Genomic DNA, 57,671 nt, shown 5'->3' with positions numbered 1-57,671 from the left:
CGGGCAAAGTATCAATTCGTTTATTGTTCTCCACAATGTCGCCAAAGTTGTGGCAAACAATAATAAATTCCAGGCTTTCTTTCGATATTCCGGCCGATTTGCATGCATTTTCGATAGCCAATGCAGCAATATCAGAAGTTACCTGATCTTCGGCCACATAACGGCGTTCCTCGATATTGGTAATTTCCCGAAACTTCTGAATGATTTCCTCATTGGTTTTATCCGTAATCTTTTCTCCGCCTGGTGTATAAAACTCATTTTTCAGAAAATGAGTGTTTTTGATGATCGTTGGCGGAAGGTAACTACCGGTGCCAATAATTCTTGTGTATCTTTCTTTTGCCATAATCCTTCTTCTCAGCCGCAGCTCTATCCTTTGTATTTTTTCAATTCAAATTTTTCTCCGTCAAAAACCCCGTACGAGAAGCTTTTGATCCAGTCGCCCAGTAAAATAAAACGGGTTTTATCATCCATTTCCTTATTCACCAGACGATGCCGGTGTCCCATTACAAAATAGTCAACCGGGTTATTCTTCAAAAATTCAGCGGCAAATTTATACATTCCATCCTGAACTACCATAAAATCATCTTCATAATCATTTTTTGACAACCTACTGGAAGCTGACCACTTATGCGCAAGCGCAAAGGCAGCATTGGGATGTACCCGGGAAAACAGCCACTGTAAAATCTTTGATGTAAATATCTTTTTGAGGAACAAATATCCTTTATCGGCAGCATCGAGACCGTCTCCGTGTGCCAGGAAAAATTTCTTTCCCCTGATTTCGGTGATCAGTTGCTCGTGATGAACCATTACCCCGATTTCTTCGGCCAGGTAATCAAATACCCACACATCGTGATTTCCCGTAAAAAAATGAACCGGAATTCCCCTGTCGGTAAGATCTGCAATTCGCCCTAATATCCGGGTAAATCCACGGGGAGCAACTTTCCGGTATTCGTACCAGAAGTCAAAAATGTCGCCCATTAAATACAACTCGGCCACATCGTCTTTGATTTCATCGAGCCACCGGGCAAACAACAATTCACGTTCCCGGTTATTTTTCAGGGCCGGAGCCCCAAGATGAACATCGGAAACAAAATATATCAACCCTTTTTCAGACAAGGTATATTCATTTTTCTGATTCTATTTCAGCAGGCTGCCAATCGCCTTATCAAGCGCCGGCCCCTGAAGATTGCGGGCAACTACTGCACCTTCCTGATCGAGCAGGTAATTAAATGGAACACCCGGAACATTGAAAACCTGCGTAGCAATCACGCTGCCTTTCATATCCCCCACATTGGTCCATTTCAACTGATCCTTGTCGATGGCATCTACCCATTCGGCACGATTATCATCGACACTAACCTGGTAAATTTCAAAGCCTTTGCGTTTGTATTTTTCATACAATTCAACCAAAACGGGGTTTTGAATACGCGAGCCTCTGTCGACTGCGGCCCAAAATTGCAGCAAAACCACTTTCCCTTTTAACGAAGAGAGTGCTATTTCTTTACCGTTTTGATCGGGTAAAACCAGTTCCGGACTGTTGGTTCCCTGCTCTTCGATCCATTGCTGCATGCGCTGTGCCTGTTGTTCCCGAATAAACTGAAGGGTGTTGTTGTACAAAGCCTTCACCTGTTCCGAATTTGGATACACCGCATTCAATGCAGAAGCAGCCGTTTTCATCACTTGTAAATCGTGAATAATATACTGGTTGTTATAAAATTTCTGGTACAAGGCCCAAACACTGGCCATCGAAAAAGGATTTTCGCGAACAAAGTTGGTTGAAAAATCAATCTGCTCCTGAACGATACTGTCGTATTGTTCTACCCATTTCGGACGAACATCATCATAATCCGGGTTTCCGTCGTAAAGTTTATTCAACGATTCCAGCGAATCGAGCTTCAACTGTGTCTTTCTCAGGTGACGATCCAACATCCGAACCTGTTGCGATCCGATCGAACCACTTACGTTATATTCACGATGAAAATTTGCCGCATCAGCTTTCACTACCACATTATCGGTAGAATCAACCAGGAGGGTGATAAACTTGCTGTTGTTAAGCTTTAGCAGATAAAAGGTGGGCAAACTAACGGTTCCTTTAAATTTAAATTCCCCGTCTTTGTTTATTTTTACTTTGTCAGCCGGTTTCACGGTAGCGGTGTGAACCTCTTCCAAATAAATTGTATCGCCTGCAGCGTGGGTGATCACTCCGCTAATTGTAAACTGATTATCTGATTTCGAGCAGCTTCCGAAAATAACTACAGCTGCTATCAATAAAAACAATATCCTGTTTGTCATTCCAAATATTTAAAGGCCGTAAATTTAATAAAATTGAATACAGTAAAAACAGCCTGCATCTTAAAATAACATATTTTAAAGTACAAATTCGGACTCACCTATCTGATTGTCTTTCAACTAAAATCAAAAGAACATTTGGTACTTTGGTGAAATTCAAGCACAACTTCCTTCAATTTTCTGTTTTGTAAATTTATTTTTGCCAAAGTTTTAAAGGCTCACCCGCCGCAGAATATGCATCCGTTAAAATTTTTCAATAGGTTTGTAAAATGAAAATCTACCACTCTCTTGAAAACTTTGCAGCCCGGACTCCGGTGGTTACCATCGGTACTTTCGACGGGTTACACAAAGGGCACCAACTTATTCTGGACAAGCTAAAAGATCTAGCCGGAAAGATGAACGGAGAAACCGTGGTATTTACTTTTTATCCCCACCCGCGGGTGATCACTTCGCCCAACGAATCCAGCCTCCGGCTATTGACTACCAAAGAAGAAAAGACAAAACTTTTTGAAAAATACGGAATCGATCATCTTATTATTTATCCGTTTAGCAAGGAATTTGCCGCCATGGAATATTCAGAATTTGTTCGAAAGATCCTGGTGGAACAGATCGGCACCAAATGTTTGGTGATTGGCTACGACCACAAGTTTGGAAAAGACCGGAAGGGCGGTTTTGAATATTTGCAGCGATGTGGGGAAAAATACAATTTCAGCGTAGAACGAATGGATGCGCTGGCCGTTAACGACGACAATATCAGTTCGACCAAAATCAGAGCGGCCTTGCAAGCCGGCGATATTCGCAAAGCCAATCACTATTTCGGGCACGAATTTACCTTACACGGCACCGTTGTGGGCGGCAAACAACTGGGGCGTAAACTGGGTTTCCCCACCGCCAACATCGAAGCTTCCGACAAACACAAAATTATCCCGGGCTACGGAGTTTACGCCGTAACGGTTGAGATTGACGATCAGCTCCACAAGGGAATGCTCAACATTGGGACGCGCCCTACGTTTAACAAAAATGCCGACAACCGAAGTATTGAAGTCAATATTTTTGATTTCTCGGAAGACATTTACGGCAAAAAGATTACCCTGAATTTTATCGATAAAATACGCGACGAGCAGAAATTTTCCGGAATTGATGCATTGGTTGAACAACTCCGGCGCGACAAAGAAGCTTCCATCGAAATCCTGAAACACATTTAATGTGTGATCACCAGATCGCAACTAACCGGCAAGTGATCGGAATAAGGCAGGTCAATCGTTTCGAAATTATACGCTTTCATTGAGTTACTGTAAAGAATGTAATCGATACGGAACGACGGCAAATCGCCAACATAGGTCCGCCCCACTCCTTTTCCGGAGTTGATAAACGCATCTTCCATGCCTTTACTCAATGTTTGGTACGAATACGACGCGGGAGAATCATTAAAATCGCCGCAAACAATTACCGGATAAGGCGACTCATCCATATGTTTACGAATAGCTTCCACCTGAACGGCTCTCATTTTCCAGCCATCACGCATTTGTTTCAGCAACACTTTTGCCGCCTCTTTTCGCATTTCCTCCTCGGTATCCGCTGCTTCAAGCATCGCATAATTGTGTCGGTCGATGTGGTACGACTGCAAATGAATATTATAAATCCGAATGGTGTCTGTCTCCACCTTTACATCGGTATAAATGCTGATATTCCGGGTGCCTTCAAACCTAATTTCACCCATATCAACAATCGGGAAGCGTGTCATGGTTACCGATCCGAATGTGGAACTGGAACTCGCAAACTGGTAATGTTTAATATTTTCGAGTTTACTAACCGTTTCTGCCAGGTTAAAAACATTGTTCCTGCGCAAACGCGACTCCTGCAGGCAAATGATGTCGGCTTTCTGCTCTGCAAAAAATGACACAAAATCTGCCGCATTTAGTTTTCGGGCGCTCTTATCGTCGCCACCCGTAAAATGTCGGACATTGTAAGATAAAACCTTAATATCACTGCTCTCCGAACTTGCTCCGCTGAATTGATAAAAACGACCTAAAAATCCAAATCCAAGCAAAATGGCGAGCAGCGAAAAAAGCGCAAATCTTTTTTTGAAAACCAGCCAAAACACAATAAAAGCAATATTGCCGAACAGGAAAAAAGGATAGGCAAGTCCAAACAAGGCAGGCATCCAGTATTTTTCGGGAGATATATAAACCGATAAATAGGAAAGTATCAACCCCAGGATAACCAGGAAGTTGAAAAGCAGGACTATATTTCTGACGGTCTTTCGCACCTATTTTTATTAGTTGGTTTACTGTTACTCTACAAAACGAACAACGTCGCGAAACGTTGTTTTTGATGCCACCAAAATAATACAATTCGTGCAATTTTACTTCTTGCAACGCATCATTCGGTTTCTGCCGTTTATATCTTGTCTTAGCTCAAGGTCATGAAACCCCATCTGCCGAAGCATCTCAATCATCTGATTTCCAAGATTTTCATTGATCTCGAAAAACAAAAGTCCATCCGGTTTGAGATATTTCAACGCCAAACCGGCAATGGTGCGGTAAAAAACCAGCGGGTCGTCGTCGCTGACAAACAAAGCACCGTCGGGTTCGTATTTCAACACATTGGCTTCCATTTGCGCTTTCTCGCTTTCCCTTACATACGGCGGATTACTGACAATTACATCCTGCATTTCCCAGGCGTATTCGTCCCATCGCAGAATATCGGCCTTTCTGAACGCAACATCGAGCTGTTTTTGGGCAGCGTTGCTTTCGGCCATTTCCAAAGCCGTTTCCGAAACGTCAACTCCCATAACAGATGTTTGTGGAGCTCCAGCTTTCAACGCCAGTGCAATACATCCGCTTCCGGTTCCTATATCCATGATCCGGGCATTCTCCGCAAGATTGCTTTCCAGAATCCAGTTTACCAGTTCTTCGGTTTCGGGACGCGGAATCAACACAGCCGGACTCACTTTGAGCCCTAACCCGTAAAATTCAGTTTCACCTAAAATATATTGGAGGGGTTCGTAGGTTTTCAGGCGTTCCACAATGTGGTGCACCCGTTCCTTTTCATGTAAATCAAAAACCCGATCCTTCTGCAAAATCATATCGGTGTACGACAAATCAAATACCGATTCCATGATCCGCCGCACAAATGCGCTGATTTCGGAAGAAGGATAGAATCCGTTCAATTGCGATTCGATGTATTGAATAGTGGACTGCATTGTTTACTTTTGCGCTACAAAGTTAATTTTTCCGGCTAAATGAGCACCCACGAAAAATACATGCAGCGCTGCCTGGAACTGGCCCGCAAAGGAGCCGGTTCGGTTTCTCCCAATCCGATGGTAGGATGTGTGATCGTGCACAACAACACCATTATCGGCGAAGGTTATCACCAACGTTACGGCGAGGCACATGCCGAGGTAAACGCTGTCCGATCGGTTGCCAGACCAGAACTTTTAACCGAAAGTACCCTGTATGTAACTCTCGAGCCCTGTGCTCATTTTGGAAAAACCCCGCCCTGCTCCGATCTGATCGTTGAGAAAAAAATACCCAAAGTGGTGATCGGTACCATCGATCCTTTTGCCAAAGTTGCGGGCAGAGGAATCGAAAAACTTAAAAAAGCCGGAATTGAAGTGACCTTGGGGGTGCTGGAAAGCGAATGCAGGGACATCAACAAACGCTTTTTTATGTTTCACCAGAAACAAAGGCCATACATAATTCTGAAGTGGGCACAAACTCAGGACGGTTTTATCGACGTAAAACGCAACGCTGCTGATTTTGGCGAACCTACCTGGATCACCGGAAACGACGCGCTGGTTCGCGTACATCAACTTCGCGCCGAAGAAGATGCTATTATGGTGGGAACCAACACGGCCGAAAAAGACGATCCGTCGCTTACCGTTCGTCACTGCGAAGGAAAAAATCCGCTGCGCATTGTGCTCGACCAAAACCTGCGTCTTTCACAAAATCTAAAACTTTTTGATCAATCAACACCTACGCTGGTTTTTAATGCCACCGAAAACGAAGTCCGGGAAAATACCGAATTCATTGCGGTTGATTTTGACAAAAAACTGCTTCCCCGAATACTGGAAGTTCTCTATCAGAAAAATATTTTATCGCTGATTGTTGAAGGGGGCCGACAATTGCTACAAAGCTTTATCGATCGAAATCTTTGGGACGAAGCCCAGGTTTATACGGGACCCAAAAAATTTGGAAGCGGTGTTCCGGCTCCGGCACTCGATTTAAGCGAAGCTACAACAGAAATCATCGGACAAGATGTTTTGAAGCTTGTCCGAAACCAAAATCCAGGTTAATAATTCCTCGGCCCGTTGGGAATAATTTCGATTTTCAACACATGCTCCACATACATAAAGTAGTAAAAGAGTTTGTGGTTCATTTCAAATCCGTAATCCTCGCCGGGCTCGTAGCCAATTACCGGTTCAAATTGCCAGTTTCGCGACGGACTTGCACATTTAGCATTCCAGGCCGAAACATACTGGTGGTTCCAGTCTTCGTAATAACTCTGCGAACGATATTTGGCCGACGTATTATGGAGCATATACCAGGTTTCAAATTTCTGATCAAAGGTCTCCACATCATATTCCACCGAATCCTGTGCATTCACCTCTACATTACTCTTATTCACTTCCACTGCCTTTCTTTGTATTTTGCAGGCAAACAATCCAACCAACACCAACAGGAGTAAGAATAGCCGTTTCATTTTATTTATCTTTAACCAGTCTGTGATACGAAATTAGTCTGAATATTGTTTTTATAACTCAAAATTCAGACTTTTATGTTCACACAAATTTGTTAAAAATGTTCGACTGGAGCCAATATTTCGGATGGTTTTATTTCGCATTTATGATCACGGCAATACCTGTCGCCATAATGATCATTCTCGAAAAACGTTCCCCTTACAAAACGGCAGCCTGGATACTTGCGTTAATTCTGCTTCCCATCTTCGGCGTACTGTTCTACCTGGTGTTTGGGCAGGAATACCGCAAACGAAAAATGTTTTCGGTCAGGGGACTGAAAGGGTTGAAAGAAGTGAGAAAAATAAGCGCCCAGCAATTGCGTCAGTTTAAACAAATTGAACAACCAAAAGAAGTTTCTGAATTTCAGAATATCATTCGGCTGATGCTGAATAGTTCCAACGCTCTGCTGACCACGGGCAATACAACCCAAATACTGGTGAACGGAGAAAACACGTTCAAGGCACTTTTTGAAGCAATCGGAAAAGCGAAACACCACATTCACCTGGAATATTACATTTTGGCCGACGATGTCATCGGAACCCGGCTAAAAGAACTCTTGCTGAAAAAACGTGCCGAGGGCGTGGAAGTACGGGTAATTGTGGATGATGTGGGAAGCTGGGAACTCAAAAAAAAATTCTACCGCGAATTGCGTGAAAACAGCATTGAAATTTATCCGTTTATGGAAGTTCGTTTCCCGCGCTTAACCTCGAAAGTGAACTACCGCAACCACCGGAAGATCGTTGTGATTGATGGTAAAACCGGGTTTATCGGGGGAGTGAATATTGCCGACCATTACCTGAACGGAATCCCGAAAGCCGGTCCGTGGTACGACATGCACCTGAAAATTGAAGGCGACGCCGTTGCCACATTGCAAATTATATTTGCTGCCGACTGGTTCTTTGTTTCGCAGAAAAATATTGTAGGCCGAAAATATTTCCCGGTGTTTAGCGAAGCTCCCGGAATCCCGATCCAAATCTGCGCCGGAGGACCCGACTACGATTGGGAAGGAATCGCACAGGCGTTCTTTGCAGCCATCGTAAACGCCCGAAAACGGGTGTACCTGGTTACGCCTTACCTGATGCCGCCGGCAGAAATGCTGATGGCGCTAAAAACTGCAGCACTCAGCCAAGTGGATGTGCGGATTATTATTCCCGAAAAATCGGATGCCCGCCTTTCGAAGTGGTGTACTTTTTCGTATGTCGAGGAATTACTCGAAGCCGGCGTTCGTATTTTCCTGTTTAAAGCCGGGTTTATTCACAGTAAATACATGCTGGTCGACGACAGCTTTTCTACGATCGGAACCAGTAACTTCGATTTCCGCAGCTTTGAAACCAATTTCGAAGCCAATGCTTTTTTATACAGCAGGGAGTTTTCGGCAGAACTGGAAACACATTTTCTGAACGACCTGGAAAAATCGGAAGAAGTTAGTCTGCTGCAATGGCAGGAACGGCCTGTCTTAGACAAATTCCGTGAATCGCTGGCCCATGTAGCAGCGCCGATGTTTTAAATTGCTAGCTACAAGCTATTAGCCGCGAGCTTCGAGCTGATTTGTGCAAACGATAATTATCGGAGATAAAATTCGATTACGGGAAGCGGTAGAGGAATCTATACGGAAGGAATACAAGAAGGCAGGATATCGTACTTTTAAGGAGTGTCTTAATTCAACAGCACACAGATACCGCAGATTTACACAGAAAATGATCCATCCATTTGGGTGAAATAAAATTTGCTGAAATCTGCGCGATCAGCGTGAAATAAAATTCAGTGAATCGCTGGCCCATGTAGCAGCAGCGCCAATGTTTTAAATTACTAGCTACAAGCTATTAGCCATGGCCTTCGAGCTGATTTGTGCAAATAATTATGACCTAATGTGGAGTTTCGATCAGCAGTTTCGTTTTAATGAGTATCCGATTAATCTTTAAGGTGGCTTCTCCGACATACTACCGCCAAATGAAAACTTATCATCTAAAACGGCAAACTTCCCAAATCGAGGTTTCCACCCGAAAGAATGATCCCTACTTTTTTATTCTGAACGTTTACTTTCTTTTCCAGGATAGCCGCCAGCGGAACTGCCGATGATGGTTCGATGATGATTTTCATCCGTTCCCAGATCAATCGCATGGCAGCTATAATGTTTTCCTCGGAAACCGTAACAATGTCGTCCACCTTGTCCAGAATAATGGCAAAATTTCGTTCACCCAGCGAGGTAAGTAACCCATCGGCAATGGTTTTGGGTTCCACCGAAGGAACACGGGTTTTGTTCTGAAAAGATCGAAAAGCATCGTCGGCGCCGGCAGGCTCTGCCGCAATTACCCGACAAGCCGGAAGCAAATGTTCGGTTGAGATTGCCGTTCCACTAAGCAAACCTCCGCCACCAACGGGCGCCAGAATCAGATCAAACTCACCTTTGTCTTCGATCAGTTCTTTGGCAGCTGTTCCCTGTCCGGCAATTACATTAAAATTATTGTAGGGATGAATTTCGGTTGCACCTGTTTCTTCAATAATAGCTGCCAGCGTACTTTCGCGGGCTTCCAATGTTGGCTGGCAAAAGGTAATTTTCGCGCCATATCCGGCCACCGCTTTCTTTTTAATTTCGGGAGCGTTGACAGGCATTACAATATGAGCCGCAATACCGCGCATACTGGCCGCCAGTGCCAGCGCCGCCGCATGGTTTCCGGAAGAATGGGTTCCCACACCGTGCGCTGCTTCCTCCTCCGAAAGCGAAAAAACAGCATTGCAGGCTCCCCTGAATTTAAAGGCGCCCACTTTTTGAAAATTCTCGCACTTAAAAAATAATTCAGCCCCTACCATTTTATTGATGCCGGAAGACGAGAGAACCGGAGTCCGGTGCGCGTATTTTTTTACAATTTCGTGTGCTTTGACAACATCGCTGTAAACAGGTAGATCCATTTATTCTGGTTTAGAAAGTTTTTCGTTCAGCAACTGGTAATCGGTATTGTAAATTGAAATTCGCGAAAGTTCGCGCATTCGTTTTAACCCGATAATATACAGGAAAACAACAAAGGCGACAAAAACCAACGTGAGCCAGGCCAGCCCGGTAAAAAGGATAAAATCGTAAACGCCGTGCAACAGGATCGGGAACAACAGCGCTTTTTGTTTAAGGGCGCGGCTTTCCTTTTCGTAAAAACGTGCCAGCCCGAAAAAGAAGCCCATGGTAATACCAAAAATAGCGTGTGCCGGAACTGCTGTCAGCGCTCTGGAAATACCGGTGCCCACACCTCCCCCGGTGACGTATAGAATATTTTCGACTGCTGCGAATCCAAGCGACACATAGGTAGCATAAATGATACCGTCGAACTTCTCGTTAAACTCGGGGCTTTTCCAGATCAGCAGGTACAACGCAATGTACTTGAAGGTTTCTTCCGAAAAAGCGGCTACCACAAAAGCGTTCCACGCCGCCGCAGGATAATGCGGCAGTCCGGCTCCCAGTCCACTCAAAACAGATTCTACAAGCATTATCGGGATAACGGTAAGCGCTCCCGCCAGCAAGGCAAAAGCGAGCAACCGAACAGGTTCTTTCTCGTACTTATCCCGAAAATAAATGTAAGCCGCCACGATTACAACCGGTGCCAGTGCAAGGATCAACAGGTTCATTGTAGTTTATTGAAGATCGTTAAAGAAAAAAGCCTTCACTCCTTTTACGCCTGGCCGTATACTGAAAACGCCACCTGCATGCGGAAATTGCTGCAGTTCCTCTTCGCTGGTGGATTCGCGCGCCGTAGTGATGTACAGGGTGCCGAGATCGTTGCCACCAAAAGCACAGGAGGTTACGTTTTTTGCAGGCACCTCAATTTTCCGGATCAGTTCACCGGTTTCGGGATTAAAACAGCCCACAGCTGATCCTCCCCACAAGGCCACCCACAAATTCCCGTCAGCATCGATGGTCATTCCATCGGGATATCCGGCTCCATCAGGAATTTCAACCGCTACTTTCGGATTACTGATATCTCCGGTTTCGTTGTCGTAATCATAGCCCATCACTTTTCGCGTGGGGGTGTCGATGTAATACATTCGTGTTTTGTCGGCCGACCACACAATTCCGTTCGAAGTTCCAACGCCATCCACCATTTTATGAACAGAAGTATCCGGATCGAAGCGGTACAAGGCACCTGCCTGTTTGGCGCCAACCAGGCTCATGGTTCCGGCCCATAACCTTCCCGCCGGGTCGCATTTCCCGTCGTTGAAACGGTTATCGGGTTTGTCGGCTTCGGGATCCGCCAGCAATGTTTTACTCCCCGTTTCCGGATCGAGGCTGTAAATACCATTTTGCAGGGCCACCAAAACCTTTCCTGATTCTGTAGGGACAACAGTGCCCACCATCTGTCCGGTCAGCATTTCCTTGTTAAAGCCGGTTTCGGGGTTGTAAAAATTCAGTATCTTTCCCTTAATGTTTACCCACATCAGATCGCCGGTCCGGTAATTCCAGATCGCACCTTCTCCGAGTTCCGACTTTGAATCGATCACCAGTTCCACCTCGTTTGATGTTGGCGTTGAGCAACTCAACCAAATCAGTGAAACGAAAAAAATAAGGCCAATTTTATTTTTCATACCGATGTATTTTAACCATTATGCTTTCCTCATTTTCACCCCAATACTCTGAACTTTGAACTCTGAACTACGATATGCTTTTAATCAGCTCACGCATAATCAGGGTCATCTTGGGTTCGGCTTTCATGGCCACTTCCTGAACTTCTTCGTGCGAAATTTCCACAATTTCGCCCGGAACTCCGCTGTCGGTAACGATGGAAATACCAAACACTTTCAAGCCCATGTGCACCGCCACAATTACTTCGGGAACCGTTGACATGCCAACCATGTCGCCACCCAATATGCGGAACATCCTGTATTCAGCGGGGGTTTCAAAAGTAGGCCCCGACACTCCCACATAAACTCCTTCCTTGACATCGATGTTGTGTTCCACCGCAATCAGTTTTGCCTTGTTCCGCAGGCGTTTGTTGTAGCACTTGCTCATATCGGGGAAACGCGGTCCCAGTTCCATATCGTTCTTCCCCCGCAAAGGGTGCTCCGGAAAATGGTTGATGTGGTCGTTAATGATCACAATCTCGCCCACTTTCCAGTCGGGATTCAAACCACCGCTGGCATTCGAAACAAACAAATGCGTAATTCCCACGTATTTCAGCACGCGCACCGGGAAGGTTACTTCTTTCATGTTGTAGCCTTCGTAATAGTGAAAGCGCCCCTGCATGGCCAGCACTTCGCGGTCGCCCAGCTTGCCGTAGATCAGTCGTCCGGCGTGCCCGTCAACTGTTGACAGCGGGAAATCCGGAATTTCGGTATACGGAATCGAATCGATGATCTCGATCTCTTTGACCAGACCACCCAAACCGGTCCCCAAAATAATTCCTACCTCAGGACTGGCCTGAATTCTTTCTTTTATGTAATTCGCGGTTGCTTTTATTTTCTCCAACATAATTTAATATCTTCTTGTTAAACGATTTCTTCTCTTCTTCCAGGAAACTCACTTTTACCGGAAGGTAGTACCATACGGCCTTGAGGTCTTCGCTCAGGTAGCCGCTATCTTTCAAACGCATGGCATCCTTTTCGGTTGTGACAATTATCTTTTTTTCTGCATCCATCGATGCAAACCGGGCTTCAATCTTCTGAATATCGTCGTGCGAATAATTATGATGATCGCTAAACGAAAGGCTTTCCACCTGTCCCGAAAAACGTCCCAAATAATTCAACATCGGCTGTGGCGCCGCAATTCCGGTAACCACCAGCAGGGCATATTTACGCTCTTCGTACAACGATTTTCCGAGACGCTTCCCGCCAAAAACAGGAACCAGTTTTTCATATTCAAGTTTCGTGAAATACAGACTCTGATACGGAAGCAGCCCCACATCGTTCTGAAGAACACGCCGCATAATGGGTGTTACCTCATCGGGGCACTTGGTGAAAATAATAATATTGGCCCGCCGCATTTGGTGGGTACTTTCGCGTAAACGCCCCAGGGGCAGCAGGTGATCATCTTTTACCGGGCGGTTGTAGTCGATCAGCAAAATATTGATTCCCGGGGTGATCCGGCGATGCTGAAAAGCGTCGTCGAGCAACACCACATCCGGAACAATACCATCGTCCGTACTCAGCAATTGCTCCACACCATCCACGCGGTTTTCGCAAACCGAAACCGTTACATCGGCAAACTTGTGTTTAATCTGCAAAGGCTCGTCGCCCACCTCAAGGGCAGTGGAAGTTGTTTCCACCCAACGAAATCCCTTGGTACTGCGCTTGTATCCGCGACTTAATGTCGCCACCCGGTATTTTTCCTTCAACAACCCCACCAGGTATTCCACATGCGGAGTTTTACCTGTTCCCCCAACGGTAATATTCCCAATGGAAATCACCGGCACACCAAACTCCCTTGATTTCAGGAGATTTAAATCGTAAGCATTGTTCCGGATAAATACCACCAGACCGTACAACCAGGAAAAAGGATACAACAGGATTTTTAACATGTATTTGATTTCTGTTTGACTGACGAAGATAATAAAACAATCATGATTCCCGGAAATCACCCATAAGAATGAAAGTTGATTTATTATGGCTTGTTTTACCCTATCTCCTGTCTTTCCCTTCCCTGAAGGGAAAGATGATTAGCCCCCAAAAGAAGCCACGACCCAAATAGTTGATCTCGATTTGCTTCGATCCACTTGCCAATCGTCTTTCTTTACTTGTAGCTACCTTTTATACACAAATATGAATTTGAAAGAAGCCAGAAAATAAGAAATAAATAATAAGGAACAACGAATAAAAAAGTGTGGAAAACGAAATAATGCGGGCCAATATTTCATGATTTCTTATTCCTTATTCCATGTTTCTTATTAAAAATCGTCAGATACTATCATCCGAAACGTTTCTCCTCTTGCCCCCGCTCCCGCAAATCCTTTCGCCTGCTTTTCTCCCACTGCTGCAAAACATATTGCCCGCCACGCAACCTTTTATTATTTTTAAACATCTGTTAATCAAGCAAACAAAAACTACCAACCATGAAAAACGACCCGTAGCACAGTCAGAAATTAAAACCTGAAATGATGCGTTGCAGTTCCAAACTACTAAACGCGTAGAACCGAACCTCAATACTCTACTACCCAGCAACCACGGTAACCCGGAATACGAAAAAGTACTTTGTACTTATTACTCACTACTAAATTCTTTAAACATGAAATCGAAAAAATTAAGATTATTAGCAACCTTTCTTCTCCTGTTGCCGCTTTTTGTGGTATTGCTGGAAACAGGCTGTGATGAAAAAGAAGAAAATACCATTCCAGTTTGCGGAATAGAAAATCCATTTGTCAATCTTGATTGGTTAAAATCAAAGAAGAACGCATTGCAAACCAATTCCGAGATAACTTCTGCTATAATTGACCTGTATCGTCTTGATGATGCAGACTATATTGTAACTACAATTAAACTTAGTTCAGTTTATGACTATCCTGGCACATCAATTCTCAACTGTGATGGAACTAAAAAATATACTTGTGGAGGGAATCAAGCTCCCGGTTTAGATAGTTGTTCAACCTTTTTTAATAACGCTCAAAAAATTGAAACATTATGGGAAAAATAATAGGTAGTTCATTAAAAATATGGTATGTTTTTCTGTTGGTTTGCTTCAGCCTGTTTTCTGCGCAAGCTACCGCACAAAGTGTTCTAAACTGCCCTGCATATCCTGATACGATAATGAGAGAACAGCAGAAAAATTATTTCCTTAAATGCTTTATTAGGGGAGATGAGCTTTCTTCGATAACTATTACAACTGATGGATATCCACTGGTTGAAAATAAAGATGGAAAACTTGAGTATGCCATCATTGATAACCTGGGAAAGAGAACATCTACGGGAATTTTAGCAAAGAACAAAAAAGATAGGAACGGAGAGGAGATGAATTTGCTTAGTTCAAGGTGTACAAAATACAATGAGGCTGTTAAACTAAAATCTTCAAAAAGATATGTGAGTAGCTCCAATTCATACTCAGTAGCTGACTTTCCGGTGACCGGAACGAGAAAGTTATTGGTACTTCTTATTGATTTTGCTGATCTATCATTTCAAATTTCATCAGGTAATTTTACCAACCTTATGAATCAAACAAATTATGGCGGAAGCGGAAGCTTTAAGGATTTCTGGTTAGAAAGTTCTTATGGCAATTTAACCGTAAACAGTACAATCCATGGATGGTATCACGCATCTGACAGTTTAGCCTATTATGGAGGGAATAACGATGAAGATGAAATACGCGATGTTAATCACAGAGAATTGGCTAAGGAAGCAATTGATGCCGCAGAAAACGGCGGTGTAGATTTTTCTGAGTTTGACAATGACAATGACGGTTATGTTGACGGGGTAATTATTGTACATGCAGGATATGGAGAAGAAGCAGGTGGTGGCGATAATACGATATGGGCAAAACAGGGTACACTTAGTAGTAGTGACCAACGAACTTATGATGGGGTAACAATAAAAGACTATGCCATAGTCCCGGAGTTAAGATTTAACTTTGGAAGTTACATAGCCACAATCGGCACAGTTTGTCATGAATTCGGACACCTTTTGGGCTTACCTGATTTATATGATACCAATATAAGTAATGGAGACTCTGAGGTATTGGGGATTGGGGGCTAATGGGAACCGGTGGTTGGAACGACCTAGGTTTCTATCCGGCAAATTTATCGGCATGGAGTAAAGTGTTCTTAAATTATTCATCTCCGGTTTTATTGTCTTCTCCGGGCACGATATCTATGCCTAATTGTGCCGAGAACAACATTATTTATAGAGTTAATACACCACATGCAAATGAATATTTTTTGTTGGAAAACAGGCAACTTGTTGGTTTCGATGTTGGATTAGATGGTGCGGGGTTGGCCATTTGGCATATTAACACTACAAAAACTACAACATCACATATCGATGCTAATGATGTTAATGCCGATGAAAATTTAAAGGGAGTTGATTTGGAAGAAGCTGATGGTAACCTTGATTTAGATAATAATACCAATAGAGGTGATGATGGTGATTTATTTCCTGGGAGTTCGTGCAATTCGTCATTCGGAGACAATACAACACCAAACTCTCGAACATATTCCCCAGTAGTAAATACCAATAAACCAATAGAAAATATTGTTGAATCAGGAAACAATATTCGGTTTGACTTTATGGGGTACAATCCTATCTCTGGTCCCTCCACTGTATGCTCAGGTGCTGCATTTACGATCAACAATCCGCCTCCAGGAACTACTGTTTTCTGGAACGAGTCAAGTAACCTAACTGAAAACCCAACAGGAACTTTTACGGCTAATGGTTCCGGAGAAGGGTGGGTTCAGCCAACTATTACTACCGGTTGCGGAAATATTACTTTACCCCGTAAAAATGTTTGGGTAGGCACTCCTGACCCTGCTTACATCGATTTTATTAACATCGGGCCTAATTACCCCGGATCAATGGTCTTATGCGAAGATATGCCCAACGACGGAAAAGTTAGTTGGGATGCAACAGGAAGTATTCAGGAGTATTCATGGAGCGTTTTTGATGATGGCTCTAATTATTGGCAGGTAATCCAGCACCCAATGGAGCTCTATCCGGCGATACCAATGCAGGATGTGCAGATCAGTAAACCCTACGGGAGTGTGAACGGGTATGTGAATGTGAAGGTCAAAGCAAAAAATACGTGTGGTTGGGGAAATTACAGCGCTCCTTCCCTACAGTTCACTACTGCTACTTGTTATGGTTATTACCTGGCATTTAGCCCCAACCCAACGGTAGGAGAAACCACCATTAGCGTTGAACAAGGCAATCCAGAAGAGAATTTATTAAAATCGGCCTCTGTCGAAACAGCCTTCGACGAAACTGCAGAATGGGATCTCGAAGTGTACGATAGCATGCAAAGCCTGAAAATGAAAAAACAGAAGTTGAAAGGCAGCAGCGCCACCATTAATACCCAAAGCTGGAAAGAAGGAGTTTATATGGTACGCGTAAAATACAAGGATGAGATGCTTACCGCGAAACTGGTGGTGAAGAAGTAAACAGGGATTCACCCTTTGAAATAAATCGAAAATATATTGCCGAGCACGCAACCTTTTATTATTTTCAAACATCTGTTAATCAAGCAAACTAAAACTACCTCCCATGAAAAACGCCCCGTAGCACAGCCAGGAATTAAAACCTGAAATGATGCGCTAAGCAGTTCCAACCTGCTAAGTGTGTAGAACAAACCTCTCTTCTCTATTACAAGGTAACTGCCGTTACCATGGATACGAAAATGTACTTTGTACTAATTACTTACTAAATACATGAAAAATGAAATCAAAAAAATTAAAACGATTTACGCTTATGCTACTCTTGCTGCCACTTGGTGTGCTTTTTCTGGGAGCAGGCTGTGAAAAAGAAGATGTTTCTCAGTCGGTATTAAACGGAAAATGGATACTTATAGGTTTTGGTGATGATTCAACTAATGAATTTACATCCGAGCCTAACTCTGAACCAAAATCTTCCTATGTGATATTCGATAATGGTAGGATGGTCGCTTATTCTGTATCAAATATGGTAGAAGATGCAAAATATGTTGTTGATGAAGAACGTAAAATTATATTCTCAACTCATGGCATGAAAACTTTAATTGGAGGAGATACAGAATGGGGACAACAATTTTTAAGTCTAATAATCAAGATATATGAATTTGAAGTAAAAGAAGATGAGTTAAAATTATATTATGAAAGTCAAAAATATATGAAATTGAAAAAAGACACCAAATGAAAAATACGATAACCCCCGCTCCCGCGCGATTGCATCGCGTGGTTTGAAAAAGATTCCTGACTTATAGTAATTCTAAAACATTGCATCCTGCTAAAATGAGTCGCAATTACAAATTTCATAATCCTGAAGGTGTATATTTTGTAAGCTTCGCCGTTGTTGAATGGTTAGATGTTTTTACCAGGAATGAATACAAAGCCATTTTGATTGACAGTTTGCGTTATTGTCAACTCAAAAAAGGAATGGAAATTTTTGCGTGGTGCATTATGAGTAATCACATGCATCTGATCTTTCGCAGCGCCAGCGAACAAAAGCCAGAACTGTTACTTGGCGATTTTAAACGGTTCAGCAGCAAAGCCGTGGTCAAAGCCATTGCCAGTAATCCTCAGGAAAGCAGGAAGGACTTTTTGTTGAACCGGTTTTCAGAAGCAGGCAATAAAGCTTCCAACGTAAAGGGATATCAATTCTGGCGACACGATAATAAGCCGATAGAGCTTTGGGGTAATAAGGTAATCGACGAAAAAATAAACTACATCCATCAAAACCCGCTAGAGGAAGGGCTGGTTTTCAGGGCCGAAGATTATCGGTATAGCAGCGCTGCAGATTATGCCGGCGAGAAAGGTATTTTAGAGGATGTTATTGTTGTAAAATAATACCACACGATGCAATCGTGCGGCAGCAAGGGGCCGCCGGAACGTTCCGAAAATGAGAATTGAACCGAAAATAAGCTGTCGGAACGTTCCGAAAAGCAGAATCCGCAGAGGAACAAGCTTTCGGGAATGTCCGAAACCCAGCCCCGGCCAAAGTTGACACTTTCGGAGCTTCCGGCTCAGCTGTTTTTACCCCGGTTCGGGCTTTCGGGAACTTCCGAAACATAGAAACGGATCGCGGGCAGCCTTTCGGGGCTTCCCAAAAATGATCAATCCCAAAAAAAACAAACAGTCTGCTAAAGACTGTACTATATAACTCAACTAATAATAAAGAAAATTCTTAAAATTGACTATCTCCGAAGCAAACCAGGGAGTACCTGCCTACCGGCAGGCAGGTTACGTCAACTTTATTTCAGAAAAAAGCCGAAACCCGAATTTTCTTTATTTAACCCCTCTGTCATCCGTCAGTTGACAGATGACATCTCCCCTGAATTTCAGGGGAGAATATAAGGCCCCCCGTGGCAAGCCACGAGGAGTTATTTGGTTAATCAAACAAAAACAACACATCATGGAAATTCAAAAAATTGACTTGAGCCGTTTGCGCAACGAAGAACACTACAGTTTTCACAACGAAACAAACGACCTGGTACTCAGGTTTACTGCCGAGGCGCTGGGTATTCAGCGGTTTTACCCGGCTTACGAAGCTGCTTTTGCCGCCGAGGGAGAGGTGCTCGACCTCTTGCAGAAAAGCCTACTCACAGGCCCCATTGCCGATGCCGACACACAGCGTGATTTGCTGTTTAGCGGGTTAAAAGACACGGTAAAAGGAGCCGAAAAACATTTTAACCCTGCAGTGGCCGAAGCTGCCCGTCGCACCAGCGTTTTACTCGACAGTTTTGGAGATATTTCAAACAAAGGTTATAACGAAGAAACGGCTGCCCTGAAATCACTGGTGAGCGATCTCGAAAACCAGCATGCAGCCGATGTAGCCACGCTGGACATTGCCGACTGGGTAAGCGAACTGAAGGCCCGGAACACCGCTTTTGAAGCCCTGCTCGACGAACGCTACACCGAGGAAGCCACAAAAAATCCTTTAAAAATGAAAGATGCCCGTAAACAGCTCGATGCCACCTACGACGATATTACCCGCCTGATTGATGCACTGGCGCTGGTAAACGGCCCCGAAACCTACGAAGGTTTTATAAAAGAGCTGAACAAACGCGTTGAGAAATACAATACCATTGTGGAACAACGCAAGGGCCGCAATAAAAAGGATGAGCCGGAAGAGGTTTAGTACCTCTCGCTAACCTTTTCCAAAGTTTGAAACTTTGGAAAAGATCGAAAAGAAAAGAGCCGTTCCTTCAAGTAAAGAACGGCTCTTTTGAATTCCGGAAATCCGCTTAATTCAAATAAATATCGTAAGGCATACGGGCCATTACGCCATTCATGCCGGTCGCTTTTTTGAAATATTCGTAGTAACGGTATTTGTCGCCCAGTTCGTTTTTCAGGATACGGGCGCGAACACTGCCTCCGCCCATTTTGAGCATTTCTTCGAGCGGGCTTACCTGTGTTGGCAACGAAACTGTGCGGTAGTTATCGAGGCCTTCCATTTCTGCTGCCAGTTTAATGGCATCCTGTAAACCGCCAAACTGGTCGATCAATCCGATCTCCATTGCATTTTCGCCACTCCATACACGTCCCTGTCCAATCGAATCTACAGCTTCTTTTGTCATACGACGACCTTCAGCCACATGCGAAATAAAGGTAGCGTAACCTTCTTCAATGGTATTTTGCATCATTTGGCGTTCGTAAGGAGTCATCGGGCGGGTAAGTGTGAGCAGGTCCGAATTCTCGTTGGTTTTTACCACATCGGTGGTAATGCCCAGTTTATCGTTGAGCAACTCACCAAAATTCGGGATGGTACCAAAAATTCCGATCGATCCGGTAATGGTATTCGGGCTGGCCACAATTTTATCGGCAGCACACGAAATGTAGTAACCACCCGAAGCGGCCAAATCGCCAAACGACACCACCATGGTCTTTTCTTCGGCGGCCAGTTTTACTTCGCGCCAAATGGTTTCGGAATCAAACACGGCTCCCCCGGGAGAATCCACACGCAGCACAATGGCTTTGTAGCTACTGTCCTGGCGCACTTTACGGATCTCGCGGCCCAGTTTATCGCCTTCGATGGCTTCGTCGCCGCTAAGCGAAACACCTATCTCGCCACTGGCATAAATCACTGCAATTTTATTCCGGCTGTATTTTTTCCCTTTTCCGGCAGAAGGAGCTTTCACATAATCTTTCACACCAATCACCGGAACCCCTTCGGTACCTTCGGTGCCGGTTATTTCGCGCAAATCGTCGAGCACTTCGTCTTTGTATAGGGCGGCATCCACCAGTCCTTTTTCAACGGCTACCCTTCCTTTGCTGAAGGTCTGTACCTCGTCGGCCAGTTTATTCAGCTCTTCCACCGAAAGGCCACGCTTTTCTGAAATTCCCTTTAACATGTGATTCCACAGGCTGCCCATGTAAGTAAGTTGTTGTTCGCGGTTTTCCTCACTCATTTTGTCGAGCATAAAAGGTTCCACCGCAGCTTTAAATTTACCGTGGCGCACCACCTGCATTTCGATTCCGATTTTTTTGAGGGCGTGGGTATAAAACATCATTTCGCCACCCAGTCCGCGAAAATCAACCGATACTTCGGGATGCACTACAATTTTATCGGCCACCGTTGCCAGATAGTAAGCTTTTTGCCCCAGAATACCTTTGTCGGCACAGGCGTAAACCGGTTTGTCGCAGCTGTCTTTAAAGGCAATCAAGGCATTGCGGATTTCCTCTACCGAAGCCATCCCTCCGTTAATCACTGCCAAATCGAGGTAAACCCCTTTGATTCGGTCGTCGTCAACTGCATTTTGCAGCGCCTCGGTTATATTGTCGAGCCCAATGGTTTTTGCGGTATTGAACATGGTGGGCAAATCAAGGTCTTCAAACGGGTCGTTGGTAGCGCGATCCACCACCTGCCGGGTCAAGTCGATCACCAACATTGAATTATCTGCCACGCTTACCTGTTTTTCGGTAGAAGCTACCAAAGCGCTAAACACAATCACCATCAGAAAAATTCCGATCAGGGAAACGGCAAAAAATCCAACGATGGTGGCCAGCACATACTTAAAAAATTGTTTCATACTATTATAATTGTTTGTTATTCAAACTCTGTTCAGCCAATTGTCTATGAAGATTATCACGCTTGTTCCGTATATTATCAGCAACAATTTCGGCAATCTCACGGCTGTTTTCTATTTTTGTTTAGGTATTGACTGTTGCACTATTGGTAAGGTTTTTTCTGCATCATTACAAAGATATAATTCTATGCACAAGGTTTTTCTGGGTTTGGGAGGAAATATCGGCAATAAGGAAGAAAATTTCATCCTTGTTCATCGGCACATCACCAAGATACTTGGGCCGATCCAACAGGCCTCGTCGGTGTATGAAACGCCCCCCTGGGGATTTTCCTCCGACGATAATTTCTGGAACCAGGTGGTAGAAATCAAAACCATTCTGGAAGCCGAAGAATTGCTTTGGAGAATCAAGGAAATTGAAGAGATGTTTGGCCGCAAACCCGCGTTGGACAGCGAAGAGCGTTATACTTCGCGCCCCATGGACATCGATATTTTGTATTTCGACGATACCTATTTTGAAACCAAATCGCTGACCGTGCCTCATCCGCGTATCCAACACCGCCTCTTTGTGCTGGTTCCGCTGGTGGAAATTGCTCCTCATTTCAAACACCCGCTTTTACGGATGGACCACCTTACTTTGCTCGAGAATTGTCACGATAAATCGATTATCCGCAAAGTTGATCTTCCGCCTGCTCCCCCCTCTTAAACCCGGATTCGTTTTGTAAATTTAAACCATACCACTATGAACAAATCGCTTTCCCTTGTTGCCGCCCTGCTCATCGTTCTCTTCTCGTGCACCCGGAAAAACGAAGTAACAATCGTTAAAAACGGGCAAAGCCATTACGAAATAAAACTTCCTGAAAACGCGGAGGCCACACTTGAAAAAGCCGCCGGAGAACTTCAAAAATACCTGCTGCAGATTTCTTCAGCAAAACTTCCCATTACCTCAGGGGAAAATGCCGATACCGAGAAACCTGTCATCCGTATTCAAAACGATACCCACCTGGCGCCCCATACCATCTCTTATTTTTTTGAGGGTAAAAATCTGGTTCTTTCGGGTGCCGACGAGCAAAGCACGCTGTATGCCGTTTATGCCTTCCTCGAAAATGAACTGGCTTGCCAGTGGTTTTCTCCTGCTGTGGAAAAAGTGCCGACAGCTTACACCCTCTCCGTTCCCAAAGGACTGAACTATATTTACACGCCCAACATTACGACACGAACGGTACATTCGCGGCTGTTTTATGAAAATCCTGATTTTGCGGATAAGCTAAAGGTCAGTCATGATGCCTTTCCCAATTATGTGCCGGTTGCAAGGGTACACACTTTTCATCGTCTGGTTCCCGGAGAAAAGTTTTTTCACAGCCACCCCGAATATTTTGCGCTGCGCGACGGCATACGCAAACAAACACAATTGTGCCTCAGCAACAAGGAAGTGCTGAACATGGTGATCGATTCGGTGCGAACCTGGTTTGAAAGATATCCCGACCAGCAGGTTGTTTCGGTTAGCCAGGACGACAATACCCAGTATTGCCAATGTGAAGCCTGCAGCCAAACAGACGCAGAGGAAGGATCGCCCAGTGGTTCGATGATCCGTTTTGTAAATGCGGTTGCCAAAGAGTTTCCCGATAAAACCATTTCGACACTGGCCTATCAGCACACGCGAAAACCTTGCAAAACCAAGCCGCTCGACAATGTTCTTATTACCCTTTGTTCGATTGAGTGCGACCGCAGTGCGCCCATCGAAGAAAAATGCACCGATTTTGCCGAAGACCTGGTGGGCTGGAAAGCGCTCACCGAAAACATCCGTATCTGGGATTACACCACGCAATTCACCAATTTCCTGGCTCCTTTCCCCAACATCATGACTTTGCAGCCCAATATCCGCTTTTTCAGAGATAACAACGCCACCTGGATTTTTGAACAACACAGTCACAATCCCAGCGAGCTGTTTGAATTACGTTCGTGGTTAACTGCCAAATTGCTTTGGAACCCCGATTTGGAAACCGATGAACTAATCACCGAATTTACCAACGGTTATTACGAAGAAGCAGGACCTTTTGTTGAAAAATACGTCAAGCGGATACACGAGGAACTAGCCAAACAACCTGACTTTTTCCTTTACCTGTATGGCGATCCGGCACAGGCTTTTACTTCTTTTCTGAAACCGGAATTACTGCAGGAATACAACACCCTTTTCGACCAGGCAGAAGAGGCCGTCGCGTCCAAACCGGAAGTTTTAAAGCGCGTGAGAGCTGCCCGTATAAGTACCGATTACGCATCGCTGGAAATGGCAAGAAACGGAATGTCGGAGAAATTTCGCTTGCTCGATGATGGTCAAATAAGCCAAGCGCTGAGCCAGCATCTTCAGCGTTTCGAGCAAAGTTGCCGGGATGAAAACATCGCCCTGATGAACGAAATGGGTTATACGGTAGATGAATACCTCGGGGCTTATCAAACGCTTCTGAAACGCGCTGGGCAAAAGAACCTGGCCCGCGCCGCGAAAGTGCAATTGCTGACCCAGCCTAAAAAATACGCGGACGAAGATCCGCAGGTACTAACCGACGGAGCTTTTGGCGGAACCAGTTTCTACGCCAACTGGCTGGGTTTCGAAGGGAACGACCTGGAAGCCGTGATCGATTTAGGCGAAATTAAGGAATTCAGTTACGTCTCCATCGCCTTTCTCCAGGTGACCAACCACATTGTGTTTTTCCCGGAGCAAGTGGCCTTTTCGATTTCTGAGGACGGTACGAAATATACTCCGCTGGAAACCGTTTCAACGCAACATCCGATTTCACCGGAAAGCAAAAGAAACGACATTGAATTGTTTGAAGTGCAAAATCATCCGGCGACAGCCCGGTACATCAAAATAAAGGCAAAGAATGTCGCCAAGGCACCGGCCTGGCACAATGCAGCAGGGTTGCCGGTCTGGATTTTTGCCGATGAAGTAACGGTCAATTAAAGAAAATTCTTAAAGTTGACGGAGCAATTCAATGTATTCTTCTCCCGACAGGCTAAAAAAGTCGGCCAGGTTTTGATTAAGCGAAAGTAAGTTCAGATCCTGGGCATCACGAACCAGTTGTTTCATTTTACGGATGTCGTCGATGCTCAGGGCATACATCTCGCGGCTGATCTCCTTGATAAAGATGTACCAGTCGTGATCGTCGCCGAGCTGATCGGTAATGTAATGAAGTTTTTCGAGCACGGTTCCCGGCACTTCGGTTTGTCCCGGCGCTTCGATCTCTGATTGGTACCACAGCGTTTTCATCTGTTTTCGCAGGTTATGATAGAGTTCAGCATCGTAACCCGACGCGATAAACCGGTACCAATCTTTACTTTTCTGAAAAGTAGCTCGAAGTTCATCAAAAACAAAAACGGAATAATCGGCGGAAGTCACTAAAGGAAGCAGCGTTTCCTGTCCGTCGTTCATCAGGCGAAGAATGTCAACCAGCACCTTCTCCTTCGCAATCAATTCGTCGAGGCTCTCTTCGTTGGTCTGGATAAGTTTTGCTTTGAGTATGGCATTCGAACTTTCGTCGAGCCCGCCTGTTTCAGCGACAAGGCGATCGAGCAGTTGCAGGTTTACAGTTGACTCACGCCCTAAAGTGAGCCGCCGCGCAATAATTCGTAGTGGCTTTCGGAAGTTGTCTACGTCAGGCTGAAGCTCGGCAGGAAATAGCTTAAGCAGGGCACTTTGGCGTTTAAACGATTTTCGTATTTCATGCACCTTTATTTCCGGTGGTACGTCGTCTGCTTCGCACAGTTCCTTCACCCGTTGCAACTGGGTTTGAATTGCCGCTATGAGTTCTTTCTTGTGGGCCTCTTCCATAACATTTGCTTTTCAGGCGTTTAGAATGAATGTATAGATACAAAAAAAGCTGTCACAAACGACAGCTTTCGGTAATATTATTCATATTCACCACCTGACTTGAAGTCAAGGGGTGAATAATTTATCTCTATTAATTAATCATTTCGAACCCGGTAAACGGAACCAGTGCTTCCGGGATTTTAATTCCTTCGGGCGTCTGGTTATTTTCGAGCAAAGCAGCTACAATACGCGGCAATGCCAGCGCACTTCCGTTAAGCGTATGCGCAATCTGCGGCTTTTTCACACCATCTTCGCGGTAACGCAATTTCAAGCGGTTGGCCTGAAAAGCTTCGAAGTTGGAAACCGAACTCACTTCCAGCCATTTTTCCTGGGCGGCCGAGTATACTTCAAAATCATAGGTAAGCGCCGATGTAAAACTCATGTCGCCTCCGCACAAACGAAGAATACGGTAAGGCAAACCTAACTTCTGAACCAGACCTTCCACATGCGCTACCATCTGGTCGAGCGTTTCGTATGATTTATCGGGGTGAGCAATCTGAACGATTTCCACTTTATCAAACTGGTGCAAACGGTTCAAGCCGCGCACGTCTTTTCCGTACGAACCGGCTTCGCGACGGAAACACGCGCTGTAAGCTGTATTTTTATACGGAAGATCTTTGGCATCCAGAATCACATCGCGGTAAATGTTGGTTACCGGAACTTCGGCCGTCGGAATCAGGTAAAGATTATCTTCGGTAACGTGGTACATCTGTCCTTCTTTGTCGGGCAACTGACCGGTTCCAAAACCTGAATCTTCGTTCACCATCAACGGAGGCTGAATTTCTTCGTAACCGGCTTTAGTGGCTTCTGCCAAAAAGAAATTGATGAGTGCACGCTGCAGCTGCGCACCTTTTCCACGATACACAGGAAAACCTGCACCGGTAAGTTTAACTCCCAATTCAAAATCAATCAGGTTGTATTTGGCTGCGAGTTCCCAGTGAGGTAAAGCTTCGGCCTGCAAGGCAGGTTTTTCGCCACCGGTTTTTACAATTTCGTTGTCGTCGGCACCTTTCCCGGCCGGAACAAGGTCGCTGGGCATATTGGGCAACTGCACCTGCAATTGGTACACTTTGTCCTCAATGGATGCAAAATCGGTATCGTATTGTTTGATGTTTTCCTTGAGTTCCGAAGTGCGTTCTTTGGCTGCGTTGGCTTCTTCGTGCTTGCCTTCTTTGAACATCATACCAATTTCCTTCGATATTTTGTTCATTTCGGCTTTTGCCTGATCGGCCTGACCCTGCAGTTTATTTTTTTGCTGATATAATTCAATGATCTGGGCAACAATCTCAGAAGCATCAAAATTCTTCCGTTTGAGTTTCTCAACAACGAGCTCCGGATTGTCCTGAATAAATTTTAAGTTGAGCATGTCAATCTGTTTTTATTGAAGCGCAAATTTAATAAATGTTGCGGCAGAACATTGCAATTACAATCGTAAAATCAGATTAAGTTCTTATTGATTAACTTCTTATTCGGATTGGCTCGGCAAAAGGCTCATTTCATTTACTTATTGGGGAGTGTAAACCAGAATTCAGTACCGTTCTCGTCGGAATGAACACCGATTTCTCCACCGTGAATTTCGACTGCCATTTTACAAAACGACAGCCCCAGCCCGGTTGAAGTGTTTACGCCCATATCGCGCGATTCGTACTGCCGGAACCTTTTGAAAATATTTTCCTGTTGTTCACGGGGAATTGCGGGCCCTAAATTGTGAACGCCCAGTCGAACCACCTTGTCGTCCTCCATTCGCTGTGTCACCGTGATTGTACTGTTGGATGGCGCGTATTTTACGGCATTCCCCAATAGATTGGAGAAAATGCGTCGCAACAGTTTTCCGTCAGCATTAACCAACTGTAACTTGTCTTCAGGAAACTCAAGCATCAGGTTCTTTTCTGTTACGTACAACGCCACTTCCATTGCTTTTTCCTTTAGTATTTCCAACACACTGCAGGATTCTTTTGAGATGGACATCTGCGATTCTTCGAAACGGTATACATCCAAAATATTTTGTGTGAGGTTCAGCATATCAAAACCCGACTGCATGATGAGTTGTTCCCGAAATTCAGGATCGTCAATATTGTGACTGTTCAGAATATTGTTCAGCGGATTTTTCAGGTCGTGAACGATCATTCCTGTAAGCTTTTCTTTAAACCGCAACAACTCGGTAAGCTTCTGATTGGCGACCTCCAACTGGTCGTTTTGCTGGGTAATCTTTCGGTTCTGCTTCTCAATCAAACTGCTTTTTTCATCCAGAATTTTGTGGGCTTTCTTGCTTCGGGAATAATGATAGTACACCAAAAAGACAACGACAACCATCAAGATTGCGATAACAGCCAGCAGGTTACGGAAACGCCGGGCATTTTGCAATTCTGCCTGCTGATGTTCGAGCGCATATTTTTGTTGACTGATTTGTTGTTCCTTCTTTTCGGTCTCGTATTTGGCTTCTGCTTCTGCCATCACTTTTGTTTTTTCACTGTTGAAAATCGAGTCGCGAAGCACATTTAACTCATCAGCCAACTCAAAGGCTTTTCTATAATTTTTCTTCAGTGCATAGCCGTCTTTCAGGATATCCAAAGCGGCCTCTTCTTCTAAAATAAGTTCAAGCGAATCGGCAAGCGCCCGGCCTTTTTCGCCATATACAATAATGGTATCGAGATCGCCGGGATGAATACGTAACCTGTCAGGCGAGTCCTTAACCTTCGACAAATACGTGCCCGAAAGATTTAAGTAGCTGACCATCAGACTTCTGGATGTTCGGTTTTTTGCATTCAACTGCATCGATTTCCGCACATAGTCAATAGCCGTATCGAATTCTTTTTTTGACTGATACAACACTGCAATGTTCGCATAGGTGATGGCGATATTAGCTTCCCTTCCCAGTTCCAGATCCAGGTCCAACGATTTATTGTACAGTTCAATTGCCTTGTCGTAATCATTTAGATTCGAATAACAAATGGCCAGGTTATTATAGCACGATGAAAGTCCACGCTGATCTTTTAATTCGGCAAATACTTCAAGTGCCTTGCCGTAGCTCTCGATGGCTTTCTCCAGCGAATTCTGCTTCCGCATAATGTTGCCGATGCTTAGATTACAGATAGCCACTCCTTTTTTATCGTTAAAGTGTTCAAAAATACCCATTGCGGTATAGTAGTTCTGAATGGCCTCGGCAAACATTCCCCGATTATTAAAAACCATTCCCAGGTTGAGCAATGCTCTTGATTGCATCAGGCTATCCTTCAGAAGTGTTGCATTCTCCAGCGATCGGTTGTAATATTCGAGAGAATTTGGGAATTCATCTTTGTTAAAATATACAGCGCCTGCTGTAATCATCGAATTCGTGAGGGTTTTCAGGTAAGTTGTTTTCTGCTCCTCGTTCTCTTCCTCATCGACAAGCCCCTGCAATAAATCAATTGCCGGTAAAAGATAGTCGAGAGTCTTGTCGTAATCGTATTTTTGACCGTAATAATAGTTTGCAATTTTATCAAGTGTCTTTGCTTTCCTAAAAATTACGTCACGAATAACTTTTTCTGAATAGTTGGATTCACTGATGATTTTATCTGCGATCGGCAACGCTTCATTAAAAAAAATCAATGCTGAATCCATATTTACCGGCAGCAGATCACTGCCCCGGGAAAGAACTTGCGATAATTTGGCAGTATCGGCATCGGCAACATTTGTTGTGGCTGATACATCCACGGCAAAGCAAAACAACAATACAAAGAGCGTTAATTTCATTCTAAACATATTGGATAAATTGTCATGGCATTTCTTTGTCTATCAAGCGAAAGATAGATAAAATCTTTTGGGCGTTTATCGCATTTCTTTTTACCCGGATATTTTTCCCAAAAAACCAAGTTATGTTAACTGACAATTAGCGGGCAATAATGTTCAAGCCCAACCAACACACACAGACTTTTATTTGCAGGGGATGTAACGCAAAAAAAAGCTCTCACTGTAAACAGCGAGAGCTTTTAATATTTTTATCAGGACTGGATCCTGAACTTTTCAGTATTATGCTAAACCTTTAGCTTCTTCGATCCATGGAGCAGGATCTTTTGAAGCATAACGGCTTCCGGCACCTTCCAATACTTTCTGAATATCTTCAACGGTAGCGGCAGCTACTGCAGCATACGATGCAAAACCACCTTCTGCGAGGATTTCAGCCAATTTTGGACCAACACCTGTTAATTTTGTTAAATCGTCACCTGCAACTTCTGCTTTTGGTGCTTCTGCTTTTGGTGCTTCTGCTTTCGGAGCTGCTTTTTTTGCAAGAGCTTCAGCAACAGCTGCCTCTACTTCTACAATCGGCGCTACCGATACATAGGAACGATTTTTTCTTTTCTTTTGGAAAACCACAGTTCCGTCGATCAATGCAAAAAGCGTATGGTCTTTACCAATTCCTACATTTTCTCCGGGATGATGTGATGTACCACGCTGGCGAACTAAAATATTACCAGCTTTTGCAAACTGACCGCCGTAAATTTTTACTCCCAGTCGTTTACTTTCCGATTCGCGTCCGTTCTTCGAACTACCTACACCTTTCTTATGAGCCATGGTAAATTTTCTTTATTAATTATCCAACAATGGTTTCTACCTGAATCTGAGTAAAATACTGACGGTGACCGTTCATTTTCTGATACGTTTTACGACGTTTCTTTTTGAAAACCAACACTTTTTCACCTTTCACATGTTCCAGCACTTTTGCTGTTACTTTCGCACCGCTTACGGTGGGGGTCCCAACGGCTACTTTACCGTCGTTGTCAACCAACAATACTTTATCGAAATCAACCGATGTTCCTTCTTCAACATCCAGGCGATGTACGAAAAGTTTTTTGTCTTTTTCAACCTTGAATTGCTGTCCTGCAATTTCAACAATCGCGTACATAATTTTACTTTTAACGTTTACACCGTCAGGCGGATATCCTGCTGGATTTCTCTTATTCGAGCCTGATCGATTCAAAATTTGGACTGCAAAAGTAGTTATTTTAAACTAACCAACAAATTATCAGGCACTTTTTTAACTTCTCCCATCCAACTTTAATTTCCTGAAAACTTAAAAGTTACTTCCTAAATGCCTAAACCACAATAGCGCATTTTTTTAATCAGAATTCAAGGTCTATTTTAGCGCGGTTTTAAAGAGGCATCACGAATAAACCATACCGTGTTTTTCGGTGTTTAGAAAAATTATGGACAGAAAGATTCTTCAGAGCTATTTTAAGATTTACATCCCCATTTTTATCTTGTTTTCAGGAGTCGCATTTACACTAAAGAAAGTGCGGGATAACTCCGATAAACTGATTTCGTTAAATGAGGAGCTTACCGAAATCAATACAAAATCGCGGATTATCAACCGTGATCTGAATTTTATTATAGGCGATTTACAAATACTGGCTGCTTTAAATATTTTTCACGAATTATGGCTTACCCCCGACAACTCAAAATTGAGAAATGACATTACCACTATTTTCAGTAAAATAAGCCGTGAACGCCAGCTCTACGACCAGATCAGACTGATTGACAATAATGGAATGGAAATAATCAGGGTAAACTTACAGGATAGTATTCCGGTGGTGGTTCCCTTTCCTGATCTACAAAATAAAAAGCACCGCCCTTATTTTACAAATACGATCAGGCTTAATAAAGGAGAGATTTATGTTTCTCCTTTTGATCTGAATACTGAAAACAAAAAGATTGAAGTTCCGCTAAAACCGATTTTGCGTTTCGCTACGCCCATGTTTAACGAAAAAGGGGAAAAAGAAGGCATTTTAATCCTGAACTACCTCGGCTCCTTCATGCTCAAAAACTCCGTATCGATGGGTAACTACCATTTTTCGGATCATTTTATGCTCTTAAATAAAGACAGTTACTGGCTAAAATCTTCCGATCCTGAATTGGAATGGGGCTTTATGTTTAGCGAAAAACACCAGGTAAAATTCCAAAACGATTACCCGGAAGAATGGAAAATCATACAAACAGAACAATCCGGACAGTTCGAAAACGAGAAGGGACTTTTTACGTTTAACACCATTTACCCGCCAAAAATCAACGCTTCTTCAGTTATACGAACCGACGACGAAACATCCAACGCGATTGAAAGCTATTACTGGAAAGCCGTTTCGTTTGTTCCGCATGCCGAATTGTATAAAAGCCAAAGAGCACGTAATCTGCAATTACTGCTTGTTTACTTATTGCTAAACCTTATGGCAGGATTTGGTTCGTGGGTCTTAGCCCGAGCGATCAACAAACGCAAACTGGTTGAAGAAAAAATGCGTAAGAACCTGATAAAATTACAGGAGTTAAACGCCACAAAAGACCGTTTTTTCTCCATCATCGCTCACGATCTGCGCAGTCCGTTTAACACGATGCTCGGCTTTGGGGAAATGTTGAAAGAAGAAGTTGATGCCGGAAATACCCAAAACATAAAAGAGTATACCCGTATTCTCTTTCTCGATATCCAAAAAACCTATAATCTATTAACTGAATTACTCGACTGGGCCAACCTACAATTAAAGAAATTTAGTTTTAGTCCCAGATTGTTAAATATTGAGCAATGCGTAACAGAGACCTTCCAGATTCTCGAATTAAGCGCACTGAACAAAAAACTTACGTTGGAGAAGTCGGTTCCCGAAGACCTGAAACTGAAAGCCGACCGCAACATGTTTTGTACCATTGTACGCAACCTGTTAGCCAATGCCATTAAGTTCACGCCTGAAGGTGGACACATCCGGTTTACTGCGGAGAAAAGCAACGATCAATACCTTTTTTCGGTGGCCGACAATGGTATTGGCATCCGCACGCATAACCTTAAAAAGCTATTTAAATTAGAAGAAAGTTTTACAACTCCCGGCACCAACCAGGAAAAAGGGACCGGTTTGGGGCTCATCCTCTGCAAAGAGTTGGTTGAAAAACATGGAGGCCAAATTTGGGCGGAAAGCGAACCCGGTCATGGTGCAAAGTTTCATTTCACCATTCCAATCCTATAACAGATCGCTATCTCACCCCGTATTGACCATTACCAAAATATTCTGTTCTCTTCACAATTCGCATCTCTCGTTCAACGCATCAGATATCCCGCGCTTTTAAAAACAAGCACCAGCATAATAAGTCCAACAACAAACACCATTGCGAGTAAAAACTTGCTTAAACGATCGTGTTTTCGCTGCAGTTCGATGTTCTCTGAGACCAGAGCCAGGCTATTTTCATTGAGATCGGACAAACAGGCCTCCAGGTGTTTTATATGATAATTGACCTGGGCACGATTAACCAGAAAGTTGAACAGAATTCCGATGAAAATAAAACTAATAAAAACAATCACATCTACCCCATCAAGTTGCCTGACATAACCGTAAGCTGTGTAAAAATAGGCCAGCGACCCGGCAATAAACCCAAACAAATAAGTAACTGCTACCAGCAGCAAAGTGGTAAAAAAGCGGGTTTTCAGATAAGTTAGCATCGAAGCCAATTTATCGCGTGTAGTTTGCCCGTTGTCGGCTGTCAAAATAAACCGGGTTAATAGTTTCTTTTGATAAAACAGGAGCGGAATCAGCATCACCGTTCCTGCTGCTGTTACAACCATTACGTTGAAAGTTCCCCAAAAGAGTACAAAATCGACGACAAGTACCGCCAACACTAAGGCTTTCAGCACAATATCGAAAATGATCATATTTTTGATTTTCTGTGCGGAATCGTTCGACCGCCCCGAAATAAATTGTTCGATGGAAGGGCTTTCATATCCGGAAGCACCTGCCAACTTCTCTGCTTTGCTCCACATGGCTTTTAATTTTTCGTCGTTCATTTCATTCAAATTGAGCATTTCATCATTCGTGTTTTTCTGCTTCTTTAATCAAAGCTTCCAGCCGGCGTTTGATACGGACCAGTTTCACACTCACATTACTTTTAGAAGTTCCCATGATGGTGGCAATCTCATCGTAGCTTTTTTCGTCGAGCCAAAGCAAAATGATTGCCTTATCAATCCGGTTGAGTGCAGCAACTGCACGGAACAAAAGCCTGACCTGATCCAGATCGGACTGCCCCTCATCGCTAAGCTGCACATTCTCGTTTAAAAATTCATGGCCGGGCTTGTTTTTGTTTTTCCGAACATTACTGATGGCGGTGTTTAGCGCCACCCTGTACATCCAGGTACTAAACTTCGCCTCGCCCCTGAATCGGGCATACGATCTCCAGAGCTGCAAACATATCTCCTGAAAAAGATCTTCACGGTCAGCCGGACTATCGGCGTATATCATCGTTACCTTGTGGATGATTCCCTGGTGCTCGCTTATCCGTTCGCTGAATTCCTTTTTAGTTGACTGTTGCACTTTTGCGTTGTTTTTCACCCTGTTAGTCGTAATGGTTCAGAAAAAACTACATGGATATAAAAATAAACGGTCTGCGGGAATCAAGCACCATGAAACAAAGCGTTTAACATCTGCTTCAAAACCTTATATTTTCAGCCTTTCCAATAAAACACATTCAATTTCGGCGATAAACCAAAATGATTCTTATATTTGTTTTCACTGAAAATCAGGCCAGGCAGAATATGCAAAAAATTCGTTTGAACATTTTGGGACTTTCCGTAAGCCAAACACAATCAGGGGCGTATGCGTTGGTATTGGCGGAAGAAAAAGGGGAAAGGAGAATTCCGATTATTATAGGGCCTGTGGAAGCGCAGGCAATTGCGATTCAACTGGAGGGATTGAAACCTCCCCGTCCGCTCACCCACGACCTTATAAAAAACATTGCCCTGGCTTTCGACATTTCACTTATTGAAGTTACCATTTACAAACTCGAAGAAGGAATTTTCTATTCAGAATTATTGTGCGAAATGGGAGGAAAAGAAATTCGGGTGGATTCCCGAACCTCCGATGCCGTTGCTTTGGCACTTCGTTTTCGTTGCCCCATTTATACTTCCGAAGAAATATTAAAAAAAGCAGGTATTGTATTGGAACAGGAAGACGAACAATCGCCTGTCCGGAGTATTTTTGATGAAGACTACGACGACCCGGTCCCTTCTTCCTATTCCCATTATTCCACCAACGAATTGCAGGAATTATTGGATGAAGCCATTCAGAATGAAGATTACGAAAAAGCTTCTTTGATTAGAGACGAATTAAACAAACGTGAAAAATAACAGTTTGAAGTCTGGATTCGCGATCAGATTTCATTGGAAACCGGACATATATACATTTAACATAGACAAACACGTTAAAAGGATGAGACAAGCTTTAGCCTTGCTGGTAATGGTTACCGGCATTTTCTTTTTTCAGCCGGCATTTGCCAAAAACGATTCGACTACAACGACTTCAGATAATCCGATCCTGGCAGAACAACAAACCGAAGTTATTACCTCTACTACATCGGAGGAACAGACCAACAATAAGGACAAGGCAATTATCCTTTTATCTAAAAAACGGGAGCACCCCTTTTCAATCATCACCTTATTCAGGGGATTGCTCGGAATGGCAGTTTTGATATTCATCGGTTTTATTTTTAGTCGCGACCGAAAAAATATTCCGTGGAAAACGGTTGGAGTCGGCTTGCTCATCCAGATTGTTCTGGCATTGGGAATACTCTACATTCCGGCTGTTCAGATCACTTTTGAAGCCCTGGGAAAAATCTTTGTTAAAATTCTCGACTTCACAAAAGAAGGGAGTACCTTTCTTTTGGGCGACCTCATGGATGCCAATACTTACGGCTACATCTTTCTGTTCCAGGTTTTACCTACCATTATCTTCTTTTCTGCCTTAACCAGCTTACTGTTTTACTGGGGAATTATTCAGAAAGTGGTATACGGTCTGGCCTGGGTATTTACAAAAGCGCTGAAAATATCGGGAGCGGAAGCGCTTTCGGTGGCCGGAAACATTTTCCTGGGGCAAACCGAATCTCCGCTGATGATTAAGGCCTACCTGGAGAAAATGAGCAAATCAGAAATTTTGCTTGTTATGACCGGAGGAATGGCCACGCTGGCTGGAGGTGTTTTAGCAGCTTACATTGCGCTTTTGGGTGGCGACGATCCGGTATTGCGACTCGAGTTTGCCAAACATTTGCTAACCGCTTCGGTAATGGCTGCACCTGCTGCTATTGTTTTTTCGAAAATGCTGGTTCCACCTACCGAGGCAATCAATAAGCAAATTGAAGTTAGTAAAGACAAAATTGGAAGCAACGTGCTCGATGCCATATCCAACGGAACAACCGAAGGAGTAAAACTGGCTGTAAATGTGGGAGCCATGCTTTTAGCGTTTATTGCATTTATTGCCATGTTTAACTACACCATTGGAAAAATAGGAAGCTGGACTCATCTGAACGAAGTTATTGCCGGCATTACAGATGGAAGATACAATGAACTTTCGCTGCAGTTTATTTTGGGGTACACCTTTGCACCCCTGATGTGGTTAATTGGAGTTTCGCCTGAAGACATTGCTGTGGTAGGCCGGCTTTTAGGAGAGAAACTGATTCTGACAGAATTTATCGGGTACATCAGCCTGGCCGATTTAAAAGCTGCCGGTGCATTTACCGAGACCAAATCCATCATCATGGCGACCTATATTTTATGCGGTTTTGCCAATTTCTCCTCCATCGGAATTCAAATTGGAGGTATCGGAGCACTTGCTCCTTCAAAAAGAGTTTTATTGTCAAAATATGGTGTTCCCGCGCTATTGGCGGGCACTCTGGCCTCGTTAATGAGCGCTACGATAATTGGAATGATTTTAGGATAAAAGACCATTAGGTTTTTATTTTTCTTTTTTGTAACTTGCTTCGCGTAACAGTTATTTGACGGTTACAAAAACAATTAAAGATAAAACATAAGGGTAGAACAACAGTATTTATGATTGGTTTTGTGTTTAGGGGTTTGTAATTATCAGTCATCTTCAAAAAAGCGTCCATAATGTTCTGCCCTTTTTTCTTTGACACACACGAGCAACAGTAAAGATTACCATTGCGATCAAGTATAAAATATTAACTAAGTGCAGCCTGGCAATTTGTGCCGGGCTTTTTTGTTTTCCGACACTACTTTTTGAATTTCGGAGCTTCGGCTTTGAAGCCGTTCTATTATTTTAACGAAGTAGCATCATTCACAGCCTCATTATCACTACTATTCCGCGTCAATGTCAACAGAAATACGCTTAAAACACAGTCACAAAGGGGAAAAAAGGATGAAATCAGATAACTAAAAAATGTTTTTTTTAATGAAATTTATCCCCATGGATTATCACATTGTCTTCAGCAACAAAAAATTCATTATGAAAATCCGGTCTATTCAAAGTCCAATTTCGTTTTTTTTAGCTTGCAAAGGTTAATTCTCCCGAAAAGAGAAAGAAAATTATGTCACAAATGCTTTTCTAAAAAGTCGGGCAACTACTCCACTGCAACAATTATCATCCTCTGTTCTTTAAACTTTATCTGATGCTGAATGAATTCGGGCAGGCGGACTTTAAACTATGAACATTTAATGTTACTTTTGCACCTCAAATTTTTCGTAGAATTCTGAAAGAGAAAAACATGGAGATTCCTAGCAAGTACAACCCGTCAGCGGTTGAAGACAAGTGGTACAAATACTGGATGGACAACAAGTATTTCCATTCTACCCCCGATGAAAGAGAGCCTTACACCATTGTAATTCCGCCGCCTAACGTAACCGGGGTTTTACATATGGGCCATATGCTGAACAATACCATTCAGGATATTTTGGTGCGCCGGGCACGTATGACCGGCAAAAATGCCTGCTGGGTACCCGGAACCGACCACGCGTCAATTGCCACCGAAGCAAAGGTGGTCAACAAATTACGTGCTGAAGGAATTGACAAATATGATCTTTCGCGTGAAGAATTCTTAAAACATGCCTGGGAATGGACCGACAAACACGGCGGTATTATCCTGGAGCAATTGAAAAAACTGGGTGCTTCGTGCGACTGGGACCGCACGGCTTTTACCATGGACGAAGCCCGCAGCGAATCGGTAATCAAGGTTTTTGTTGACTTATTTAACAAAGGATTGGTTTACCGCGGCGTGCGTATGGTTAACTGGGATCCGGCAGCAAAAACGGCACTTTCCGACGAAGAAGTGATCTACAAGGAAATGCAGGGAAAACTGTATTACCTGAAGTATAAGATTGAAGGAGAAGATGGTTTTGTGACCATTGCGACCACCCGTCCCGAAACAATTTTGGGTGACACGGCCGTTTGTGTAAACCCGGCTGATGAACGTTTTACACACCTCAAAGGCAAACGCGTTTTAGTACCGCTTCTGAACCGCTCAATCCCGATTATTCAGGACGAATACGTAGACATGGAATTTGGTACCGGTTGTTTGAAAATTACACCGGCACACGATATTAACGACTACGAAATCGGGTTGAAACACAACCTGCCTTCGATCGATATCTTTAACGACGACGGAACCTTGAGCGAAAAAGCCGAAATGTTTATCGGCCAGGATCGTTTTGACGTTCGTAACCTTATTATTCCGGAATTGGAGAAAGCCGGCAACCTGGCAAAGGTGGAGGATTATACCAATAAGGTTGGGTTCTCGGAACGGACCGATGTAATCATCGAGCCAAAACTTTCGGCACAGTGGTTCCTGAAAATGGATGATCTGGTAAAACCGGCTTTGGAAAACGTAATGAACGACACCATTCAATTCCACCCGCCGAAATTCAAAAATATTTACAAGCACTGGATGGGCAACATCAAAGACTGGTGTATCAGCCGCCAGTTGTGGTGGGGGCACCAGATTCCGGTGTATTATCTGCCCGACGGAACTTTTGTTTGTGCAGAAACCGCAGAAGAAGCGCTAAAACTGGCTCAGGAAAAATCGGGAAATGCAAGTTTAACAGCTGCCGACCTAAAACAGGATGAAGATGCTTTGGACACCTGGTTTTCAAGCTGGTTGTGGCCCATCTCTGTTTTCGATGGTATCCGCGATCCCGAAAACAAAGAGGTAAATTATTATTACCCCACTTCTGACCTGGTAACAGCGCCTGATATTATTTTCTTCTGGGTGGCCCGTATGATTATTGCAGGTTACGAGTACCGTGATGAACTACCATATAAGAATGTGTATTTCACAGGGATGGTACGCGATGCACAGCGCAGGAAGATGTCGAAATCGCTGGGTAACTCACCCGATCCGCTGGATTTGATTGCCAAGTACGGTGCCGACGGTGTTCGCGTAGGCATGTTGCTTTGCTCGCCTGCCGGTGGCGACTTGCTTTTTGATGAAAGCCTTCCGCAACAGGGCTCCGGTTTTGCGACAAAAATATGGAACGCCTTCCGCCTGGTAAAAAACTGGGAGGTTTCTGCCAACATCGAACAGCCGGAACATTCCAAATTGGCTATTGAGTGGTTTAACAACAAACTGGGTGAGGTGGTTGCCACCTTGAACAACCAGTTTGATCAGTTCCGTATTTCAGAAGCATTGATGACGGTTTACACCACTGTTCGCGACGAATTTTCGGGCTGGTTGCTCGAAATGGTAAAACCGGCTTATCAACAGCCTATTGACGCCAAAACGTACAGCGAAGTGGTTGAATTGTTTGATCAAATGCTGCGTTTGATGCATCCTTTTATGCCGTTCATCACTGAAGAAATATGGCAAATGCTGACCGAAAGAAAAGATGGTGAAAGCATTATGATCAGCCAGCTGCCTAAAGTTGAAAAGTACGACGAAGCTTTACTCGCGGCTTTCGAGAATGTGAAAGAAGCGATTTCCGGTATTCGAAAAATCCGCAGCGACAAAAACATCCCCAATAAAGATACGCTCGAACTAAAAGTTCAGGCAGGAGATAAAGGTTTTGAGCCGCAGTTCAACAGTGTGATACTCAAAATGGCCAATCTCTCTTCGTTTGAGATGATAACTGAAGAAGTTCAGGGCGCTGCTTCGTTCCGGGTAAAATCGACCAACTTTTACGTTCCGATGGAAGGTTTTATTGATGTGGAAGAAGAGTTGAAAAAGCTCGAAGAAGAACTGAAATATACACAGGGATTCCTGACTTCAGTATTGAAAAAACTGAGCAACGAACGCTTTGTAAACAGCGCGCCTGAGGCAGTTGTGGCAAACGAAAAAGCAAAACAAGCTGATGCCGAAGCAAAAATAAAAGTACTGGAAGAGCGAATTGCAGGCTTAAAATAAGAAGTGCTTTAAAAACAAAATCATAAATAAAGGCCCGGCTTCTGACCGGGCCTTTATCATTTGCGTTCTAATCGTCATCGTCCTCATCGGAACTAACACTGAAAAAAGCCGCATGCACGGGCGCCGGGCAGGGGCTATCTTCCCCCTTGATGGCTGCCCATATTACCTTATTGAATAAATCATCCGGAATGCTGTCTTCCTTTTTAAAATTGAACGTTTCACTCAACTTCGACATGGCGGTTTCGCGGGTATTTTTCAGGTTCAGATCGATATTTGCAGGCAGGGCCTTAAACGGAGGATGGCCGGCGGTCTTATTAAAACAACGCCACATGGGTTCGGCCGAAGCATCGTACTGACTCATTGGGGGCAACCCCAAAATAAGTTCGATGGTGCGCAATGCCGACGATGTGGAATACATGGTATGATCGACATACCCTTGTTTTATAAATCCTCCGGCAATGTAGGCAGTGGTGCGGTGTGCATCCACATGATCTGGACCATTTTGTGCATCATCTTCCAAAATAATGATCAAGGTCTCGTTCCAGATTGGCGAATGACTCAGGTATTCCACAAACATTCCCACCGCCAGGTCGTTATCTGCCGCATGAGCCTTTGGCGTTGTTCTCCCGATTCTTAATCCTTCGGTATGATCGTTTCCAAACCTTAAACTGTTAAACTGCGGAACTTCTCCTTTTGCCAGTAGCTTTTCGAAATCTTCTTTCCACCAACGAAAACGAACGGTATCGCGGATCGACATGTCCCAGCCCACGTATTCTTCGCAAAAATGACCTTCCAATACCGGAATACTGGGTTTTTTACCGCCAATAAATTCGCCGTAGCTTCGGTACGACACTCCGTATCGCTTGCAGAAATCCCACAGAAATCCATTTTTATTGTTCGAAACTTCGCGTTTCCCTTCTCCGGGGTAAAATCCTCCCCTTCCTCCATAACTCGATGGCCAGTTTTTCTCAAGATAATCGGTTGCGTAGGCACCCATCGTCCAGTTATGACCATCGGCGCTTACTTCACCATTTACATAGAAATTATCCAGCAACACAAACTGTTCAGCTATTGCGTGCTGATTGGGTGTTACATCGCGGCCAAAAAGAACCAGATTCGGGTCTCCGTTCCCCTGAGGCAAATCCCCCAGCACCTGATCGTAGGTCCGGTTTTCCTTTATCACGTAAAAAACATATTTGATCGGCGATTTCCCGCCCACAGTCATTGGCACAGGATTTCCTTCTTCTCCCGACGAAACCAGCTCTTTTTCTTTAGTGTAGGGTACATTTTCGTAAACCGCACGCGAATAGATGCCCAGTTGCTCCTCATTCGGAGTTTCTATGGCTTGCAACGTTCCGGTGAACAAGCCACCGATATATTGCACTTTGGCATTTCCAACGTCCTTGTGGCGTTCCACCCGTTCAGCTTTGCTTTCCGGACTTGGCCCCAGTGGATTTGCCTTTGAAGTAAGTCCTTTTCCGTTGGAGACAAATATGTTCTTCCCCACGACTCTTACACAAGTAGGATACCAGCCGGTTGGAATAAAACCTTTACTAAAACTGCTTCCGGGACTACTGACATCGAACACTGCCAGACAATTGTTATCGGCATTCGCAATGTAAAGCGTTTTTTCGTTCTCGCTTAAAGCCACACTGTTGGTAGTTGAACCCGATGGAGCGTCGGGATACAGCGCCGCATTTAATACCTCAATCACTCTTTTTTGCTCCAGCGAAATCACCGCAACCGAATTATCGTTGGCATTGGCTACAAAAAGGAATTTATCGTTTTTGGTCAAACAAAGATCATTCGGATTATCTCCCACCGGAATTGTGCCTGCCATTTCCTGCTTTTCGGTATCGAAAAGAATCACTTTATCGCCTCCCCAACAGGATATGTACAATGTTTTCATATCATTCGATAAAAGACACGTATATCCCTCTCCTCCCAACGGAATCTGTTTTTGAATTTTCTTATCGTTTAAGCCAACCACATACAACGAATTATTTTCCTTGGTTACTGCATAAAGCATTTGATGTTTCTCGTCAACCGCAATACCTGCCACCGAAATGAGGTTTGGCCAGGGCTTCCCCAAAACAATGGTGTCGACACCCATCAGCTTTTTGTCTCTTATCTCATACTTAATGATCCAGTTATCGTTCCCTCCGGAGGCATACAGTGATTTTTCGTCTTTTGAAAAAGTCAGCCCGAGCCAGCTTTTCCGGATCACGACCGAATCAAGCAACTTAAACGCTTTACTGTCGAATAGTTGAATACTTTGCGTACTTTGCCCGTTGTTGGTAACAGCCAGCATTTTCCCCGACGGAGAAACCGCAATATTCAAGGGCAGGTCGCCCAACGGAAGTTTCTTCCCCACCGGAGTAAGGTCCCAGCCATTGGGGAGTGAAACCTTGTTCACCATGATTTCCTTCAACGATTGAGCATATCCGGTTGTCACTGCAGTAATAAATACAAATGCTAGAATTATAAGAGAAGACACTCTCTTTTTAAGATTTTGCATGATATTAAGTTTAGTTGTTGAAAAAAAGTATCATCCCGGCTAAACCAGTACTGAAAAATATTTTCATCCCGGCCGACATGATTTTCAAAAGTAAACAAAAACCATTAATGATAAGTTGCAATCGATTTCATCTTTAATACATTATCATTAAACCTTCATTCGGTTTTCAAGCCCTGCGGAACATTCGAGCGGTCTTAACACGTGTTAAAAAAGGGGTTAAATTTAGTTATTTCATTCAGCTTAAAAATCTTTTACATAGTTTTGCAGCTGTACCTAAAGAATTGAAATGATCAGATTTTCGGCAGTATTACTCTTTGCAATGCTACTGGTTTTGAATGTCAAAGCCCAGGACGACACCGACATGATTGATCCGATGCTGATCGAATTAAAAGCGCGCTTATTAAGCACTGCCGACAGCTCTGCAATTCCTTACGCCAATATTATCCTGCACCGCACACACAGCGGCACCATTACCAATACCAATGGTTATTTCTCGCTCGAAATGCTGAACATCGACAGCCTGGAAGTTACATCGGTGGGCTATAAAAAAACAATCTTCAAAATACCTTCCTACTACACCGGATATGAAACCCTTGATTTTTACATGGAACCGGTACTGTACAATGTAGGAGAAGTTCGGGTAGAAGGAAAATCAAAAGAACTGGATTATTTTAACCATGGGCAACCTACCGTTATTCCTCCGGAACTGAGAGGCGATGCCTTTAACGAAAGGCCTCCAATTCTGGCAGCCTTTTTCAATCCTGTTTCTTACTGGCAATACCATTTGAGCAAACGGGAAAAACGTAAACGTGCCGTGCGGCAAGATATGACCGTCATGCGCAACTGGGAGATGCACGCTCAGAATTACAACAAGGAAATGGTAATGAAATTGACAGGTTTAAACGAGGCCTACGCTGATACCTTTATGGTTTGGTTTAACGGACAAAATGTACTCCCGTACACTGCATCAGAATACCAGGTTCGTGCCTCGATTGTTGAATATTACCAGCTCTTTAAACTTGATTACGAGCTCAAATAGTTTTTTTTGAATCTTTGAATCAGGAGTTCTACAAAAACATCAAATTTTGTTAATAAAATACTAATTCGTATTTTATTTTTATCCATCAATTTATTTCAATTCGATAGTTTATTGCAGTTTTTTAAATCATTTTAAAACAAATAGCAAGCACTTTACTTTCATATTAATATTTTCAATTGCACTTGTCAACGCAAAAGCAAGGACTATAAGATTTAGACCAACAAAAACATGTTTTCCAACATACTTTCCGCGAAATTGGGCGCCGTAAATTGCATTGGTTATAAAACAATTTTAAATCTCAAAGTCATGAAAAAATTAATGTTAGCCGTAATGACTGTTACCCTGGTTGCGGGGACAGTACTGGCAGAAAGCAACAATATTCCACTTATTGGTTCAAAAGCTCCCAGTGTAAAAGCCCAATCCACCGATGGTAAAATCACCTTCCCGGATGACTTTGGTACCAGCTGGAAAATCCTCTTTAGCCACCCTGCCGATTTCACTCCGGTTTGCACTTCTGAGTTACTGGAGTTGGCCTACCTTCAACCGGCGTTCAACAAACTGGGTGTAAAAGTAGCGGTTATTTCTACCGACAACGTTGCTCAGCACAACATGTGGAAAGCACACCTTGAGGAAATTAATTACAAAAACCGGGGAAAAATAAACATCCAGTTTCCTCTGATGGAAGACCCCGATGGAGTTCTTTCAAGACAATACGGGATGCTGCATGAACCGACCAGCACCAACCGCGACATTAGAGGTGTTTTTATTATTGACGACAAGAATGTAGTGCGGGCGATTAATTTTTATCCCGTTCAGGTAGGAAGAAATATGGAAGAAGTCGTACGTCTGGTGGAAGCGCTTCAGTCAACGGATCGGATGTTTGTTTACACCCCTGCAAACTGGGAACAAGGTGACGACTATATCGTTCCCTATTTCCCTTACACCAAAGCAGAAGTGGCTTCGAATCCGGAGATAAAAGACCAATACTACCAAGTTAGCGACCGCCTGTGGTTTAAGAAGGCCAATCAAACGGAGTTCGTTCAGAATAATGACAAATAATTATCAGAGTTTTTTTCATAGATCTATACTAACAGCAGTGTGTTGACACCGTCGCACAAAAAAGCCCTGCAGCATTGCAGGGCTTTTTATCTGATAGCTGAATCTACTGTCCGATTTCGCTCTTCAAAAGTTTCACCTGATTTTGCAACTTGGTGATTGTGGCATCTTTTTCGGCCAATTGCTGTTGCAACTTAGCCGCATCCGATTTTGCTTTTTCGAGTTGCGTCTCCAAATTCTCAACGCTTGCTTTTCCCCCGGTAATTTCTCCCTGTAATATTTTTGCCTGATCGTTTAACTTATTGATCTCGAAATTCTTTTCTTCCAACTGAAGATCTTTTGCCGACAAATCATCCTCCAATCGATCAACCTGACTCTGTAACGACTGTATGCTTTTCTCCTTCGCCTCCAAAGCATTGGTTAAACGCTGTTTTTCAAAATCAAGATTAAAACTGGTTTCTTCCAGCGAACGGGTTTGTTTGTTCAGGTTGGCCAGCATGTTACTGATTTCGCCTTTTAACGAATCGATATATTGGTCTTTCATGGCATTACTTTCCATCAACTCGTTTTTCATCGCCTCAAAATCGGCAATCAGCGCTTTAATTCTTGCTGCTTTGTCTTTGTTTTCGGTATCGAGTTTACGCGAAAGTTCTTCGGCTTTTAAACGTCCGTTCTGCATTTCCACAAACTTCTTTTTCGAAACACAGGACGACACCGAAAGTGCGACTACAGCAAGTAAGAGGATCAAATATGTGCGATTCATAATTTTCTGTTTTTGATGAATGAAACAAATATAATAATTAATGCCAAGACACCCGATTTCGTCGGTTTCAGTTTATGCCATCACTCAAACCCGTTTTTCGAACTTATTCCATCGTTAACATATACTATTTTGAATTGATAACGTTTTAAAGGTGGGTATGGTATTAATTTTTTATTTTTAGAGAGTTTTTTTAGCAAAAACAATGCCTGCAATTTTAAAAAGAGGGCAATAGCAATTTTAGACCAGAAGAAAACAGAACATAAATTTCAGAACAATGCAAGTGAAAACAATATTCAGCTTTATCATATTGGCCAATGTGGCACTTTTTACTTTTGCCCAACAAGGCAGTAAAGTAGCCCACGTTTTAAAAGGGAAAGTGATTAACGCCGAAACCAACCAACCGGTTTCATACACCAACATTGGGCTGGAAGGAACTTTATACGGAACCGCCAGCAATGAAGAAGGAAGTTTTGAATTGAAAATACCGGAAGACCTGGCATCAAAAAAAATCTTTTTCTCGGCAGTTGGATTTCAAAACCGGCTGTTTCCGCTAAGTGAGTTATCGGGAAAAGAATTCAACGTAATCAAGCTTCGTCCGCAATCGTACGATGTGGATAAAGTTGACGTTGCCGGACAAAACATGGTACTGATCCGAATATTGCGCATGGCTTCGGAAAACATTCGCTACAACTACGGCGCCGGTCCGTTTAACCTGCATTGCAGCTACTCAAAAGAATCTACGGTAAACGACACCACGCATAATAAAACAACTGCCAGTGTTCTTGTTTACGATAAAAACGGCTATTCGACACCTTCTCCGATAAACGAATATCAATCGCGTAAATACCGGGTCACCAACGAATCGGAGGGAAGTTACAGCTTCTCCAGCAATCTGTTGCGGGTGGATGAATTGCTGGCTTACGACTGGGTACGTTCTGCATCGGCCATTCTCAATCCAGGCCTGCTTAACGATTATCAACTAACATTAATCAGTCAACCCAACATCGGAGGAAAGGAATACTGGGTAATCGCATTCAAACAAAACCAACCAACGCTCGAAGCTTCAGGCGATTTTTATGCTTCTTCTTTTGAAGGCGAAATAACCATAAACAAGGAAGATTACGCTGTTTTGAATATCAAAGGAAAAGTTACCGCCCCAAAAAATAACCGGCAAGACCGTTCGCTTGCAGTTGCCTCAGGCGCGAAGGATTACCTGCAAAATGTGAGTTACGAGTTTACGACCACCTACCGCGACCTGCTGATCCACGACATCAGCATGAGCAAAAGCTACAACTATAAGGGCGACCACTATTCGGAGAAATACAGTCTTTCGGTTAACCGAGCACACGCCAATAGCCTGACGGTACTGAACAGCCGGAATTATTTCCCGGGCGAATAATTATTTCAACACCATAAGGCTTTTTATCTCATCGGCATAGTTTCTTCCGGAAACCAGCAGCGACTGATTAATATCGTTCATTCGGATTTTCACCCTTGAATTGGAGTGTTTGGCAACCTCCTTTACGAACGATCGGTTAACCAGCAAAGCACGCTGAATACGAACAAAACTGCTATCGAGTTTTTCATCGAGGTCTTTCAGCGAATAATCGGTAACATAACGTTTCCCGTTTATCGCGTGAATCGTCACGTATTTTTCCTCTGCCTGAAAATACGAGATGTCCTCAATATTCAGGATAAGCATTCGGTCGCCAAGTTTTACAGGAATTGTGGTTATTTCATTTTTGGATGATAGAGCGGTTACTTCTTCAATCAAATCGAGCAGTTGCTGCCGGTCGTTGCGCTGGTGCAAAAACACCAGTTTTTCAATCGATTGTTCGATGCGTTCTTCGCTTACCGGTTTCACCAGGTAATCGACACTGTGCGTTTCAAAGGCTTTTAATGCAAATTCGTCGTGCGCCGTGCAGAAAATAACCAGCGGCGAATGTTCGATTTGTTGCAACACTTCAAAACCATTTAATCCTGGCATTTGAATATCCAGAAAAATCAGATCCGGCTTAAGGGAATCAATCACCGCTTTGCATTCTACTCCGTTTTTTGCTTCACCGATGATTTCAATCGTCTCAGAAAATGGAAGAAGTAACTTCTTCAGTCTTTCTCTCGCCAGTTGTTCGTCATCAGCAATAATGGTGCGGTATTTTGTCGTTGTATTCATTTTATGCAAGATGTTTGGGTAATACAATTTCAATATACTTTTCCGGATCGTTCTGCCAGTTGATGCTGGCTTTGTTTTCATAAATCAGTTGCAAGCGTTCGTGAGTGTTTCGGATACCAAAACCGCTCATGGGGCCATCCGGAAAACCGGGGCCGTTGTCGTAAACACGAATGCTGATTTTCTTGAATTCCAATTCGGAAACAACAATCCGGACTTCACCACCTTCCAATAGTTTTGAAACACCGTGCTTTACTGCATTTTCTACCAGCGGTTGAATCAGTAGCTGTGGAATCTGTACCGATTTCAACTCTTCCGGGCATTCAAGCGAATAAGTAAGCCGCTCGCCAAAACGCACCTTTTCAATTTCGAGGTAGGTCTCAACGGCTTTTAACTCGTCAGAAAGCGGATTGGTTTGTTTTTGCTCCCGGTTGATCGAGTATTTAAAGAAATCGGAAAGTGACAGAGCCATTTGTTCGGTTTTCTTTGGATCGATGGAAGCCAGGCTGGCAATTGAGTTCAATGAATTGTAAAGGAAATGTGGATTGATCTTCGCCCGCAACGACTGTAGTTCTGCCTTTCGGTGCATCTCGCTCATCCGGGCCAGCTCCACGTCTTTCTGATTGATGATACTTTCTGATTTCCTTGAAAGAAAGATTAGAAAGGCGCGATAAAAAGCGATAGACATGGTAATCGATACCACAGTGATCATTAAACGTGATCCCTCACCAGTCAGGAATTTCACACTCATTTTTGCAGAAACAAACTCAATCAGAATGAATAATAACGAAGCCGGAATAATTGTAGTGGTAAGAAATGGGAAAACCACATGGAGACTCAACGATGTATTGTCCTTCAATATTTGCCCTTCAGAAAAGAATAAAATGATTATAGTAAATATTCCTAAAGTCAGGCTACCAATCGCTAAACCAATAATCGGAGTAAAAACGTGAATTGGATTAGCCGCGAAATCAGATATTGTATAAACCATTGGAACAAAAACCGACAGCACAATTCCTATGATAAAGGCGACCAACACAATTAACCCTTGCTTAAAATATTCCCTGAAAATGTAATTGTGTTTTTTAAAAACGCCTATTAGAAACATCCAAAGCAGAAACAAAGTAGAGACCACATTGGAAAGGACGGCCGCAAGAATAAAGATTTGCCTGTTCTTTGCAACACTTTTAATCGGATTCACAGGAGCTTTCAAATCATCGTCGTACTTTGATGAGTAAAGCCCTGCCAATAGCTGAAAATCAACAGGATTAAAAGTCACATATGAAGGCTCTTTAACTGAAAATACAGAACCAGGAAGTTTTGCTTCTAATTCTTTGTTTGGATTGTAAAGAATTAATGCCTTTAACAAATAGAAATACAAGATTTTCTTTCTTTCCTTAAAAGAAGCATCCGGAGGAATACTTACAACAACTTTTGATTGCACAATTTCCTGCTCTTTTCGGTTGCCAAGCCTTGTTTTACCAAAAAGCTCCCCGTTTGGTTTATTAATTTCCAGAATCAAATTGGCCGTTTTTTCTTTTATGATATAAACATCCCAGGTTGCAATCAATGGGTTCAATGTATCAACTAGTCCTTGTACAATCAGGGAATCTTCTGGCGTTGGATTGCCATCAAGCCGGATAAGAATGTTGGAATAATAACGAGTTGGAACATCCTTCGTAATAAAATACTTCTCAACGATATCTTTCACCTCTTTTTGACTTAAATCGTTCTGGGCGAATGTTGAATTAGAAAAAAATACAAATGCGGAGAAAAGGATTATCCAATATTTTATACAATTAAAATTGTTTGTTTTCTGCGGAATCGTATGTAACTCGCTACAATTAATCATTCCCTTGTGTGCAAATATTTTACGTACTCGTTTCATAACAGGTTGATTGAAAGTTTTAGTTAAAGAAAGCAAGTGGATTTTTATTCTGAAAATTTATTATGATAAGATGCAGTACCAAGAGGACAAAGTGCAAAAGAGGGCTTTTTCAATAATAAAACATTCATGATTTATGGAATCACCAACAGGAATGAAAGGATATTTTTTCACGCTAAGAAAAGAAGAAGCGCAAAATCGCAAAGGTATAGAATCGGTTTTGCGTGCTTTGCGAAAACTTAGTGATCTCTGCGTGAACTTTTTTGCTTCTACCAAAGTAACTTTCAGAATAAAAAAACGGAAACACCGACTGGCGGCATCTCCGTTGCAATTCTATTGTTATTGAATTGTTAGGTTCACTTCTCGGTTTTGAAGAGCTCTTCTTCTTTCACCACTTTTACCATCATACTGTCTTTCAGCGTGCGGTTAATGGCGTTGTAAGGCGCAGTAATTACCTCATCACCTTCGGCTAATCCCTTTAGGATTTCGATGCTGGCATTGTCCTGGATACCGGTCGTCACTTCCACCTTTTTGGCCCGGTCGCCGTTTAATACAAACACCACTTCCTGTTTTTCTTCACGCGTTGCACTTTCTTCGCTGGGTTCGGTGGGTGTTGTAGTTTCCGCTTCTTCAGCGATCTCTTCTGTACCGCCTCCTTCTTTTTTAATTCGGGTGGTAACCGCCGAGATAGGCACCGAAATAACATTGTCGCGGGTCTCGGTTAAAATATCAACGGTAGCCGACATTCCCGGACGGAAAGGATAAAGATTTCCATTTTCAGCGTCAATCAGATCGACATACGAATCTTTCAGCAACAACACCTTCACATCGAAGTTGGTCACCTGATCGGCAGTGGTTCCGGTAGTACTGGCCGAATTGGCTATTTCGGTAACAATGCCTTTAAATTTCCGGCTAAGGTAGGCATCCACTTCCACCAATGCGGTGTCGCCTTTCATAACCTTCACTATATCATTCTCGTTCACCTCCACCTGCACTTCCATCTTATCCAGATCGGCCACGGTCATCATATCGGTTCCCGACATCATGCTGGTACCTACCACACGCTCTCCCTTTTCCACGTTTAAAGCCGAAATGGTTCCCGGAATAGGCGCATAAATCTTGGTTTTGGTCAGCTGCTCCTGTGCTTCCGACAACGAAGCTTCGGCGCTGCGAACCGAATATTCGGCGGCCATCACTTCCGATTCGGCCACTTTGTAGGCAGCCTCTGCGGTCTCAAATTCAGCTACAGGAATGGTTCCTTTATCGTACAGCTCTTTGGAACGCTTGTACGAAAGTTCCCGCTCGATCAACTGTGCCTTGGTTTGCGCCAGTCTAGCTTTTGCCGAATTCACGGCGGCTTCCGAACGGTTTACAGCTGAAATATAGATCTCGGGTTTGATCACACAAAGCAATTTGCCCTGCGTTACTTCATCGCCTTCTTCCACATACAGTTCAACAATTTCACCCGCAACATCGGGGCTGATCTTTACCTCGGTTTCGGGCTGAATTTTCCCGTTGGCGGTTATAAACTCGGTAATGGTTTTGCTTTCCACCTTTTGCGTTGCCACGCTGATGGTAAAGTCTTCACCAAACCAACCTTTTTTCTTTCCAATCACCAGGAAAATAATCGCAACAATAACAAGTCCGACGAGATACGGCAGGATTTTCTTTTGCTTCATTCTGAAGTAGTTTTTTTATTGGTCAGCAATTGGTGTTTAAAATTACAAGAAAAAACAACTTGCCGTTAATTATCCTGATTCTGTTTCCCCGCTTATTCTTTTATCAGCATCCGGGCCGTCAAACGGCTGTGCTGTTCCAGGTAAATATCCTTTTCTTTTACCATCCAGTCAAGCACCTCTTCAGTATAATGGCGAATGGTTACCAGTGTTAAACCGGTATTGTACCTGATTTTATAGTGTTCCGAAAGTTCGCCAAAAACTTCCTCCAGGTCTTCATCTGTGGCATCGGCGACAATGTTCAGGTCGATGGCCGATTGTTGCATCAGCGTTACTTTGATCAGTTTTCCCATCAGAAAGTTCACCACGCGGTCGATGTCGTTGATCGAAATAATCGAAAAATCCTTTGCCGACAAAGTGATCAAAACCTGGTTTTCCTTCAGAATAAAAATAGGCGGTAATTCAATCCGGTGATCGATTTTGTGAATCACCGTTCCCGGGTCATCAGGCGAAACAAAAGAACGCACCAACAACGGAATACCTTTATTATGTAAAGGCTGCATGGTTTTTGGGTGAATCACCTTGGCTCCCGAATGAGTCATTTCCACCGCTTCTTTATACGACAATTCGCTGATAAACACCGAATCCTTCATCTTTTTCGGATCAGCGCTCATGATTCCCGGCACGTCCTTCCAGATAGAAACACTTTCGGCTTCGAGGATGCTGCCGATAATCGCTGCTGTAAAATCGGAGCCCTCCCGACCAAGCGTAGTAGTCATGTTGGTGCTGGTCGATCCCATAAACCCCTGTGTAATGTACACCTGAGTATCGCTGAAATTGAAATCTTCCTTTACCAGTTCATCTGTCCATTCCCAATCCACTTTGGCATCGCGAAAAGTATCGTTGGTTTTCAGGCTGCTGCGCACATCCATCCATTTGTTGGCTTGTCCGGCTGCATTCATATAATCGCTTACGATACGGGTCGAGATCAACTCACCGTAACAAATGATCTGGTCGTACTCGAAATTATAATCGTACGCAGGGCGTGTTTTCAGCTTGTGCTCCAACTCGCTGAACAACTCATAAACTCCCTGCGGCATACCTTTTTCGCCAAACAGCCCTTCAATCACTTCCATGTGATAATCCTTGAATTGTTTGGCAATCTCCCACTTCCGCTCGTTTTGGTCGTAATAGGCCCTTACCAGCGTTTCCAACAGGTTGGTGCTGCTTCCCATGGCCGAAATTACCACAACCAGCTGACCGGGTTCGCGTTGAATGATATCACAAACATTTATTACAGCCCCGGCGCTTTTTACCGAAGCTCCCCCAAACTTGAATACTTTCATAATTTCTATTATTTGTTTCCGGTGGTTTTAATTGAAACGTGCTTTCTATCGGTTTATTCTTTGCCACTAATGGATCGCCGCTTTCATCCTCTTCTTTTATATGTGATTGAACTCTTGGTACACTCTGCAAATCTAATTTTTTCAGTCATATTTTAAATCGATCACATGCAATGATTTCATTTCACTAAAAAATGGCTAATTTAGATACCATTCGAAAAATAAGCAACATGAATTTATCATCTAAATCAACATTAAATAACGGTGTAAAAATGCCTTGGCTGGGACTTGGCGTATTTTTATCAAAAGAGGGAACTGAAGTTGAAAATGCCGTAAAAGTAGCGCTTGCCAACGGTTACAAAAGCATTGATACGGCAGCCATTTATCAAAACGAACGGGGTGTCGGGAAGGCCATTCGCGAAAGCGGTGTTCCGCGCGAAGATATTTTTCTGACCTCAAAAGTGTGGAATGCCGATCAGGGCTATTCGACAACGATGGCGGCCTTTGAAGAAAGTCTCGAAAAATTGCAAACCGACTACCTCGACCTCTATCTGATTCACTGGCCAAAAGGAGAAAGATCGAAGGAAACCTGGAAAGCCATGGAGGAACTTTACCAAAAAGGAAGAATGAAAGCGATTGGCGTCAGCAATTTTCTGGTGCACCATCTCGAAGACTTTTTACCCCACTGCAAGGTGGTTCCTGCGGTTAACCAGGTCGAATTTCACCCCGAACTCATTCAGCCCGATTTGCTAAAATACTGTCAAAAGAAAGGCATTCAGCTCGAAGCCTGGTCGCCTATTATGAAAGGCAGAGTGAACGATGTGCCGCTAATGCAGGAACTGGCAGCGAAATACGGAAAAACTCCGGTTCAGATCGTGCTTCGGTGGGATATCCAGAAAGGTGTGGTTACCATTCCGAAATCTGTAACACCCGAGCGGATTATTGCGAATGCCGATATTTTTGATTTTGAACTGTCGACCGAAGATATGGACAGAATCGATGCACTGGATCAGAACAAACGCATCGGAGGCCATCCGGATCATATTACTTTTTAAAAGAAAATCAGGGAGAAGGAAAATTGAAGAATTACTGACTTTTGCAGTTTAGCACGAGTCAGCAATAGCTAAGCACTTTGATTTGCCCAGGCGAAAAATCTAAGTAATGCAATTTTTAATTTACTTTGAAAACACATCATAAAAAAACTTAGACATGAAAACAAAACTGGCTTTTACCTTACTATTATTTATCACTACTGTTTTCTGCTTTGGCCAGCAAAATACAGAATGGGATAAATGGAGCTGGTTAATCGGCGAATGGACAGGCGAAGGAGGTGGCCACCCCGGACAAGGCAGCGGAACTTTTTCCTTCTCGTTCGACCTCAACAAAAAAATAATTGTTCGCAAAAGTCATTCTGAATATCCTGCGACTGAAAATAAACCTGCAGTTATCCACGATGACCTGATGATTATCTATTTGGATTTCAATGAAAATCCAACTAAGGCCATTTATTTCGACAATGAAGGACATGTCATCGACTATTCAATAAGCTACGCAGACAAAGCAGTGAAGCTGACCAGTAAGAAGATGCAGGGCGCACCGGTTTTTCGGCTCACTTACACCTTGCTGGAGGATGAAAGGATCAATACAAAGTTTGAAATGTCGCAAGACGGAGAGAACTTTATGACCTACGTTGAAGGCAAGAGCAAAAGAAGCAACTGAAACAATCCCGCTGGTCAATTTTATATTTCAAAAGAGTCAATGAGTGGCGCAAAGAACAGAGAGCAAAATGAATTAAAGTGCAGTTTTTATGACCTTTACACCACGCCTGTAAGCATTTTGAGATAAAGAGAAAATAAAACCGCCCGGCAAGAAAACAACGTAAAATAACCCTACAACTATGACAACCACTCGTAAAATTGGAATCGGATTAAGCATTTTGGGAGCATTAATGTTTCTTACAGCGGCCTCCTTGTTTACCTATCGGGGAAGCATTAACCCGATTGTAAGTAAGATTGGAATGTACTCGTTTATGCTTTGGTTACCGGCAATAATTCTGGGAGTTATTCTTATTGCTGTCGGGAAAAGAAGACGGGAAGTTGCTGGCCGTCCGAAATAACTGAGCTGCCTTAGATTACTGAGCTATTATCCGTTATTACTTCGATGCGCCGGGAATTAATGAGAGGGTAACATACTTGTTTCTGACAATTGAAGTCTAAAATTCTCCCTAAACAATGTTGTACCGGAGCCAATAGTACCTCAAGAAATGGATTTGTTAATTACAAAGAGCTCCTTACTAAACTCACCAGCGATTTTCGATTTTTTACACGATTTTGAAAAACCTGGTGCTTTTATCAAACCATCAGGACAACAGACTTCAACAGGAGTCTCAATCGTCTCTTCTCCGGGCAAACAATGCAGGCATAAGTTTAAAATGCAGGCCCGATAAGCCACTCAGACAAACCACCAAAGATTAAACTTCAGAAAAAAAATAATGAAGCGAGAACAATTTCGGAAGAAGAACCTTACTTTTGTAGCCGGAATTTTAATGAAAACATCAATGGACGAAGGCCCGTGTCATAAGAATTTTAGGTATTAACACTCTGTAAGGGACCTTCTGTTTCCTTACAGTACAAACATGTAAGGAGACATCACCATGATTAAAATCTTCGAAACATTCGGAGGCTATGTTGAAATCAAAGAACCACGTAAAGGTTGCTGGATCAACATTACCAACCCTACACCTGACGAAATCAAAAAACTATCCGACGAATTTGGATTACCCAACGATATCATCACCGACATACTCGACCAGGACGAACGTCCGCGTGTGGAGGCCGACGATGGCTGGACGCTGATCATCCTCCGCATTCCGGTGGAGAACAAAAACAACGGCGTTCCGTTTCAGACCGTTCCGCTGGGGATATTTATCGCCGAAAACTTTACCGTGACGCTTTGCATGCAAAACAACGAAGTGCTGCCCATGGGACAACCTTCGCCGTTCCGCGAACAGTACCAGCAAATCACCGACAGCATCAATTTTATCCTCCGGCTCTTTTTGCGTTCGGGCAACCTGTATTTGCGTTACCTGAAACAGATCAACACAATGACTTCGATGATTGAGCAGGACCTCGAAAAATCGATCAAAAACAAAGAGCTGAACAAGCTGCTGAAAATGGAGAAATGCCTGGTTTATTTCATTACGTCGATCAAAGCCAACGAAATTGTGCTGACCAAGCTGCGGAAATCGAAAAAAATTACCACCGAAATTAACGAAGACCTGCTCGAAGATGCCTTTATCGAAAACAAACAGGCGCTGGAAATGGCACAGATCTATTCCGACATTCAGGCCGGAATGATGGATGCTTTTGCTTCGGTGATCTCGAACAACCTGAACGTGGTGATGAAACAACTGACACTGATTTCGATCATTTTGATGATCCCAACCCTTATCGCCAGCTTGTTTGGGATGAATGTGCCGAATTTTATGGAAAACGCGATGTGGGCAATGCCCGCAATTTTAATGGGCTCGCTGATCTTATCATTTTTTGGTGTTCTTTTATTCCGCAAACGCCAGTGGTTTTAACATTGGATACGGCAGCAAGAACCAGAAATGAGATACAACTGTCTAAGCTTGCTCGTGTTTTGTGCCATCAGAAGCGTGCAGCCTTCCGGTAATTAATTGTTGGTGTTCTGTTTAAATTATAAACGTTCGTGATCGGCTGCGCGTGATTCAAAAGTGGCTAAAGGAATTTACGTCAGTCCACATTCGTCCGCATCCCGAACTTTTACTATACTTGCGTGTTTAGTCAATCGAAAGGATGCAAAAACTCAGGAGACATATTCGTTTTTTACGGCAGGTACCGCTGGTACTTTTTGCTTTGTTTGCGCTGGCTTCGTGCTCGGTAAAAGAGCCTGTCTTTAAGGCAATCGGTGCCGACTACCATCGCCCGCTCAACCCAACCAAAGCAATGCCGTCCTTGGGGCACAGCTGCCAGCTTTCGGAACAGGTGAACCTGGCTTCTGTTACTACGTCTCAGCTTAATCCGCTGAAATTATTGGCCGCAGTAAAGGCAGCCCTGCATCTAACCGCCGAAAGAAAAGCCGAAGCTCCTGCATTTCCGGCGATTTCCCGCACAGAGGCCCCCGAAAAACAACCACTTTACATCCTCTACAAACGCTTAAAGTCTGATTTGCAGTAATCAGCCGCCCCCAACTCATTCATTTACCAAATAAATTACAGGCTTATCCCTGAAGCAAAGTTTTGCCTGGCTCAAAGAATGTAATCTGCCGCTTTATCATCGGCAGAAGGACTCTTCTTTCTGAAAACAGCCGTTTACAAAAAACGCTAAGAAGATAAGCACGATACAAACAAGCGTTTAATACATTACAATGAAAAACAATATGCACACACCGGGCAACAACATGGCCGGACTTTTTACTTTATCGATCAGGCTGGTAGTTGGCTGGACCTATTTTTCCGCCTTTTGGCGCAGGGTAATTCTGGCAGATAAACTGGATCCCGATGCAGCGGGTTACATTGGCGAAAAATTCAACCACTTTCTCCCCAACGCACTTGGGATAAAACCCATCATCGAGCACCTGGTTACCCACCCCGAGCAGCTGTGGCTGTCCATGGTGATTTTTACTATTATCGAAGCTATCGTCGGGCTTTTTATTATGCTGGGCTTTTTTACCCGCCTGATGAGCATTGGCGTTTTTGGATTGGCTGCTGGAATTCTTCTGGGTTCGGGCTGGATCGGCACAACCTGTCTCGACGAATGGCAAATCGGCGTGCTGGGCATTGCCAGCGGATTTACGCTTTTCCTGAGTGGAAGCGGTTCGTACTCCATCGACCATTGGCTGATAAACCGGAAAAAGAAATTCACCCATACAAAATGGTTTGCCTGGCTCGGGTCGGGAGAACTTCCGCTCAAAAACCTCAAACCCTGGGTATTCGGCGGAGCAATGGCCATCTTGTTTCTGACACTCTTCACCAACCAGGTTTTTCACGGCGGAGTGTTTGGAAAACTCCACAACAAATCGGTAAAACCAAAGATCGAGATCAGCAATGCAGAGGTTGAAAATAACATCCTTCAATTTCAGGTTTACCGAACCGAAGGCGCGGATGTTTACGGTTCATTTTTGATTGGGATTCAGCTATGTGATGCTGAAGGAAATGTTCTGTTTGAACGAAACGGAGATCAACTGGCCGTTTTTCCGGTAGATCAGATCGCGAATCATTATGTTGCCAAAGTAAAACCGGGCAAACACAGCCTGGTTGTTCCGCTGGGTGCAAAGGCCGACCTGGCAATCAACGTAAGAGGTATCGATTTGGAAAACAATCAACAATACACGTTAAAACTGATTGACATCAGTGGGATGGAATGGGAAAGCAAGGTAAAGATGTAGGTACTTAAAAAGAGGTGCTGCCAGCGCAGGCGGCACTTCTTTTCATCTAAACTTACTGTCTCGTCCTGAAATAGCGTTACACAAAAAGTAGCGTTATGAAAGAAATCAATCATTCACAGTACGTTAAGCGTACACAGAAGGACTATTCGATGTCCTTTAAATTGCAAGTTGTCACTGAGATA

49 protein-coding genes and 1 pseudogene (1 of these 50 running past the window's edge) are annotated in these 57,671 nt (G+C 43.5%); 24 read left to right on the top strand and 26 right to left on the bottom strand.

Annotation, left to right across the window (positions count from 1 at the left end; translation table 11 throughout):
- The 3 genes in view from MR764_RS17170 to MR764_RS17160 are tightly spaced (at most 23 nt apart) and all read right to left on the bottom strand, a layout consistent with a single transcriptional unit that may run on beyond the window.
- A protein-coding gene (locus MR764_RS17170) for a ketoacyl-ACP synthase III (RefSeq protein WP_247980679.1) crosses the window boundary here: on the bottom strand, window positions 1-343 show its 5' end (the start). It extends 740 nt beyond the left edge of the window; 343 of the gene's 1,083 nt are visible here — the first part of the coding sequence; its start codon is at window positions 341-343; the stop codon falls past the left edge of the window.
- 23 nt (window positions 344-366) lie between these two features.
- Window positions 367-1,116 carry a UDP-2,3-diacylglucosamine diphosphatase gene (locus MR764_RS17165; RefSeq protein WP_247980678.1) on the bottom strand — a complete coding sequence of 250 codons (750 nt, stop codon included), beginning with the start codon at window positions 1,114-1,116 and terminating at the stop codon, window positions 367-369.
- A 21-nt stretch (window positions 1,117-1,137) separates the two neighbouring features.
- Window positions 1,138-2,292 (bottom strand): TlpA disulfide reductase family protein, encoded by a 1,155-nt coding sequence (locus MR764_RS17160; protein WP_247980677.1) that lies wholly within the window; start codon window positions 2,290-2,292, stop codon window positions 1,138-1,140.
- A gap of 266 nt (window positions 2,293-2,558) precedes the next feature.
- On the opposite strand from MR764_RS17160, the gene MR764_RS17155 reads away from it, so the two are divergent.
- Entirely contained in the window at window positions 2,559-3,494 is a 936-nt protein-coding gene (locus tag MR764_RS17155) for a bifunctional riboflavin kinase/FAD synthetase (protein ID WP_247980676.1), read from the top strand.
- On the opposite strand, the gene MR764_RS17150 is transcribed toward MR764_RS17155, so the two are convergent.
- Together MR764_RS17150 and prmC are read right to left on the bottom strand one after the other, a co-directional pair.
- Complete coding sequence (locus MR764_RS17150) at window positions 3,491-4,558, bottom strand: endonuclease/exonuclease/phosphatase family protein (RefSeq protein ID WP_247980675.1); 1,068 nt, start codon at window positions 4,556-4,558, stop codon at window positions 3,491-3,493. The genes MR764_RS17155 and MR764_RS17150 overlap by 4 nt on opposite strands.
- A gap of 96 nt (window positions 4,559-4,654) precedes the next feature.
- Window positions 4,655-5,494, bottom strand: a complete 840-nt coding sequence (gene prmC, locus MR764_RS17145) for a peptide chain release factor N(5)-glutamine methyltransferase (protein ID WP_247980674.1) — start codon at window positions 5,492-5,494, stop codon at window positions 4,655-4,657.
- Between the two features lie 39 nt (window positions 5,495-5,533).
- Between prmC and ribD the strand changes: the two genes are divergently transcribed.
- Window positions 5,534-6,586 carry a bifunctional diaminohydroxyphosphoribosylaminopyrimidine deaminase/5-amino-6-(5-phosphoribosylamino)uracil reductase RibD gene (gene ribD / locus MR764_RS17140; RefSeq protein WP_247980673.1) on the top strand — a complete coding sequence of 351 codons (1,053 nt, stop codon included), beginning with the start codon at window positions 5,534-5,536 and terminating at the stop codon, window positions 6,584-6,586.
- Here ribD and MR764_RS17135 read toward each other — a convergent pair.
- Window positions 6,583-6,993: a DUF6146 family protein gene (locus MR764_RS17135; protein WP_247980672.1), complete on the bottom strand. Its 411-nt coding sequence runs from the start codon at window positions 6,991-6,993 to the stop codon at window positions 6,583-6,585. The genes ribD and MR764_RS17135 overlap by 4 nt on opposite strands.
- Before the next feature lie 98 nt (window positions 6,994-7,091).
- On the opposite strand from MR764_RS17135, the gene cls reads away from it, so the two are divergent.
- On the top strand, window positions 7,092-8,537 hold the full coding sequence (gene cls, locus MR764_RS17130; RefSeq protein WP_247980671.1) for a cardiolipin synthase: 1,446 nt from the start codon (window positions 7,092-7,094) through the stop codon (window positions 8,535-8,537).
- Between the two features lie 458 nt (window positions 8,538-8,995).
- On the opposite strand, the gene MR764_RS17125 is transcribed toward cls, so the two are convergent.
- From MR764_RS17125 to lpxK, 5 genes are all read right to left on the bottom strand, one after another.
- Window positions 8,996-9,940, bottom strand: a complete 945-nt coding sequence (locus tag MR764_RS17125) for a pyridoxal-phosphate dependent enzyme (protein WP_247980670.1) — start codon at window positions 9,938-9,940, stop codon at window positions 8,996-8,998.
- Window positions 9,941-10,645, bottom strand: coding sequence for a PrsW family glutamic-type intramembrane protease (locus MR764_RS17120; RefSeq protein ID WP_247980669.1), 705 nt, complete (start codon window positions 10,643-10,645; stop codon window positions 9,941-9,943). It abuts the gene before it with no gap.
- A 6-nt stretch (window positions 10,646-10,651) separates the two neighbouring features.
- Entirely contained in the window at window positions 10,652-11,599 is a 948-nt protein-coding gene (locus tag MR764_RS17115; RefSeq protein WP_247980668.1) for an SMP-30/gluconolactonase/LRE family protein, read from the bottom strand.
- A 67-nt stretch (window positions 11,600-11,666) separates the two neighbouring features.
- On the bottom strand, window positions 11,667-12,482 hold the full coding sequence (locus MR764_RS17110) for a purine-nucleoside phosphorylase (protein ID WP_247980667.1): 816 nt from the start codon (window positions 12,480-12,482) through the stop codon (window positions 11,667-11,669).
- Window positions 12,421-13,527, bottom strand: a complete 1,107-nt coding sequence (gene lpxK / locus MR764_RS17105) for a tetraacyldisaccharide 4'-kinase (RefSeq protein WP_247980666.1) — start codon at window positions 13,525-13,527, stop codon at window positions 12,421-12,423. Before lpxK ends, MR764_RS17110 begins: the two co-directional genes overlap by 62 nt.
- 704 nt (window positions 13,528-14,231) lie before the next feature.
- Between lpxK and MR764_RS17100 the strand changes: the two genes are divergently transcribed.
- From MR764_RS17100 to MR764_RS17075, 6 genes are all read left to right on the top strand, one after another.
- Window positions 14,232-14,636, top strand: coding sequence for a hypothetical protein (locus MR764_RS17100; protein ID WP_247980665.1), 405 nt, complete (start codon window positions 14,232-14,234; stop codon window positions 14,634-14,636).
- Entirely contained in the window at window positions 14,624-15,688 is a 1,065-nt protein-coding gene (locus tag MR764_RS17095; RefSeq protein ID WP_247980664.1) for a M6 family metalloprotease domain-containing protein, read from the top strand. Before MR764_RS17100 ends, MR764_RS17095 begins: the two co-directional genes overlap by 13 nt.
- A gap of 185 nt (window positions 15,689-15,873) precedes the next feature.
- Window positions 15,874-17,085, top strand: coding sequence for a T9SS type A sorting domain-containing protein (locus MR764_RS17090; RefSeq protein ID WP_247980663.1), 1,212 nt, complete (start codon window positions 15,874-15,876; stop codon window positions 17,083-17,085).
- A 274-nt stretch (window positions 17,086-17,359) separates the two neighbouring features.
- On the top strand, window positions 17,360-17,815 hold the full coding sequence (locus tag MR764_RS17085; protein ID WP_247980662.1) for a hypothetical protein: 456 nt from the start codon (window positions 17,360-17,362) through the stop codon (window positions 17,813-17,815).
- A gap of 95 nt (window positions 17,816-17,910) precedes the next feature.
- Window positions 17,911-18,465 carry a transposase gene (locus MR764_RS17080; protein WP_247980661.1) on the top strand — a complete coding sequence of 185 codons (555 nt, stop codon included), beginning with the start codon at window positions 17,911-17,913 and terminating at the stop codon, window positions 18,463-18,465.
- Between the two features lie 565 nt (window positions 18,466-19,030).
- Entirely contained in the window at window positions 19,031-19,756 is a 726-nt protein-coding gene (locus MR764_RS17075; RefSeq protein ID WP_247980660.1) for a DUF6261 family protein, read from the top strand.
- 106 nt (window positions 19,757-19,862) lie between these two features.
- Here MR764_RS17075 and sppA read toward each other — a convergent pair whose 3' ends face one another.
- Window positions 19,863-21,647: a signal peptide peptidase SppA gene (gene sppA / locus MR764_RS17070; protein ID WP_247980659.1), complete on the bottom strand. Its 1,785-nt coding sequence runs from the start codon at window positions 21,645-21,647 to the stop codon at window positions 19,863-19,865.
- A 184-nt stretch (window positions 21,648-21,831) separates the two neighbouring features.
- Here sppA and folK point away from each other — a divergent pair, with 184 nt between their 5' ends.
- A complete protein-coding gene (gene folK / locus MR764_RS17065; RefSeq protein WP_247980658.1) occupies window positions 21,832-22,347 on the top strand; it encodes a 2-amino-4-hydroxy-6-hydroxymethyldihydropteridine diphosphokinase in 516 nt (171 codons plus the stop codon).
- 36 nt (window positions 22,348-22,383) lie between these two features.
- Entirely contained in the window at window positions 22,384-24,600 is a 2,217-nt protein-coding gene (locus tag MR764_RS17060; RefSeq protein WP_247980657.1) for a DUF4838 domain-containing protein, read from the top strand.
- Between the two features lie 9 nt (window positions 24,601-24,609).
- Here MR764_RS17060 and MR764_RS17055 read toward each other — a convergent pair whose 3' ends face one another.
- From MR764_RS17055 to rplU, 6 genes and pseudogenes are all read right to left on the bottom strand, one after another.
- Entirely contained in the window at window positions 24,610-25,467 is an 858-nt protein-coding gene (locus MR764_RS17055; protein WP_247980656.1) for a CHAD domain-containing protein, read from the bottom strand.
- Window positions 25,468-25,597: 130 nt separating this feature from the next.
- Window positions 25,598-26,872 (bottom strand): serine--tRNA ligase, encoded by a 1,275-nt coding sequence (serS, locus tag MR764_RS17050; protein ID WP_247980655.1) that lies wholly within the window; start codon window positions 26,870-26,872, stop codon window positions 25,598-25,600.
- A 134-nt stretch (window positions 26,873-27,006) separates the two neighbouring features.
- The gene (locus tag MR764_RS17045) at window positions 27,007-29,238 is read right to left on the bottom strand and encodes a tetratricopeptide repeat-containing sensor histidine kinase (protein ID WP_247980654.1); all 2,232 of its coding nucleotides are present in this window, start codon (window positions 29,236-29,238) and stop codon (window positions 27,007-27,009) included.
- A 276-nt stretch (window positions 29,239-29,514) separates the two neighbouring features.
- Window positions 29,515-29,808: a helix-hairpin-helix domain-containing protein gene (locus tag MR764_RS20395; protein WP_348773089.1), complete on the bottom strand. Its 294-nt coding sequence runs from the start codon at window positions 29,806-29,808 to the stop codon at window positions 29,515-29,517.
- Window positions 29,800-30,057: pseudogene (gene rpmA / locus MR764_RS17035) on the bottom strand (50S ribosomal protein L27); the annotation flags it as partial. The pseudogene rpmA and the gene MR764_RS20395, both read right to left, overlap by 9 nt.
- Window positions 30,058-30,076: 19 nt before the next feature.
- Complete coding sequence (gene rplU, locus MR764_RS17030; protein WP_247980653.1) at window positions 30,077-30,388, bottom strand: 50S ribosomal protein L21; 312 nt, start codon at window positions 30,386-30,388, stop codon at window positions 30,077-30,079.
- Between the two features lie 301 nt (window positions 30,389-30,689).
- On the opposite strand from rplU, the gene MR764_RS17025 reads away from it, so the two are divergent.
- On the top strand, window positions 30,690-32,486 hold the full coding sequence (locus MR764_RS17025; protein ID WP_247980652.1) for a sensor histidine kinase: 1,797 nt from the start codon (window positions 30,690-30,692) through the stop codon (window positions 32,484-32,486).
- A gap of 71 nt (window positions 32,487-32,557) precedes the next feature.
- Here MR764_RS17025 and MR764_RS17020 read toward each other — a convergent pair whose 3' ends face one another.
- On the bottom strand, window positions 32,558-33,298 hold the full coding sequence (locus tag MR764_RS17020) for a hypothetical protein (protein ID WP_247980651.1): 741 nt from the start codon (window positions 33,296-33,298) through the stop codon (window positions 32,558-32,560).
- 22 nt (window positions 33,299-33,320) lie between these two features.
- Window positions 33,321-33,821: a sigma-70 family RNA polymerase sigma factor gene (locus tag MR764_RS17015; protein ID WP_247980650.1), complete on the bottom strand. Its 501-nt coding sequence runs from the start codon at window positions 33,819-33,821 to the stop codon at window positions 33,321-33,323.
- Window positions 33,822-33,997: 176 nt separating this feature from the next.
- Between MR764_RS17015 and MR764_RS17010 the strand changes: the two genes are divergently transcribed.
- The 3 genes from MR764_RS17010 to MR764_RS17000 all read left to right on the top strand — a co-directional run bounded on the left by MR764_RS17010 (window position 33,998) and on the right by MR764_RS17000 (window position 39,630).
- On the top strand, window positions 33,998-34,633 hold the full coding sequence (locus tag MR764_RS17010) for a bifunctional nuclease family protein (protein ID WP_247980649.1): 636 nt from the start codon (window positions 33,998-34,000) through the stop codon (window positions 34,631-34,633).
- Between the two features lie 82 nt (window positions 34,634-34,715).
- Window positions 34,716-36,218, top strand: a complete 1,503-nt coding sequence (locus MR764_RS17005; protein WP_247980648.1) for a nucleoside transporter C-terminal domain-containing protein — start codon at window positions 34,716-34,718, stop codon at window positions 36,216-36,218.
- Between the two features lie 784 nt (window positions 36,219-37,002).
- Window positions 37,003-39,630: a valine--tRNA ligase gene (locus tag MR764_RS17000; RefSeq protein WP_247980647.1), complete on the top strand. Its 2,628-nt coding sequence runs from the start codon at window positions 37,003-37,005 to the stop codon at window positions 39,628-39,630.
- 67 nt (window positions 39,631-39,697) lie between these two features.
- Here the strand turns inward: MR764_RS17000 and MR764_RS16995 are convergent, their stop codons facing one another.
- Window positions 39,698-42,148, bottom strand: a complete 2,451-nt coding sequence (locus MR764_RS16995) for a bifunctional YncE family protein/alkaline phosphatase family protein (protein WP_247980646.1) — start codon at window positions 42,146-42,148, stop codon at window positions 39,698-39,700.
- A 286-nt stretch (window positions 42,149-42,434) separates the two neighbouring features.
- Between MR764_RS16995 and MR764_RS16990 the strand changes: the two genes are divergently transcribed.
- A complete protein-coding gene (locus MR764_RS16990; RefSeq protein ID WP_247980645.1) occupies window positions 42,435-43,187 on the top strand; it encodes a carboxypeptidase-like regulatory domain-containing protein in 753 nt (250 codons plus the stop codon).
- Window positions 43,188-43,493: 306 nt separating this feature from the next.
- Complete coding sequence (locus MR764_RS16985; protein WP_247980644.1) at window positions 43,494-44,246, top strand: redoxin domain-containing protein; 753 nt, start codon at window positions 43,494-43,496, stop codon at window positions 44,244-44,246.
- 103 nt (window positions 44,247-44,349) lie between these two features.
- Here MR764_RS16985 and MR764_RS16980 read toward each other — a convergent pair whose 3' ends face one another.
- Window positions 44,350-45,006 (bottom strand): hypothetical protein, encoded by a 657-nt coding sequence (locus MR764_RS16980; protein WP_247980643.1) that lies wholly within the window; start codon window positions 45,004-45,006, stop codon window positions 44,350-44,352.
- Between the two features lie 274 nt (window positions 45,007-45,280).
- On the opposite strand from MR764_RS16980, the gene MR764_RS16975 reads away from it, so the two are divergent.
- Window positions 45,281-46,405 carry a carboxypeptidase-like regulatory domain-containing protein gene (locus MR764_RS16975; protein ID WP_247980642.1) on the top strand — a complete coding sequence of 375 codons (1,125 nt, stop codon included), beginning with the start codon at window positions 45,281-45,283 and terminating at the stop codon, window positions 46,403-46,405.
- Here the strand turns inward: MR764_RS16975 and MR764_RS16970 are convergent, their stop codons facing one another.
- The 4 genes from MR764_RS16970 to MR764_RS16955 form a co-directional block, all read right to left on the bottom strand.
- On the bottom strand, window positions 46,406-47,179 hold the full coding sequence (locus MR764_RS16970; protein ID WP_247980641.1) for a LytTR family DNA-binding domain-containing protein: 774 nt from the start codon (window positions 47,177-47,179) through the stop codon (window positions 46,406-46,408).
- Window position 47,180: 1 nt separating this feature from the next.
- Window positions 47,181-48,887 (bottom strand): histidine kinase, encoded by a 1,707-nt coding sequence (locus MR764_RS20390; RefSeq protein ID WP_247980640.1) that lies wholly within the window; start codon window positions 48,885-48,887, stop codon window positions 47,181-47,183.
- A gap of 530 nt (window positions 48,888-49,417) precedes the next feature.
- Complete coding sequence (locus MR764_RS16960; protein WP_247980639.1) at window positions 49,418-50,740, bottom strand: efflux RND transporter periplasmic adaptor subunit; 1,323 nt, start codon at window positions 50,738-50,740, stop codon at window positions 49,418-49,420.
- A gap of 92 nt (window positions 50,741-50,832) precedes the next feature.
- Window positions 50,833-52,083 carry an aspartate kinase gene (locus MR764_RS16955; RefSeq protein ID WP_247980638.1) on the bottom strand — a complete coding sequence of 417 codons (1,251 nt, stop codon included), beginning with the start codon at window positions 52,081-52,083 and terminating at the stop codon, window positions 50,833-50,835.
- 191 nt (window positions 52,084-52,274) lie between these two features.
- On the opposite strand from MR764_RS16955, the gene MR764_RS16950 reads away from it, so the two are divergent.
- The 6 genes from MR764_RS16950 to MR764_RS16925 all read left to right on the top strand — a co-directional run bounded on the left by MR764_RS16950 (window position 52,275) and on the right by MR764_RS16925 (window position 57,489).
- The gene (locus MR764_RS16950; protein WP_282189242.1) at window positions 52,275-53,135 is read left to right on the top strand and encodes an aldo/keto reductase; all 861 of its coding nucleotides are present in this window, start codon (window positions 52,275-52,277) and stop codon (window positions 53,133-53,135) included.
- 154 nt (window positions 53,136-53,289) lie between these two features.
- A complete protein-coding gene (locus MR764_RS16945; RefSeq protein WP_247980637.1) occupies window positions 53,290-53,799 on the top strand; it encodes a hypothetical protein in 510 nt (169 codons plus the stop codon).
- Between the two features lie 178 nt (window positions 53,800-53,977).
- Complete coding sequence (locus tag MR764_RS16940; protein ID WP_247980636.1) at window positions 53,978-54,196, top strand: hypothetical protein; 219 nt, start codon at window positions 53,978-53,980, stop codon at window positions 54,194-54,196.
- A 537-nt stretch (window positions 54,197-54,733) separates the two neighbouring features.
- Entirely contained in the window at window positions 54,734-55,663 is a 930-nt protein-coding gene (locus tag MR764_RS16935; protein ID WP_247980635.1) for a magnesium transporter CorA family protein, read from the top strand.
- A gap of 235 nt (window positions 55,664-55,898) precedes the next feature.
- Window positions 55,899-56,279 carry a hypothetical protein gene (locus MR764_RS16930; RefSeq protein WP_247980634.1) on the top strand — a complete coding sequence of 127 codons (381 nt, stop codon included), beginning with the start codon at window positions 55,899-55,901 and terminating at the stop codon, window positions 56,277-56,279.
- A 190-nt stretch (window positions 56,280-56,469) separates the two neighbouring features.
- Complete coding sequence (locus tag MR764_RS16925) at window positions 56,470-57,489, top strand: TQO small subunit DoxD (RefSeq protein WP_247980633.1); 1,020 nt, start codon at window positions 56,470-56,472, stop codon at window positions 57,487-57,489.
- Window positions 57,490-57,671 lie beyond the last annotated feature (182 nt).

The sequence above is a fragment of the Maribellus sp. YY47 genome (assembly GCF_023111095.1).
GTDB lineage: Bacteria > Bacteroidota > Bacteroidia > Bacteroidales > Prolixibacteraceae > Draconibacterium.
Note: the sequence above shows the minus strand (reverse complement) of the source record. Positions and strands in the feature narration are given on the sequence as shown.

Excerpts from the sequence above, each read along its gene's own strand:
- MR764_RS17160 (WP_247980677.1), bottom strand. The coding sequence starts at position 2,292 with ATGACAAACAGGATATTGTTTTTATTGATAGCAGCTGTAGTTATTTTC.
- MR764_RS17155 (WP_247980676.1), top strand. The coding sequence starts at position 2,559 with ATGAAAATCTACCACTCTCTTGAAAACTTTGCAGCCCGGACTCCGGTG.
- prmC (WP_247980674.1), bottom strand. The coding sequence starts at position 5,494 with ATGCAGTCCACTATTCAATACATCGAATCGCAATTGAACGGATTCTAT.
- ribD (WP_247980673.1), top strand. The coding sequence starts at position 5,534 with ATGAGCACCCACGAAAAATACATGCAGCGCTGCCTGGAACTGGCCCGC.
- MR764_RS17135 (WP_247980672.1), bottom strand. The coding sequence starts at position 6,993 with ATGAAACGGCTATTCTTACTCCTGTTGGTGTTGGTTGGATTGTTTGCC.
- cls (WP_247980671.1), top strand. The coding sequence starts at position 7,092 with ATGTTCGACTGGAGCCAATATTTCGGATGGTTTTATTTCGCATTTATG.
- MR764_RS17125 (WP_247980670.1), bottom strand. The coding sequence starts at position 9,940 with ATGGATCTACCTGTTTACAGCGATGTTGTCAAAGCACACGAAATTGTA.
- MR764_RS17120 (WP_247980669.1), bottom strand. The coding sequence starts at position 10,645 with ATGAACCTGTTGATCCTTGCACTGGCACCGGTTGTAATCGTGGCGGCT.
- MR764_RS17115 (WP_247980668.1), bottom strand. The coding sequence starts at position 11,599 with ATGAAAAATAAAATTGGCCTTATTTTTTTCGTTTCACTGATTTGGTTG.
- MR764_RS17110 (WP_247980667.1), bottom strand. The coding sequence starts at position 12,482 with ATGTTGGAGAAAATAAAAGCAACCGCGAATTACATAAAAGAAAGAATT.
- lpxK (WP_247980666.1), bottom strand. The coding sequence starts at position 13,527 with ATGTTAAAAATCCTGTTGTATCCTTTTTCCTGGTTGTACGGTCTGGTG.
- MR764_RS17100 (WP_247980665.1), top strand. The coding sequence starts at position 14,232 with ATGAAATCGAAAAAATTAAGATTATTAGCAACCTTTCTTCTCCTGTTG.
- MR764_RS17095 (WP_247980664.1), top strand. The coding sequence starts at position 14,624 with ATGGGAAAAATAATAGGTAGTTCATTAAAAATATGGTATGTTTTTCTG.
- MR764_RS17085 (WP_247980662.1), top strand. The coding sequence starts at position 17,360 with ATGAAATCAAAAAAATTAAAACGATTTACGCTTATGCTACTCTTGCTG.
- MR764_RS17080 (WP_247980661.1), top strand. The coding sequence starts at position 17,911 with ATGAGTCGCAATTACAAATTTCATAATCCTGAAGGTGTATATTTTGTA.
- MR764_RS17075 (WP_247980660.1), top strand. The coding sequence starts at position 19,031 with ATGGAAATTCAAAAAATTGACTTGAGCCGTTTGCGCAACGAAGAACAC.
- sppA (WP_247980659.1), bottom strand. The coding sequence starts at position 21,647 with ATGAAACAATTTTTTAAGTATGTGCTGGCCACCATCGTTGGATTTTTT.
- folK (WP_247980658.1), top strand. The coding sequence starts at position 21,832 with ATGCACAAGGTTTTTCTGGGTTTGGGAGGAAATATCGGCAATAAGGAA.
- MR764_RS17060 (WP_247980657.1), top strand. The coding sequence starts at position 22,384 with ATGAACAAATCGCTTTCCCTTGTTGCCGCCCTGCTCATCGTTCTCTTC.
- MR764_RS17055 (WP_247980656.1), bottom strand. The coding sequence starts at position 25,467 with ATGGAAGAGGCCCACAAGAAAGAACTCATAGCGGCAATTCAAACCCAG.
- serS (WP_247980655.1), bottom strand. The coding sequence starts at position 26,872 with ATGCTCAACTTAAAATTTATTCAGGACAATCCGGAGCTCGTTGTTGAG.
- MR764_RS17045 (WP_247980654.1), bottom strand. The coding sequence starts at position 29,238 with ATGAAATTAACGCTCTTTGTATTGTTGTTTTGCTTTGCCGTGGATGTA.
- rplU (WP_247980653.1), bottom strand. The coding sequence starts at position 30,388 with ATGTACGCGATTGTTGAAATTGCAGGACAGCAATTCAAGGTTGAAAAA.
- MR764_RS17025 (WP_247980652.1), top strand. The coding sequence starts at position 30,690 with ATGGACAGAAAGATTCTTCAGAGCTATTTTAAGATTTACATCCCCATT.
- MR764_RS17020 (WP_247980651.1), bottom strand. The coding sequence starts at position 33,298 with ATGAACGACGAAAAATTAAAAGCCATGTGGAGCAAAGCAGAGAAGTTG.
- MR764_RS17010 (WP_247980649.1), top strand. The coding sequence starts at position 33,998 with ATGATTCTTATATTTGTTTTCACTGAAAATCAGGCCAGGCAGAATATG.
- MR764_RS17005 (WP_247980648.1), top strand. The coding sequence starts at position 34,716 with ATGAGACAAGCTTTAGCCTTGCTGGTAATGGTTACCGGCATTTTCTTT.
- MR764_RS17000 (WP_247980647.1), top strand. The coding sequence starts at position 37,003 with ATGGAGATTCCTAGCAAGTACAACCCGTCAGCGGTTGAAGACAAGTGG.
- MR764_RS16995 (WP_247980646.1), bottom strand. The coding sequence starts at position 42,148 with ATGCAAAATCTTAAAAAGAGAGTGTCTTCTCTTATAATTCTAGCATTT.
- MR764_RS16990 (WP_247980645.1), top strand. The coding sequence starts at position 42,435 with ATGATCAGATTTTCGGCAGTATTACTCTTTGCAATGCTACTGGTTTTG.
- MR764_RS16985 (WP_247980644.1), top strand. The coding sequence starts at position 43,494 with ATGAAAAAATTAATGTTAGCCGTAATGACTGTTACCCTGGTTGCGGGG.
- MR764_RS16980 (WP_247980643.1), bottom strand. The coding sequence starts at position 45,006 with ATGAATCGCACATATTTGATCCTCTTACTTGCTGTAGTCGCACTTTCG.
- MR764_RS16975 (WP_247980642.1), top strand. The coding sequence starts at position 45,281 with ATGCAAGTGAAAACAATATTCAGCTTTATCATATTGGCCAATGTGGCA.
- MR764_RS16970 (WP_247980641.1), bottom strand. The coding sequence starts at position 47,179 with ATGAATACAACGACAAAATACCGCACCATTATTGCTGATGACGAACAA.
- MR764_RS16960 (WP_247980639.1), bottom strand. The coding sequence starts at position 50,740 with ATGAAGCAAAAGAAAATCCTGCCGTATCTCGTCGGACTTGTTATTGTT.
- MR764_RS16955 (WP_247980638.1), bottom strand. The coding sequence starts at position 52,083 with ATGAAAGTATTCAAGTTTGGGGGAGCTTCGGTAAAAAGCGCCGGGGCT.
- MR764_RS16950 (WP_282189242.1), top strand. The coding sequence starts at position 52,275 with ATGGCTAATTTAGATACCATTCGAAAAATAAGCAACATGAATTTATCA.
- MR764_RS16945 (WP_247980637.1), top strand. The coding sequence starts at position 53,290 with ATGAAAACAAAACTGGCTTTTACCTTACTATTATTTATCACTACTGTT.
- MR764_RS16940 (WP_247980636.1), top strand. The coding sequence starts at position 53,978 with ATGACAACCACTCGTAAAATTGGAATCGGATTAAGCATTTTGGGAGCA.
- MR764_RS16935 (WP_247980635.1), top strand. The coding sequence starts at position 54,734 with ATGATTAAAATCTTCGAAACATTCGGAGGCTATGTTGAAATCAAAGAA.
- MR764_RS16930 (WP_247980634.1), top strand. The coding sequence starts at position 55,899 with ATGCAAAAACTCAGGAGACATATTCGTTTTTTACGGCAGGTACCGCTG.
- MR764_RS16925 (WP_247980633.1), top strand. The coding sequence starts at position 56,470 with ATGAAAAACAATATGCACACACCGGGCAACAACATGGCCGGACTTTTT.